Below are 57,671 nucleotides of genomic sequence, written 5' to 3'. Positions count from 1 at the left end.
GCACGAGGGTCCGCATCTGCTGGCCGAGGGTCCGACGGGCAGCGGGCGTACGGAGTTACTGCGATCGGTTGCCGCGTCGCTCGCCGCCGCCGAGCGGCCCGACCGGCTCGCGGTCGTCCTGATCGACGGCCGGGACACGGCGGGCGGCGCGAGCGGGAGTACGGGCGCGCTGGCGTCCGGCGGTACGGGCGGCGCGGGGTCCGGGCCCGGCGACGGGCTCGGCGTGTGCACGGAGCTGCCGCACGTCACGACACATCTGACGGCCAACGACCCGGTGCGCATGCGGGAGTTCGCGCAGTCCCTGACCGCCGAGCTGAAGCGCCGCGCCGAACTCCTCGGCCGGCTCGGCTTCGCCGAGTGGCACACGCAGCGCGAGGTCGCGGACCGGATGGTCGCGCAGCGCGCGCAGCCGGGCGGCGCCGGGGATCTCGACCCGCCGCCGAGTGCGACGCTGCGGCTGCGCCCGTCGGCGGCCCGCGCGCGGACGGACCCGGGACCGCCGCTGCCGCGCCTGGTGGTCGTCGTCGACGACTACGACGCGCTGCTCGCGCCGCCGCTGGGCTCCCCCGGGCGCCCGGCGGCCGGTTCCGTCGTGCGCGCCCTGGAGGCCGTCGCGCGGGACGGGGAGCGGCTCGGGGTGCATCTGGTGGCGGCGGCAGGGCGGGGCGAGCGGGTCGCGGGTACGGAGCTGGCGCTGCGCGCCGGGCTGCGGATCGGCCTCGAAGCGCCGGGCGGCGGACCGGAGGACCCGGCGCCGGGGCGGGGCGTACTGCGGGGTGCGGACGGCCGTGTGACGGCGTTCCAGACGGGCCGGGTGACCGGCCGTATCCCCCGGACGGCGACCCAGCGGCCGACGGTCGTGGCCCTCGACTGGGCGCGCATGGGCGACCCGCCGACCCGCCGCCCGGTCAGGGAGCTGGGCAATGGGCCGACGGATCTGGCGCTGCTCGCCAGCGCGCTGGAGCGGGCGGCCCGTTCGGTCCAGGCGTCGGAGGTGCCGTCCCTCCTGTGAACGCCCTCTTGTCGAAGGCCCTCTTGTGAACACGGGCGCCCCTCACGCATCGTGGGGGGCGCCCGCGTTCACCGGGCCCTTCCCGCCGGCCCAACATCCCCGTAACGCCGGGCGTTTGGGGGGTTAATAACGACCCCGTCACGACCCCTCGGTTGAGCCGACCGGCGCCCTTGCCGCCCTTGTCCGGCCACGGCTACACCAGTGCTCACGGGACAGATTTCGCAAGTACGCGCGATCAAGCGCGGGAATCAGGCGGGGCAGTGATGCGCAGGAGCCATTGGCAGCGTAGGGGCAGGGTTCAGGTGGGGGCGGCGGTCGTCGCGGGGGTGCTCGCCTTCACTCTCACCTCATGCGGCGGTGACGGCGGCGACAGTACCGACGACCCCAAGTCCACTCCGAAGGAGAGCAAGGCCTCGGTCCAGCTCCCCAAGCTGGACGGCGAGGAGATCTCGGTGGCCGCCGTGTGGACGGGCGCCGAGCAGGCCAACTTCAAGAAGGTCCTCAAGGAGTTCGAGAAGCGTACGGGCGCGAAGGTGACGTTCGTCCCGGCGCCGGACCCGATCATCAACTTCATCGGGGCGAAGGTCGCGGGCGGCTCACCGCCGGACGTCGCGCTGGTGCCGCAGGTCGGCGCCGTCAAGCAGGCGGTCGACAAGAAGTGGGCCAAGCCGGTCGGCGCGGAGGCGCAGGCGGAGCTGGGCAAGAACTTCGCGCAGGGCTGGCAGGATCTCGGCAAGGTCGACGGCACCCAGTACGCGGTGTACGTCAAGGCCGCCAACAAGTCGCTGATCTGGTACAACACCAAGGTCTTCGAGAACGCGGGCGCGACCGAGCCGAAGACGTGGGACGAGTTCATGACCACCGCGCAGACCGTCTACGACTCCGGTGTGACCCCGGTGTCGATCGGTGGCGCGGACGGCTGGACGCTCACGGACTGGTTCGAGAACATCTACCTCTCGCAGGCGGGCCCGGAGAAGTACGACCAGCTCGCCGCGCACGAGATCAAGTGGACCGACCCGTCCGTGAAGGACGCGCTCACCACGCTCGGTGAACTCTTCGGCAAGAAGGACTTCATCGCGGGCGGCAACGAGGGCGCGCTCCAGGTCGAGTTCCCGCGCTCCGTGGAGCAGACCTTCACCGGGGGCGACCAGCCGAAGGCGGGCATGGTCTTCGAGGGCGACTTCGTCGGCGTCAACGTGGCCGAGGCGAAGGCCGAGGTCGGCGTGGACGCGAAGGTGTTCCCGTTCCCGGCCGTCGGTGACAAGGCGCCCGCGGTCAGCGGCGGTGAGGCGGCGATGCTGCTGAAGGAGTCCAAGGCGGGCCAGGCCCTGCTGACGTTCCTGGCCTCGTCCGACGCGGCGGAGCTGTGGGCGAAGCAGGGCGGCTATCTGTCGCCGAACAAGAACGCCGATCTGGCGGCCTACCCCAACGACGTGCAGCGCGCCATCGCGAAGGCGCTCATCGCCGCGGGCGACGACTTCCGCTTCGACATGTCGGACCAGGCTCCGCAGTCGTTCGGCGGCACGCCCGGCAAGGGCGAGTGGAAGGCGCTCCAGGACTTCCTGCGCAACCCGAAGGACGTCGCGAAGATCCAGGCGCAGCTTGAGGCCGACGCGGCCAAGGCGTACAAGGACTGATCCGGCGATGACGTCGGTCTCCGCGGGGGATGTCGCCGGTCGTCCGGCGCCTCCCCCGCCCTCCAGCAAACGCAAGAGCGTGACGGGTACGCGTAAGACGGTGGCGGTGCTGTTCCTGCTGCCCGCCGTGGTGCTCCTGGGCGCGCTCGTGGTCTACCCGATCGGGTACTCACTGGTCCGCAGTTTCCTCTCGGACTCCGCCGGCGGCGGTTTCGCCGGATTCGACAACTACACAGAGGTGTTCAGCGACGACGGCATCCGCACGGCCCTCAAGAACAACGTGTTCTGGATCGTGTTCGCGCCGACCGTCGCGACCGCGCTCGGTCTGGTCTTCGCGGTCCTGACCGAACGGGTCCGCTGGGGCACGGCGTTCAAGCTGGTCATCTTCATGCCGATGGCCATCTCGATGCTCGCGGCCGGGATCATCTTCCGGCTGGTGTACGACCAGGACCCGGAGCGGGGCGTCGCCAACGCCGTGTGGGTGGGCGTGCACGACACGTTCGCCGACGCGTCGGCCTTCCCGAAGGCGCATCCGGGGCGCGAGTCGCCGCTGCAGAGCGCGGGCGGCGGCGCGTTCATCACGAAGGAACCGGTACGGGCCGGCGTACCGGTGGCGCTGCCGCTGGTCGGGGTCGCCCCGGACCTGATGCCGGGCGGCACCAAGGCGGCGAAGGTCCCGGTGGCCGAGCCCGGCAAGGTGACCGGGACGACCTGGCAGGACTTCACGCGCGGCAAGGGCGTGGGCAAGCTCGGCGAGGTCGACGCCTCGGAGCTGGGCTACCCCGGGATGCGGATCGAGGCCGTCAAGGACGGCAAGGTCGTGGAGTCGGTGAAGGCCGCGGACGACGGCTCCTTCACGCTCTCCGCGAAGGCGGACGGCGCGCAACTGCGGCTGCCCGGCTCGAACTTCCGCGAACCGTACAACGGCGTCGACTGGCTCGGCCCGAACCTGGTGACGCCGTCGATCATCGTGTCGTACGTCTGGATGTGGGCGGGCTTCGCGATGGTGCTGATCGCGGCGGGGCTCGCCGCGGTGCCCAGGGAACTCCTGGAGGCGGCGCGGGTGGACGGCGCGTCGGAGTGGCAGGTGTTCCGCAAGGTCACCGTGCCGCTGCTCGCACCGGTCCTCGCGGTGGTCCTGGTCACGTTGATGATCAATGTGCTGAAGATCTTCGACCTGGTCTTCATCATCGCTCCGGGCTCGTCGCAGGACGACGCGAACGTGCTGGCGCTCCAGCTCTACCGGTCGGCGTTCAACGACGGGAGACCGGGCGTCGCGAGTGCGATCTCCGTGATCCTGCTGCTGCTCGTCATTCCGGTGATGCTGTTCAACATCCGGCGGTTGAGGCGGGAGGGGCGGCGATGACCACGCATAGTGATGCCGCACGGGGCGCCGGGGGCGCGGGTGGCGGAGGCGGCGCAGGTGGCGCGGGTGGCGCGGGTGGCGGGGGTGGCGCGGGTGGCGTGCTGAAGACCTCGCCCGATCCGGCCGGTCCGGTCACGGCGAAGGAGTCCCTCGGCTCGCGGATCGCGCAGTGGACCAGCGGTGGGCTCGTCCGGGTCTTCCTGATCGTGGTCGGCCTGTTCTGGCTGGTGCCGACGATCGGGCTGCTGCTCTCGTCGCTGCGCGCGCCGGACGATCTCGCGTCCACGGGCTGGTGGACGGTGTTCAGCGAGCCGTCGAAGCTCACCTTCGAGAGCTACGCGACGCTGCTCGACAACCCGGCGATCACGGACTCCCTGTGGAACACGATCCTGATCACGGTCCCGACGACCGTCCTGGTGGTGGTGATCGGCTCCCTCGCGGGCTACGCCTTCGCCTGGATGGAGTTCCCGGGCCGCGACTGGTGGTTCCTCGGGGTCGTGGGTCTGCTGGTGGTGCCGGTGCAGGTGGCGCTGCTGCCGATCGCGAAGCTCTTCGGCGATATCGGGCTGTTCGGCTCGATCATGGGTGTGGTGCTGTTCCATGTCGGGTTCGGGCTGCCGTTCGCGGTGTTCCTGCTGCGGAACTTCTTCGCGGAGATCCCCCGGGAACTCCTGGAGGCCGCCCGTCTGGACGGCGCGGGTGAGCTGCGCTTGTTCTTCCGTGTGGTGATGCCGCTCGGCGGGCCCGCCATCGCCTCGCTCGGCATCTTCCAGTTCCTGTGGGTGTGGAACGACATGCTGGTCGCGCTGATCTTCGCGGACGCCGCGAACCAGCCGATCACGGTGGCGCTCCAGACCCAGGTACGGCAGTTCGGCAACAACATCGACGTACTGGCGCCCGGCGCCTTCATCTCGATGGTGATTCCCCTGGCCGTGTTCTTCGCGTTCCAGCGGCAGTTCGTGTCCGGGGTGATGGCCGGAGCGGTCAAGTAACACGCTGATCAGGGGGAGGGGCGCGCCCATGGGGTGCGCCCCTCCTTCGCTGTCGTCCCGGGTGCCGGTCGTTTCAGGGGCCGGCCGTTTCCTCGCCCAGGAACACGCGGCGCACCACGCGTTCGGCGGCGCGTCCGTCGTCGTACGGGCAGAAGCGGGCGCGGAACGCCTCGCGGAGCTTGGTGGTGGCGGGGGTGTTCCAGGCGCCCTGGCGGAACAGGTCGACGAGTTCGTCCTCGGAGGTGGCGACGGCTCCGGGGGTGTCGCCGGGGTGTCCGGAGAGCAGGTCGAAGTAGGTGCCGCGGGCGAGGCGGTACGCCTGCCAGTCGGGCGCGTAGGTGACGATCGGGCGGTCCAGGCAGGCGTAGTCGAACATCAGCGACGAGTAGTCCGTGACCAGGGCGTCGGCGGCGACGCAGAGGTCCTCGACGCTCGGGTGGTCGGTGACGTCGAGCAGCCCCGGGTGGTCGTCCAGGCCCGTGTCGGAGCCGTAGAAGTAGTGCGCGCGGACCAGGACGACATGGCCGGGGCCGAGGGCGCGGACGAAGCGTTCGAGGTCGATCCGGGGCAGGAAACCCTTCTGGTAGTCGCGGTGGGTCGGCGCGTAGAGCAGGGCCGTGTGGTCGGGAGGGATGCCGAGGGCGGCGCGGACGCGGTCGCGGTGGTCGGCGCCGGCAGTGAAGTAGACGTCGTTGCGGGGGTAGCCGAGTTCCAGGGCGCGGTACGACGTAGAGGGGTAGACGCGCTCCCAGACCTCGGTGGAGTGCGGGTTGGAGGAGAGGCTGTAGTCCCACTGGTCGGTGTGGTCCAGGACCTTCTGGAAGCTGATGCCGTGGGTGCCGGCCGGGTAGCGCCGCTGGTCGAGGCCCATTTTCTTGAGCGGTGTGCCGTGGTGGGTCTGGAGGTAGATCTGGCCGGGGCGTTTGGTGAAGCCGCCGGGGAAGCTGGAGTTGTTCACGAGGTACGTGGCGCGGGCCATGGTCTGCCAGTAGCGGCGGGAGCCCTCGACGACGTACTCGACACCCTCGGGCACCCGCTCCCGGTGCCGTCCCGACACCACCCACACGCCCCGGATGTGCGGGGCGAGTTCGCGGGCCTTGGCGTGGATGGCGGCCGGATTGCAGGAGATGCCGCGGTTCCAGTAGGCGCCGTAGACGGCGAGGTGGGGGTCCAGGCCGCGGCGCAGGTCGGCGCGGTAGGCGACGCGCATGACCTGGCCGCGCAGTTGCTTCCGGTGGCGCGTCAGCCGGGCGGCCATCCGCCGGCGCCGGGTGTCGGCCTTGCGGAGCTTGTCGTACGCGGTGTAGGAACCGGCGGCCAGGGCGCGGGCCTCGGCGGTGGCGGGGGTGTGGCCTGCGGGGGCGTGGGCGCGGTGCAGCCGGGCGGCCTCGCGGAAGAAGTCGCGCCGGTCGGCGGGGCGGACCCGGCCGGTGTCGCCGAGTACGGCGAGCAGGCGGTCGGCGAGGTACGGGAAGAGGCGGGCGCGGTCACCGGCGCCGACGCCGGTGAGCAGGGTCTCGTACCGCTCGAAGAGGGCGAAGTGGGCGCGGCCCGGGGTGGTGGAGACGCTGCCGCCTCGGCGCTGCCGCCAGCGCACGCACACCCGGTCGAGTACGGCGACGCGCTCGCCCGCGAGGAGGACGGCGCGGTGCACGGGGACGATGTCCTCGTAGGGGGCGTGGTCGGCGAAGCGCAGGGCGTGGGCGGTCCAGAAGGCGCGGCGGACGGTGCGGTTCCAGGCGGCGGGGGTGATGGCGAGGGGGTCGGCGGTGAGGTCGTCGGCGGCGGGGCGCACGGTCTCCCACCAGTCGACGGTGTCGTGGGCGAAGAGCAGGACGTCCGGCGGGGTGCCGTGGTCGGCGGCTCGGGTGAGCGCCCGGTCGAGTGCGGCGAGGGCGCCGGGCAGCAGGAGGTCGTCGCCGTCGAGGAAGAGGAGGTAGTCGCCGCGGGCGCGGTCGGCTCCGGCGTTCCGGGCGGCGCCGGTACCGGAGTGCCGGTCGAGGCGGACGAGTTGCACCCTCGGGTCGCGCTCCGCATACTCCGCGGCGATCGCGGCGTCCGCGTCGGGCGAGGCGTCGTCCACGACGATCACTTCGATGTCGGCGGCGCCGGTTCCGGTTCCGGATCCGGTCCCGGAGAGGCGGGGGGCCACGGTCTGGCCGAGCACGGATTCGAGGCACTCCCTCAGATACCCCTGGACACGGTGGGCGGGGACGACAACGGAGAAACGGCACATATCTCCCGAAGGTAGTCAGAGAGGTCGAAGGTGTCGAAGACCTTCCGTCACCCGGAGGGGTGATCGGAGGCAAAGAAAGTGACAGAAACGGGAAAAGGCGACAAATGCCTACTGTCACCGCGCAGCCCCGTCTCACCGTCGTCGTACCCGTCTACAACGTCGAGGAATATCTGACGGAGTGCCTGGAGTCGATCGCCGGGCAGACCTTCCCCGACTTCGAGTGCCTGTTGGTGGACGACGGATCCACCGACGACAGCCCCCGTATCGCGCAGGAGTTCGCCGCCCGCGACCCGCGCTTCCGCTATCTGCGCCAGGAGAACGCCGGGCTGAGCGCCGCGCGCAACACCGGCGTCCGGGAGTCCTCGCGCGCCACCGCCTTCCTCACCTTCGTCGACAGCGACGACATCGTGGTGCACGACGCCTACGAGCGGATGATCACCAGCCTGGACGCGACCGGCTCCGACTTCGCGACGGGCAATGTCTGGCGGCTCGGTGAGCGCGGCCGGTACCAGGCGTGGCAGTACACCTGGCTGACCGCGCCGCGCGAGTCCACCCATGTCACCCGGGATCTGGATCTGCTCGCCGACCGGGTCGCCTGGAACAAGGTGTTCCGCCGGAAGTTCTGGGACCGGCACGGGCTGACCTTCCCCGAGGGCAGGCTCTACGAGGACACCCCGGTGATGATCCCGGCGCACTTCCTGTCCGGCGCGGTGGACGTCCTCGCGGACCACGTCTACTACTGGCGGGTGCGCGAGGGCTCGATCACCCGGCGGCGCACCGACGTCAAGGGCGTCCGCGACCGGATCGCCGCCTGCGACCACGTCAGCCGCTTCCTGTCGGTGCACGCGCCCGCGCACAAGAAGACGTACGACGCGTCCTGTCTGCGCGACGACTTCCTGTACTTCCTCGACGGTCTGCCGATGGGCGGCCCCGAGTACCGCGGCGCCTTCCTCGACGGCACCGCCGAGTTCCTGCGCCGGGCCGCCCCCGACGTGGTCGCGGACCTGCCCGTCGACCTGCGGGTGAAGTGGCAGCTCGTACGGGAGCGCCGGCTGAGCGAACTCGTCGAGCTGCTGGCGGCGGGGCAGCGCGGCGGGGACGCCTTCCGGGTGCGCGGGTCGGTGCGGCGCCGCGCCGAGTACCCGGGCGTCGGGCCCGTACCGGAGAAGGCCGCGCGGCTGCGGCGGGGCGATCTGCCGGTGGTGGCGCGGGTGCGGGACGCCGGCTGGCAGGACGACGGGACGCTGCGCGTCAGCGGCTACGCCTATGTCCGCAACCTGGAGACGGGCAAGCCCGGAGCCTCCGGCACGGACGGGCGCTCCGGCAGCGGCGGGCACGTCGTCAGGACCGGGCTGCTGCGGCACACGCGCAGCCGTACGCAGATGCGGCGGGTGCCCGTACGGACCGTGATCGACCCGTTGGCGACCGAGAACTCCCGGCAGCGGCTGCACTGTTACGACGCCTCCGGCTTCGAGATGGTGATCGACCCGGAGCGGCTGAAGATCCGGGGCCGCTGGCGGCCCGGCACCTGGCTGCTCGGCATGGTCGTCGCCGGGCACGGTGGAGTCCGCCGCTCCGCCGTCCGCGCGATCGACGGCGCCGCGGCCCGGTCCGTGGTCCGCGAACTCGGCGACGGCATGCGCATGACCGTCGGCTACAGCCGGGGCCGCCTCGTCGTGCGGATCTCCGCCTACGCGGCCCTCGTCCAGGAGCACCGGCGGGACGGGGACGACCTGGTGCTCGGCGGCCGGGTCCGCGGGATCGCGCCGACCGCGCTGCGGCTGACCCATCCGCGCGCCGGGACCGAGTTCGACTACCCGGTCACCCTGAACGGGGAGCGCTTCGAGGTACGGCTGCCGGTGACCGATCTGGAAGCCGTACCTCCGGCGCCGCACCTGGCGCCCAAGGAGGTCGAACCGCCGCACGGCGACCGCTGGCAGGTCAACCTCGTACTCCCCGACGAGACCCTGAAGTCCGTCGCCGCCGCCCTCGCCCTGCCGCCCGGCCGGTACGCGACCCGCCCGGGGCGCGAGGTCTGCGCGATGGCCAACGACCGGGGTCAGCTCGTCGTCGAACTCACCCGGCAGCCCTTTGCCTCCGCGCTGACCTGGGCGGACGACGGCACCGTCACGCTGTCCGGGCCGGTCGCCGACGAGAGTTGGGGCCCCGCCGAACTCGTCCTGCGGCACAGCGGCCTCGGTGAGGAGATCACCGTGCCGCTCGAACGGGAGCCCGGCCGCTACTCGGCCCGCTTCACACCCGGGGGCGGCGCGCTGTTCGAGGGGCGCTGGTACGTGTTTCTGCGGGAGACGGGGGTGCGGGGCGGGGAAGGTTCCTTGCCGGGGCGGGCGGAGGACGGGGTTCCGGTGCGGCTCCTCGCACCGGTCGCGGCGGGGCTGCCGGTGCGGCGGGCGAGCGGCGGACGGGCCGGCGGTGGCGGGCGGGAGTTCACGCTCGACGTGCGGTTCGGCGACCGGCTCGTGATCCTCGCCGGTTCGGTCCTGGCGCCCGAGGAGCGCGGCGCCTACCGGAGCCACCGCCTGCGGACCCTGCACTACCCCGCGCAGCGCGCCCTCCCGCTGCGCGACGCCGTCCTCTACTTCGACGGGGACTCGCCGCGCGCGGTCCACGACGAACTGGTCCGGCGCGGCACCGAGGTCGACCACCTGTGGGTGACCCGCGACCGCCGCACCCCCGTACCGCCCGCCGCACGGGGCGTCGAGGAGCACAGCACCGCCTGGTACGAGGCGCTGGCCCGCTGCCGCCGTATCGTCACCGCCAGACATCTGCCGGACTGGTTCGAACGGCGCACCGGGCAGACCGTCGTCCAGACCTGGCACGGCGCGCCCCTCAAGCGGGTCGGCGCCGACCTCACCGACACGCTGTACGCCGACCACGCGCACCTCGACCACCTGCCCTCCCTCTCCCGCCAGTGGGACGTCCTCGTCTCGCCGAACCGGTTCTCGACCCCCCGCCTCGCCCGCGCCCTCGGCTTCGAAGGGGAGGTCCTGGAGGCCGGCTCCCCGCGCAACGACCTGCTGTTCGCCGAGGACCGCGACAAGATCGCCGAGCGGGTCCGCAGGAAGCTCGGCATCGAACCGGGCCGCCGCGTCGTCCTCTACGCGCCCACCTACCGTGACCATCTCCCCCACTCCCAGGGCCGGTTCCGCTACGACGGTGCCTTCGACTTCCGCGCCGCCGAGCAGGCGCTCGGCGAGGACCATCTGCTGCTGGTCCGCAAGCATCCGCTGACGGCGGGCCGACTGACCGGGGCCCGCGCCCCCTTCGTCCGCGACGTGACCGGCCATCCCCGCGCCACGGAACTCCTCCTCGTCGCCGATGTCCTGGTGACGGACTACTCGGCCCTGATGTTCGACTTCGCCCACACCGGCCGCCCGATGCTGTTCCACACCTACGACCTGGCCCACTACCGCGACACCGTCCGGGGCTTCTACCTCGACTTCGAGGCGGGCGCCCCCGGCCCGCTGCTCACCTCCACCGACGAGGTGATCGCGGCCCTGCGCGACCTGGACGGGGTCACCGCCCGGCACGCGGAGGCGTACGCGGCCTTCCGTCAGGCGTACTGCGATCTGGACGACGGTCAGGCCACCGCCCGGGTCGTCGAACGGTTGATGCGTTGACCTCCGGCCTGCTGGAGAAGAGCCGGGCGCGAGGTGCGACGGCCCTGCGGGGCGGCCGGTGGCACCCCTCGCCGTATCTCGTCTTCGGCGCGCTGTTCTGGGTGGTGATGGTGCTCGCCTACTGGCGGGTGCCGATGTGCTGCGACTTCGGCCAGCACGCGGCGGTCGTCGAACGGCTCAAGGCCAATCTGCTGCACCCCCGTCACCCGATGGCGGACCTGCCGGGCGCGGGCAGCCCCTACTACTCGCCGTACGCCGTGGCACAGGGCCTCTTCGCGCGGCTGACCGGACTCGCGGGCTGGGAGGTGGTCAAACTCACCGGCCCCGTGAACCTCCTGATCCTGCTCACCGGCATCGGCCGCTTCGTCCGGACCCTCACCCCGCACCGCTGGGCACCGGTGTTCGCGCTGTACTTGATGGTGGTGCTGTGGGGCACCCGGATGGCCTGGTGGAGCGGCTATCTGGGCCTGATGTCGATGACGGGGAACCTCGCCTACCCTTCGACGTTCGCGATCGGCCTCACCTTCTGGATCTGGGCCTGGACGGCCCGCCTCGTCCGCAGCGAATCAACTCCCCTCCGGCAGTACGCGGGGGTCGGTGCCCTGACGGGCCTGACCCTGCTGATCCACCCGATCACGGCGGTGGGGACAGTGATCGGAATGGCGGCTCTCGCCCTTTCGGGACGCGCCACCCACCCTCAGCCGGACCCCGACACCGGCACCGGCACCCAGACCGGCACCGGCAACAAGTACCGGCACCTCCGGACTTGGGGGTTGGCCCTGGTCACGGCGGCGGTGGTCGCCGCGATCTGGCCGTACTACTCCGTGTTCTCCCTGGTCGGAGACCAGAGCGTGGACGCGATCCACCGTCAGCTCTACCACGAGATGCCGGCCCGCTTCTGGCTCGCGGCGGTCCTCGGCCTCCCCGCCCTCTGCCTCCGCTGGAACCGCGACCACCGCGACCCGCTGGTCCTGATGTTCGCCCTGGACCTGGTCGTCATCGCCTACGGCTGGGTCACCGGCCACTACACCTACGGCAGGATCCTCGGCCTCACCCTCGTGCCGTTGCAGTTCGCGCTGGCCGTGGAGCTGACGGCGGCCCGGCCCTGGTCGAGGGCGCGCCGGACGCTCGGGGTCGCCGCGGTGGCGGGCGCCCTTGTGGGGTTCCTGACCATCCAGGCCGGGGCGGTGGTGCCGCGCGCCCTGGACCCGGTCGGCTTCGACCAGCCGCCGCGCTGGCCGACGTACACCTGGGCGGCGCGGTACATCGCACCCGGCGACGTGGTGCTGACGGACGGCTACCGGCCGACCCGGTCGCTTCCGGCGTACGGTCCGAACCTGGTGGCGCCTGCCTGGCCGGACCCCGCCCTGGACGAACGCGAGCGGTCACGGCGGCTGTCCGCCGTGCACACCTATCTCGCCCCGACGTCGAACCGGGCCCAGCGGGAGGCCATCGCCCGGCTCTATGACGTGCGGTGGCTGCTCCTGACCCGTGGGCAGCGGCTGCCTCCGGAGGCGGTCGTGGTGGCGTGGAGCCGCAGGACGGGTGAGGTGCTGGCGCGGGTCAACGGGGGTGTGCCGAGGAAGGCGTGAGGGCGGGTTCCGCCGCCGGCCGCTACTCGACGACCAGCTCGACGGGGATGTTGCCACGGGTCGCCCGGGAGTAGGGGCAGACCTCGTGGGCCTGCTTGACCAACTGCTGCCCCGTCTCGCCCGCGAGGGATTCGGGCAGCTCGACGCGGAGGGTGACGGCGAGTCCGAAGGCGGTGCCGTCCTTGCCGATGCCGACCTCGGCGGTGACGGACGCCTCGCTGGTGTCGATCTTCGCCTGGCGGCCGACGGCGCCGAGGGCGCTGGCGAAGCACGCGGCGTATCCGGCGGCGAAGAGCTGTTCGGGGTTGGTGCCCTGGCCATTGCCTCCCAGGGCCGGGGGCATGGCCAGGGTCAGGTCCAACTGGCCGTCGGAGCTGACGGCGCGGCCGTCGCGGCCGTTGGCGGTGGCGACGGCGGTGTACAGCGCGTCCATGGGAAACCAGCCCTCTCACTCGGTTCGGCGGCCCGCTCGGACCGCGCTCTCCCTCCAGTAGAGCACACAACTCAGTTGTGCACAACCGAATGGGGCGCGGCGAGCTACACTGGCCGTATGACGTCCTCGATCCCGCACGACATCGACGAAGTGCCCGAGGAGGAGTTCCTCCGCCTCGACCGGCAGATCTGCTTCTCCCTGCACGCGGCGTCGCGTGCGTTCGGCGGCGTGTACCGCGTGCTGCTCAAGGAGTTGGGGCTCACCTATCCGCAGTACCTGGTGATGCTGGTGCTGTGGGAGCACGGGGAGCAGCCTGTGAAGCGGCTCGGGGAGTATCTGCGGCTGGACTCCGGGACGTTGTCGCCGCTGATCAAGCGGTTGGAGGCGGCGGGATTCGTGCGGCGGGAGCGGAGTGCGGCGGACGAGCGGTCGGTGCATGTCCATCTCACCGGCGAGGGGATGGCGCTGCGCGCCCTGGCCGTCCGCGTGCCGCGCCGCATCGCCGAGGCGACGGGTTTCGACCTGGCGGAGATCCAGGACCTCCACACCCGTCTGGACCGTTTGACTGAGGCGTTGGACACGGCGGAGGTGGCGGAGGCGGCGGGCGCCGAGTAGGGCCCGGCCCGGAAAGCCGGTCGACGGGCCTGTGTGACCGAGTTCCCCCTCCGGGGGTTCTGGCGGGGCCGGGGGGTTGGGCCCTGGCGAGGGCGGTCAGGTCGGGGTGGTGCGGGTGTAGAGGCGGAGGACCACCCCGTACCCCCGCCGTTCCGCCGTCACTGTGAAGTCTCTGCTGAGGACGTCTCGTTTGGCGCGTTCCGTGGGGGTCGGGGGGTGCCAGGACCGGCGGTTCGCGTAGGACTCGGTGAGGACCCAGACGCGGGTGAGCGGGGCCATGCGGCGGCGGAGTTCGGCGGGGCCGACCTCCCGGCCGTACAGGGTGCCGGAGGCCGCCGCTCCGGAGCGGAGCGCCAGGTCACGGGTGCCCAGGAAGCCGTCCGGGTACGCCAGTTCGGTGCGGCGCCCGATCGACGGTACGTACAGCACCGCGTCCCCCGCCCGGAGGGCGCCGGCCGCCATCGCCGCCACGGCCGCCGGGTCGTCGGGCCGTTCGGCGGCCAGCCGGTCCGCCCGCAGCAGCGGCACCTGCCACCAGAAGGCGAGCCCCACCACCGCCGCCCCGAGCAGCGCGCCCGCCGCCCGGTGCGGCACCTGCCCCGGCGGCCGGAACCCCCGTACCGCCCCCGCCAGCCGCTCCGCGCCCGCCGCGGCCAGCAGCGGCGCCCCGGCCAGCGAGAACAGCACATAGCGCGCGTCGTACAGCGGCCACACCTGGGAGATCGAGAGCAGGGTCGCCGGGGGGACGACGAGCAGCGGCGCCGCGACCGCCACCAGAGTCGGCCGCCCCGGCCGCCCCCACCGGTCCGACCGCCCACCCCGCGCCCGCCACGCCGCCGCCCCGCTCACCGCGAGCGCCGCCAGGACCAGTTCGACCGCGACCACCAGCGGCGCGGGCCCGGTGAAGTCCCCCAGCAGCGTGAGGGCGTCGCCCCAGTCGGGCGGCCGGAGCCAGGACAGCTGCGCGGACTGTTCGCGCGAGACGAGCACCAGCGGCAGCGCGGCCACGCACACGCCGGCCGCCGCGCACCCCCACCCCCGCCACCGGTCGCCCGCCACGCGCGCGAGGAGCAGCGTCACGGCGTGCGCGCACAGCAGCAGGACGGCCAGTTCGTGCAGCAGGACGGTGCCGCCCAGGACGGCCGCGTACCAGAGCCAGGCGCGGACCGTTCCGGTGCGGACGGCGCGTACCAGGAGGAGGGTCGCCGCCAGGGCGCCCGCGGCGACGAGCGCGTACGAGCGGCCCTCCTGCGCGTAGTGGCCCGTCATCGGTGTGACCGCGTACAGGAGGCCCGCCCACAGGCCCACGCGCGGGCGCGCGAGGTGTGTGCCGAGCGCGCCGACCAGGCCGGCCGCGACGGAGGCGGCCAGCGCCGACGGCAGCCGCAGGACCACCTCGTCGGGGTGGACGGCGAGTACGGCGTGCATGGCGAGGTAGTACACGCCGTGCACCGCGTCGACGGTGTGCAGCAGATGCCAGATCTCCGGCAGGGACCGGCGTGCGACCTGGAAGGTGACGCCCTCGTCGCGCCACATGCCGCCCCGGTCGATGCCCCACAGCGCGAGCGCGAGCATCGTGAGGGCGGGTACGAGCACGGCCGGCGAGCGGGGCGCCGACAGGGTACGGCGCGCCGACAGACCCGCGCCCCGGCGCTTCGCGCGAAGCAACTCAACGACCCGAACCACGACCTGATCCACCATGCGCCCGATTTTCTGCCGATAACGACTCATTGAGGCGTATCGACAGGCTGTCGCACACTTTGTCGGCTTACGCTCCGGTCGATGACGCACGAGACGCTCGCCCCCCAGGACGCCCCCCAGGACGCCGCCGCGGACCCCCGTACCTCCCTGCCCCCGGGAACCCGCCACCGCCTGCTGGCACTCGGCGCCGGATGGCTCGGCACGCGCGCGGTGATGCTGGGGCTCCTCCTGCGGGACGACGCCGGATGGCTCGGCTCCGGCGGTGTGTCGCGCGAGGTGCACCAGCTCTACTTCCACTGGTACGGCGTCCTGAGGCAGGGCGGCTTCCCGGTGGGCGATCCGCTGTGGCAGTACCCACCGGGCGCGGGTCCGGTCCTCCTGTCGCCGGGGCTGCTGCCCTGGCTGACGTACTTCCAGGCGTTCGTCACGCTCACCCTGGTCGCCGACGCGGTCGTCACCGTCGCCCTCGCGCGCGCGGGCACGCGTCCCGGGCGCACACTCGCGGGAGCCCTGATGTGGACGGCCGGCCTCCCGCTGCTGCTCCAGATCCCGCTCGCCCGGTACGACGTCCAGGTCACCGCGTTCGCCGTCCTCGGCCTCCTGGTGATGGCACGCTCCCCGCGCGCGGGAGGTGTGTTCGCGGCGCTCGGCGGGCTGATCAAGGTGTGGCCCGCGCTGATCCTGCTGGGCACACCGCGCGGGCGCGCCACGGGCGCGGCATGGACGGCGGCTGCCGTCGCCGCCGGTGCCTGCCTGACGGTCCTCGCGGTCACCTTCCGCCATCCGCTGGAGTTCCTGGGCGAGCAGGGCGCGCGCGGGGTGCAGATCGAGTCCCTGGGCGGCACGCTCCTGGGCGTGGCCCGGCGCCTGGGCTGGCCGGGCGAGGTGCGCTACCGGTACGGGGCGATGGAGTTCACCGGGCCGTACGTGGACGCCGTCGCGGGCCTCTCGCTGGTCCTCACGGTGGCCACCCTCGTACTGCTGCTCCTGTGGCGGCTGCGGGCGCGGCGCTGGAACGAGGCGACGCCGTTCGACGCGGCGCTCACCGCCGTGCTCCTGTTCACCGTCACGAGCCGGGTGATCAGCCCGCAGTACATGGTGTGGCTGATCGGTCTCGCGGCCGTCTGCCTCACCTCGCGGCACACCACACAGCGACCCGTCGCGCTCCTGCTCGCCGTCGCGACCGCCACCAGCACGGTCGTGTACCCGGTGCTGTACGACGAGGTCATCGCGTCCACCTGGAACGGCTGTCTGCTGATGCTGCTGCGCAACGGGCTGCTGACGGCCGCCGCGGTGCTGTCCTTCCGCCGGCTGTGGCACTCCACCCGGGCGGACCCCCCGTACCCGCACTCCACGCGCGCGGGCGCCTCGTACGCGCACCCCACGCGCGCGGGACAGCCAGCAGCACGCGCGGGACAGCCGACAGAAGAACACGACAACCCGGCATCCCCCGACGGCTCCACGCAACCGGCGGGGCCCCTCGACCGTCCCACAGAAAAAGCGTAGGAATCCTCTCAACCGATACTTACCGGATCACTACTGAACAATTACCCGGATAATTACTCGCACCGTCTAAGGTCTCGCTCCGTGGATCTCTCGCCCCCGCACCCCGCACAGGCCCAGGTCGGCGTCGTCGTGATCGGTCACGACGACGCGGCGCACGTGCTGGACGCGGTGCGTTCGGCGCTCGCCCAGGGCGCGGCCGTCCGCGAGGTCGTCGCCGTGGACGACCGCTCCACGGACGACAGCGCGGACCTGCTGACCCGGCTCGCGGCGGCCGAGCCCCGGCTGCGGGTCGTGCGGCGGGAGACGAACAGCGGCGGCTGCGGCACCCCGCGCAACGACGGTGTCGCGGCCACGACGGCCCCGTACGTGATGTTCCTCGACAGCGACGACGTGCTGCCGCCCGGCGCGGTGGACGCGCTGCTGCGCGGCGCCCTCGCGCACGGCGCCGAGGTCACGTCGGGGCTGTGCGTGCGCCGTGAGCTGCCGTCCGGGCGCGAGGTGCCCTGGCAGCCCCGGCTCTACGCGAAGGAGACCGTCGTCGCGCGTCCCGTGCGGCGCCCCGGCCTGGTACGGGACACGCTCTGCGTCAACAAGCTGTACCGCGCCGACTTCCTGCGCGCACACGGCATCCGTTTCCCCGACGGGCACTTCCCCTACGAGGACTTCGTGTTCACCGCGCGCGTGTACGCCGCCGCGCCGCGCGTCGCGCTGATCCCGGACACCGTCTACGTGTGGCACGTACGACGGGACGCGGACCGGCTGTCGATCTCCCTGGACCGGTCCGGTATCGACAACTGGCGGGCGCGTACGGAGGCCCACCGGCAGGCCGTCGAAACGTTCCTCTCGGCCGGTGAGAAGCGCCTCGCGCGCGCGAGCCGCACGTCGTTCCTGGACCGCGGACTGCGCATGTACGCGCGCGAACTCGACCAGCGCGGCGCCGCGTACCGGCGCGCCTGGTGGGCGCATACGCGCGCGTACCTGTCGACGTTCGACACCGCGGACCTGGAGCGGGCGCCCGCCCCCGGGCGGGTCATCGCGCGCGTGATCCTCGCGTCTCCCGAACCGCGTGACCTGCCCCGCATCAAGGAGATCGCCGCCCGCCCCGCACGCCTGCGCCCGCCCTACGCGCGCGCGGCCGACGGCACCCCCGTCTGGTCCGACGACCTCCCCGAGGTCACCCTCGACCATCTGCTCGTCCGCCCGCTGCACCTGCTGCCCATCGCGGTGGACGCGGAGTTGCGTCCCCGCGCGCGTGCGTCCGTTCTGCGGCTGCGTCTGCACGAGTTGTACGGGCGGGTCGCGCAGGCAGGTCCGGAGGCGGTGGAGGCCGAGTTCACGGACCGGGCGAGCGGGCGGGTGGGGCAGCGGCGGACGGCGGCGTTCGCTCCGGAGGCCGGCGCGCCCGGGGACGGCTCCTGGGTCGCCGAGGCGCCCGTGGACCTGTCGGCGCTCGGCGCGGGCACCTGGGACCTCCGGCTGCGGCTGCGGTTCGCCGACGGCACGAGCCGTGACGCGTCGGCGCACGCGGTGGCGGGACCGGGGCTGCTGCGGCGCACGGCCTTGCCGAGTGTGCGCCGGGGCGTCCTTCTGGTCCAGCCGTACGCGACCCATGCGGGGGCGCTCGCGCTGCGGATCGCGCCCGGCGTGCGGGGCGTCACAGAGGTGGTGCGGCGCCGGGCCGCACGCCTGCTCACGCACGCGAGACGATGACCACGCGCGCGAGAGGATGACCCCGCACGCGGGACGATGACCGCGCGCGAGACGACGACCCCGACCCGAAAAGGTGAGTACGACCCCATGACCTGGCTGATCACCGGCGGCGCCGGCTACATCGGAGCGCATGTCGTCCGCGCGATGACCGAGGCGGGCGAACGGACCGTGGTCTACGACGACCTGTCCACCGGTGTCGCCGAGCGCATCCCCGACGGCGTACCCCTGGTCGTCGGCTCGACCCTGGACCGGGCGCTGGTGACGCGGGCGATCGCCGGGCACGGCATCACGGGCGTGGTGCATCTCGCGGCGAAGAAGCAGGTCGGCGAGTCCGTGGACCTGCCGCTGCACTACTACCACGAGAACGTCGAGGGCCTGCGGGTCCTCCTGGAGGCCGTGGTCGACGCGGGCGTCCCGTCGTTCGTGTTCTCGTCGTCCGCCGCGGTCTACGGCGCGCCGGACGGCGCCCCCGGCACCCTGGTCACGGAGGACACCTCGTGCGTGCCGATGAACCCGTACGGCGAGACCAAGCTGGCGGGCGAGTGGCTGGTACGGGCCGTCGGCCGCGCGCACGGCCTGGCGACCGCGTCCCTGCGGTACTTCAACGTCGCGGGCGCCGCGACCCCCGAACTCGCCGACACGGGCGTCTTCAACCTGGTCCCGATGGTCTTCGAGAAGCTGACGGCGGGCGAACCGCCGCGCATCTTCGGCGCCGACTACCCGACCCCGGACGGCACCTGCGTACGCGACTACATCCACGTGGTCGACCTGGCCGAGGCCCACGTAGCCGCCGCCCACCGCCTCGCCGCGTCCCCCGGCACCGACCTGACCCTCAATATCGGCCGCGGCGAAGGCGTTTCGGTCCGCGAGATGATCGACCGGATCGCCGGGATCACGGGCCACACCCTGCCCCCCACGATCACGGCCCGCCGCCCCGGCGACCCCCCGAGCGTCGTCGCATCGGCGGACCGCATCGCCGACACCCTCCACTGGAAATCCACCCACGACACCCACGACATGATCACCTCGGCCTGGCAGGGCTGGCTCCTGCGGCATCCGACGGCGGCAGGAGGCGCGGCGGGAGGTGCGGCGGGAGGTGCGGCGGGAGCCGAGGGGGCGGACCGAGCCGAGGAGGCGGACCGCTGACGGCGGCCACCCGTCCATGAGGTTGCCCTCAAAGAGACTTCAAGGCCGCCGCCGTCGCGCGGGACAGGGATGCCACGTAGCCCTTCGGGATCGGGTCCCGCATGACGGCCGTGTGCCAGTACAGGGGGCCCGAGATCAGGTCGAGGGCCAGGGATTCGTCGAGGGTCGGGGAGAGTTCGCCTCGGGCCGTGGCGGCGTGGAGGATGCCGCTCGCCACCCCGTGCTGCCCCTCGCGCAGCGCCTTCTGGAGGGCTTCGGCGATCTCCGGGTTGCGGGCCGCCTCGGCCTGGAGGTCGGGCAGGATCTGCGAGGCCAGCGGGTGCCGCAGGGCCCGGGACATCACCTCGTACAGCAGCCGCAGGTCGCCTTCGAGGGAGCCCGTGTCCGGCATGGGCAGACCCTGGACGGCGACCGCCGAGACGACGTCCAGGACGAGGTGGAGCTTGGAGCGCCAGCGCCGGTAGACGGCGGTCTTGCCGACGCCCGCGCGGCGCGCGATGCCCTCGATGGACATCCGGCCGTAGCCGACCGCGGCGAGTTCCCCGAAGACGGCGGCGCGGATCGCCTCGGTCTTGTCCTCGCGCAGCACGGCCGCCCCGGCGGGGGCCCGGCGGCGGCGCGGCGGCTCGTCACGTGCCGTTTCGCTCGTCGTCGACATACGGACAGCATAAAGCGTCACGACGATACGGTTGCGTTCCGACGTGCTAACGGCCTAGTCTCGACGTTGCGACGATACGGGTCCGTTCCGACGGAGCAGTGAACGACGGAGCAGTGCACACGGACAGCCCGCGGGTTCCGGCACGGGATCGCCCCCGGAATCGCCCCCGGAATCGCCCCCGGGACCCCCACCCCACCCCCGTATCCCCCCGCGTCAGCCTCCCCGAGCGAAAGCAACGGTTGTGAGCCAGGTCATCGACGCGCCGCCCGGTCCGGCGGCCACCCCTTCGGGCAGCACCCCCACGGGCACCCCGCCCTCGGACACCACGCCCCACCCCCCGTCCGGCACCCCCTCCCCCGCGGAGCTGGCCGCCCGGCACGGCCTCTCGGTCAGCGGCGCCCGCCCCACACTGCCCGCCTACGTCGCCCAGCTCTGGCGGCGACGGCACTTCATCACCGCGTTCGCCACCGCCAAACTCACCGCGCAGTACAGCCAGGCCAAGCTCGGCCAGGTCTGGCAGGTCATGACCCCGCTGCTGAACGCCGCGGTGTACTACTTCATCTTCGGCGTGCTGATGAACACCCGGCACGGCGTCGAGGACTTCGTCCCGTTCCTCGTCACCGGCGTCTTCGTCTTCACCTTCACGCAGCAGTCCGTGATGGCCGGCACCCGCGCCATCTCCGGCAACCTCGGCCTGGTCAGGGCCCTGCACTTCCCGCGCGCCGCGCTCCCCGTCTCCTTCGCGCTGCAACAGCTCCAGCAACTGCTGTTCTCCATGTGCGCGCTGGTCGTCATCCTGCTCGCCTTCGGCGTGCCGCCCACCCCGGCGTGGGTCCTGGTCGTACCGGTCCTGATCCTCCAGTTCACGTTCAACACCGGCCTCGCGCTGATCATGGCGCGCATGGGCAGCAGGACCCCCGACATCGCCCAGCTCATGCCCTTCGTCCTGCGGACCTGGATGTACACGTCCGGCGTGATGTGGAGCATCGAGAAGGTGGTGGCGGGCCGGGACATCCCGGGCTTCGTCAAGGTCCTCCTGGAGTGCAACCCGGCCGCCCTCTACATCGACCTCATGCGGTTCGCGCTGATCGACAGCTTCCACGCGAGCCAGCTGCCCGACCACGTCTGGGCCTGGGCCCTCGGCTGGGCCCTGCTCGCCGGCGTCGGCGGCTTCATCTACTTCTGGAAGGCAGAGGAGACCTACGGCCGTGGCTGACACCCCCGAAACCTCCAAGACCCCCGGCACCCCCGAACCCGCAAAGGCCCCCGGCACCCCCGAACCGGTCAAAACCCCCGGCACCTCCGAACCCCTCGTCCCCACCGTCATCGTCGACGCCGTGGACATCGTCTACCGCGTCCACGGCACCGGCTCCGGCCGCGGCACCGCCACCGCCGCCCTCAGCCGCATGCTGCGCCGCCGCAGCCGCACGGGCCGCGAGAAGAGCGACCGCGCCCTCGGCGTCCGTACCGTGCACGCCGTCAGGAACGTCTCGTTCACCGCCTACCGCGGCGAGGCGATCGGCCTGATCGGCACCAACGGCTCCGGCAAGTCCACCCTGCTCAAGGCCGTCGCGGGCCTGCTCCCCGTCGAGAACGGCCATATCTACACCGGCGGCCAGCCCTCCCTCCTCGGCGTCAACGCGGCCCTGATGAACGACCTGACCGGCGAGCGCAACGTCCACCTCGGCGGCCTCGCCATGGGCATGTCCCGCGAACAGGTCCGCGAGCGCTACGACGACATCGTCGAGTTCTCCGGCATCAACGAGAAGGGCGACTTCATCTCGCTGCCCATGCGGACCTACTCCTCGGGCATGGCCGCCCGGCTCCGGTTCTCGATCGCCGCCGCCAAGGACCACGACGTCCTGCTCATCGACGAGGCGCTGGCCACCGGCGACCGCTCCTTCCAGCGCCGCTCCGAGGCCCGTATCCGCGAACTGCGCAAGGAGGCCGGCACGGTCTTCCTGGTCAGCCACAGCAACAAGTCCATCCGCGACACCTGCGACCGCGTGCTGTGGCTGGAGCGCGGCGAGCTGCGCATGGACGGCCCCACGGACGACGTACTCAAGGAGTACGAGGCCTTCACCGGCGGCACGGACAAGCCGTCCCCTCCGAAGAAGAAGCCCCAGGAAAAGCCGCAGACGAAGCCCCAGGCGAAGCCCCCGGAGCAGCAGAAGGCGGAGCCGAAGGAAACAAATAAGGAAACAAATAGGGAGAAAGCAGAACCAAAGGCGCCGGACGCGCTTCTTCCCTCCTGAAGAACCAGCTTCCTGACGAACCAGCTCCCCGACGAACCTGACGAATTGCTCCGTTACGGACACTGTGGGAGCGTCGAGCGAGAGGTGAGGGGTGAAGGGTGAGGATGCCGGATCAGCCGCACCTGAGCGTCATCGTCCACGGCCGCAACGTCCAGGGCCATCTGGCCGCCTGCCTGGACGGCATCGCGGACCGGCCCTCCACGGCGACCGAGGTGATCGTCGCCGCGGTCGGCGCCTCGGCCCGCCGCGTCGCCGACACCTACGCCGCCCGCGACCCCCGCTTCACCACGGTGCCCCTCCCCGACGGCACCTCCGACGGCGCGGCCCGCGCGGCCGGTGCTGAGCGGGCGCGCGGCACCTGGCTGCACTTCACGCACGCCAAGGACCGGCTGCCCGCGGGCGCCCTGCGCACCATCGCGGACGCCACGTCGGGCCGGCCCGACGACGTCGACGTCGTCGTCATGGACCACACCCACTCGACCTGGCACACCTCGGGCGTGCCGTCCGACGACGGCCCGGTCCTGGCCCGCGCGGGCCGCTCCCCGCTCGGCCTCGCCGACTTCCCCGACCTGCTGCGCCTCACCCCCCTGCTGGGCAACCGCACCCTCCGCGCCACGTTCTGGCACGGCACCACCCCCGAACACCCCGCGGCGCACACCACCCCCGAACACCCCGCGGCGCACACCACCCCCGAACACCCCGCGGCGCACACCACCCCCGAACACCCTCCGGCACACACCGCCCCCGCCCTCTTCGCCACCCTCGAAGACGAACCCACCCTCGCCTACGCCACCCTCGTCCACGCCCGCCGCATCGCCGCCGCCGACCAGGTCGTCCTCGACGACCGCAGGCTGCGCATCGCGAGCCTGCCGCCGCTCACACCCGCCGAGCAGTTCGCGGTCGTGGAGCGGTACGAGGCCGTGCAGAGCCTGATGGCGGGGCTCGGTACGCCCAGGGCGGCGCGGGCCGTGTTCTACGACGTGATGGTCGCCGCCTGGCTGCGGATCATCGCCCGTGACGCCCTGCCCGCCCCGGTCGCCAAGGAGTTCTTCCACCGGGCGTCGCGCGCCGCCGCCCGCTGGCGCCCCGACGGCCATGTACGCCCCGAAGGGCTCGACGGCATCCGGCACGCCCTGCTGGAACAGGATGCCTTTGACAGGTATCGCGCGTTCCAGACCGTCAACCACAAGCGACGCGAACTGCGGACCGAGTTCGCGCGCCGCAAACGCAAGGTCGGCACCGCACTGCGCGACCACCGCTACCGCAAGGCCCTGGACCAGCCCGTGGACGACAACCTCGCCGTGTTCTCCGCGTACTGGGACCGGGGCATCGCCTGCAATCCGGCGGCCATCGCGGCCAAACTCGGCGAACTCGCCCCGCGCATCCACCCGGTGTGGGTGGTGTCGGCCGCGAACGCGCCGCTGCTGCCCCCCGGCACCGACCACATCGTGCCCGGCACCCGGCGGTACTGGGCCGTGATGGCCCACGCCAAGTACCTCGTCAACAACGTCAACTTCCCCGGCGCGGTCGTCAAACGCCCCGACGCGATCCACCTCCAGACCCACCACGGAACCCCGCTGAAGCGGATGGGCCTGGACCAGCGCGACTATCCGACGGCGTCCAAGGGCCTCAACTTCCAAAGCCTCCTCGCCCGCGTCGACAAATGGGACTACAGCGTCTCCGCGAACACGCACTCCACGGAGATGTGGGAGAGCGCGTACCCCTCCCACTTCGTCTCGCTCGACCACGGCTACCCGCGCAACGACGTCCTCCACCACGCGACCGCCGCCGACATCCTCGCCGTACGCGCACGGCTAGGCGTCGCCCCCGGCCGCACCGCCCTCCTGTACGCGCCGACGCACCGCGACTACGAGGCGAGCTGGACCCCCCGGCTCGACCTCGCCGACCTCGCCGAACGCCTCGGCGACGACACCGTGATCCTGGTCCGCGGCCACTACTTCTACGGCGGTGCCGCGTCCCCGCTCGCCGGTCTGCGGCGCGATGGCCGCATCATCGACGTCTCCGCGTACGACCCGGTCGAGGAGCTGGCGCTCGCCGCCGACGCGCTCGTCACGGACTACTCGTCCATCATGTTCGACTACGCCAATCTGGACCGCCCGATCGTCGTGTACGCCGATGACTGGGAGACGTACGCGAAGACGCGCGGTGTGTACTTCGACCTGATGGAGAGTCCGCCGGGGCAGGTGGTCCGTACGCAGAACGAACTGACCGAGGTGTTCCGTTCCGGGGCGTGGCGCGACGCGTCGGCGGCGAAGGCGAGGGCCGCGTTCCGGCGCCGGTTCTGCGAGTTCGACGACGGGCGGGCGGCCGAGCGGGTGGTGCGCCGGGTCTTCCTCGGCGAGGACGAGTCGGCGCTGCCCCCGGTGATCCCGGTCGACGCGCGCACCCCCGTCCCCACCCCGGAGGAGGCCGCCGCGCGATGAACAGCCATCCGATGACCGGCGGCCGACCTACGAACGGCCGCCCCGCGCCCGATGTCACCGTGACGGTCATCGTCTTCAACGACGCCGAACGGCTGCCGCGCGCCGTGGCGTCGCTGCGCCGCCAGACCCACGCGAACATCGAGATCGTCATCAGCGACGACCACTCCACGGACCACACCCCGGCGGTGGCCCGCGCGCTGGCCGCCGAGGACGACCGGATCACCTATCTGCGGCTCCCCGAGAACAGCGGCGGATGCAGCGCGCCCCGCAACCGCGCACTCGACATCGCCCGCGCCCCGTACGTCATGTTCCTCGACAGCGACGACGAACTCCCGCCCCGGTCGGTCGAGTCGCTGCTCGCCGCGCACCACGAACGGGACATCGACTTCGCGATGGGCGCCGTCGAACGGGTCCGCACCGACACCGGCCGAGTCTCCACCTGGATGCCGCACCTGGTCGCCGAGCGGCGCACGGTCGACGGCATCGACGCCGAACCCCGGCTGCTCTTCGAGCACTTGTCGACCAGCAAGATGTACCGCAAGGACTTCCTCGACCGGCACGCCCTCCGCTTCCCCGAGGGCATCCACTACGAGGACCAGTTGTTCTCGGCCCAGGCGTACTGTCTGGCCCGCTCCTTCACGATCATCCCGGAGCCGGTCTACCGCTGGTACATCGCGCCGTACGCCACCACGGCCGACGCTTCCATATCGAACCAGCGGCACAAACTCGCCAACGTCCGCGACCGCGTCCATGTCCAGCGCCTCATCGACGCCTTCCTCACCGACAGCGGCCACGCGTCGATCCGCGAGGACAAGGACTACAAGTTCCTCAAGCACGACTTCCGGATGTACGCGGGCGACCTCCCGTACCGCGACGACGCCTGGCTTGCCGGCTTCGCCGAGATCATGGACCCGTACCTGGCGACCCTCTCCCCCGCCGCGTACGCCCGGCTGCCGCGCGCGGAACGCGTGGTGATCCAGCTCGTACGGGACCGGCGCTTCGCCGATGTCCGGCTCGCGGCGCGCGGGCTCGGGCAGGGCGTGGCACCCCGCTCCACCGTCACGGACGCGGACGGCCGGATCTACTGGGGCGACCGGGTGCCCGACACGGAGGACGGGCGCACCGCGCTGGACCTCACGGACCAGCGGGTGGACAGCCGCCCGTTCCCGAGCGCGCTGTTCCGGCACGAGATCCTGTCGGTGGAACGGGGTCCCGGCGCGAGCGTCGACCTGACGATCCGGACGTACGACCCGGGGCTGCGGCTGCCGGTCGGGCCGCGTGTGGCGAGCATCGCGGTGGCGCCGGGGCGGCGCCGGCTGACGGTCCCGTTCCGTCTGGACCCGGTACGGCCCGGCGTCTTCGAGGGCCGCGTACGCCTGGATCTGGCGGCGGCCCCACTCCCCCTCCAGGGCTTTGAAGGCACCCGCCACCCAATCCTGATCCTGGAGGAACAGCACCTCCGCAACACGGGCCTCCTCCTGGCCCCCCTGACCTTCCCGAGTCTGACGACAAAAACAGGCCACCACCGCATCACAGTGGAACCGGAAGCCAGAGCAGCGGGCCGCCTACAACTCCACTGGACCCCAACGGGCCTCCCGTCCCTACTCCAGCCAATAACCCACCGCCTGAGCACCCCAAGAACCCGAAAACTGACAGACCTGATAGCAAGCGCCTTGCGATAACCAACACAAAGCCCAACGGCACCCCATCCCACCCCCAACCCGTTAGCACCCCAATCCACCCCAAACCCGTTGTGGGCAGGCGTTCCGCACGGCGGAACGGGTGGGCACAACCCCATGCAACGGCTCCCCGTGAACAGAAACCTCAGCCCCGTACCACCTCATACAGCACCAACCCCTGAGGCCCCGTAGCAACAGCCCGTACCCCACCCCACACAGGCCCCCCAACCACCCACCGCACCCCATACTCCCGAAGCACCCTCCCCCGCTCGGCATCCGAAGCCGAAGGCGAGTAGTACAGATCACGATCCCGCCCCCGCACCCCCTCATCCGCAAGAAACACATCCGGATACCCGGGCGCCACGGTGTACCCCCCGTACGCCGGAATCTGCCGCGCGGGAAACGTCTGAGCCATCACCACATCCCCGTACCGCACCCACGGCACCACCCACCGATACCCCACCCAGGGCGCCCGGTACTTCTCCGCAACAACAGAGGGCAACGCCCGCAACGGCACCACATACCCCAGCGTCCCCGACTGGCTAAACATCCCCACGGCCAGTGCCCCGCACAACACCCCGCCGAAAGCCCGCCGCACGGCGACACCCCGCGCCTCGAACACCTCGACCGCCGCCGCGACCTGCGCCGGGATCAGCGCCGCGGGCAACACCCGCCCCCACGCGTAATGCCCGGTCACCCCACCCGCCGCGAACACCACCGCGCCGATCGCGAAGAAGATCACCAGCGGATCCCGGCGGTCCCGGCGCCACCGCAGGGCGAGCGCGACGACCCCGAGCAGCGCGAGCCCGACGTGCGGCAGTAGTTGCCGGTACAGCGACTGGTGGATCGCGTCGAGGCCCCCACCTGTAGTCAGCAGCCTGAAGAAGAAGTAGTACGGCCATTCGTTGAGCAGCGCGACGCCGAGCGCGAGCCCGGCCGCGAGCCGCAGCCAGACGGCCTCGCCGGGCCACGGCCGCGCGCCGGCGAGCATCGCGAGGACCCCGATGGTCGCGACCACACCGGAGAACTGGTGGCTCAGCAGCACCACAGCCCACAGCAGCCCCAGCCCGAGGAAGACCCACCAGGAGGCCGCGGTCCGCAGCGCGCCGCGCAGCCCGGCCCACAGATGGAAGGCGAGGCCCAGCGCGAACGTACTGGGATACGCGACGGTCAGCGCGAGCGACCCGAGGCCGGGGAAGCCGCTCCAGTCGAACCGCTCGGTCCCCCAGAGCAGCAGCACGCAGAGCACGGCGACGGCGGGCGCGGCCCGGTGCGCGCTCAGGGTCCGTACGAACCGCCACACCCCCGTGACGAGCAGGATCAGCCCGACGGCGGCGGCGATCCGCAGGACAGTGAAGGTCCCGAGCCCGGTCACCTTGGCGAAGGCGCCGAGCAGGACGGTCCAGGGCGAGTAGTACGGGCTCGGCGTGTCCGCGTCGACCAGCGGGTTGCCGGGGGCGGTGAGGCTGTGCCGGAGGCGTTCGATCGTCGCGGCGTGCATGCCGAGGTCGCCGGCCCACGGCAACCGCACGATGACGAGCGCGAGCAGCAGGAGCAGGGCCCCGGCGGCGGTCCAGGCGACGGCGGTCCAGGCGACGGCTGCCGATGCGGCGCCGGACCGGTCAGCCGTTGGCTCCATGGACTCCGCCGCCCCGTTCCGGTTCAAGTCGCCCATCGTGCTGGAAAACCCAGGTGCGGTACACCAGGAAACGGAAGGCGGAGGCGAGGCCGATGGACAACGCCTTGGCGGCGTTGGATTCGAGCGGGCCCGTCATACCCGCGCCGTGGTAGGCAGCGTAGAAGAGGACGGTCTCCATGAAGACGCCGATGCCGCTGAAGACGAAGAACAGCAGGATCTGCTGCCGGGTCCGCGAGGCACGGTCGCGGTAGGCGAAGAAGCGGAAGCCGATGTAGTTGCTCGCCATGGCGACGCAACTCGCCAGGACCGTCGCGGTCATCGGGCCGGACGCCAGGCCGTGCAGCAGCAGGTTGAAGACGACGAAGTTGACCGCGACCCCGCTGCCGCCGACGATCCCGAACTTGACGACTTCCAGCGCGAGACGGCGCAGGCGGGCGAGCGCGGGCCCGGCCGCGGGCAGTTGCCGCGGCGGGCTGTGGGACACATTCACGGTCACGAAGTGGACACCCCTCAAGTCTGACAATCGGGTCCACTTTAGACGGAATGCCGGAATTTTCCCTGAACGCCGACGGGGCGCCCCGCACCGTGTGGTGCCGGACGCCCCGCCTGACGTGCCGCACGTATCAGCTGTGCGTCCGCAGCAGCGTCCGCATGGTCCGCATCGCGACCGACAGATTCGCCAGGTCGAACGCGTCCGAACTCTGGATCTCCTCCAGGGTCGTCCGGGCCCTGCTGAGGATCGGCGCGTTCTTCTCCTCCCATGCCTTGAACCGCTGCTCGGGCGTCGAGGCGCCGTTGCCGACGGCGAGGACGTCCGCGGTGAGCGCCGCGTGCGCCGCGAACAGGTCCTCGCGGATCGAGGCCCGCGCCATCGACTGCCAGCGGTCGGCCCGCGGCAGTTCGATGATCCGGTCCATGAGCTGGGTGATCCGCAGCCGGTCCGCGAGGTCGTAGTACACCTCGGCGACCGCCATCGGGTCCTTGTCCATCCGGTCCGCGATGGCCACGATGTCGAGCGCGGGGAACGCCGACGAGAACCCGGCGACCCGCGTCGCCAGCTCGCCCGGCACCCCGGCGCCCGTCAACTCGTCGTGGATCCGCTGGTACCACTCGACGTCCGCGCCGCGCAGCAGCTTCGGCAGCTCGGACCAGACCTGGGCGACACCTTCGCGGAAGAAGTCGATGGTCTCGGCGAGTTGCAGCGGCTGCGGCCGGTTGTTCAGCAGCCAGCGCGTGCCGCGCTCGACCAGGCGCCGCGAGTGCAGCCGGACCCGGGTCTGGACGTCGGCCGCCACCACGTTGTCGAGGGCCTCGACCGCGTCCCACACCGCGCCGAGCCCGAAGATCTCCCGCGCGGCGAGCTGCGCCCGCACGATCTCCTCCAGGGACGCGCCGGACTCCTCACGCAGCCGGTGCAGGAACGTCGAACCGCCGGTGTTCACGGTGTCGTTGACGAGGACGGTCGTCACGATCTCGCGGTTCAGCGCGTGCCCGTCGACCTGCTCGGGGAACCGGTCGACCAGCGCCTGCGGGAAGTACGCGTGCAGCAGCCGGCGCAGATACGGGTCGTCGGGCAGCCCGGTACCGATCAGCTCCTCGGCGGCCGTGATCTTGGTGTAGGCGAGCAGGACGGCGAGTTCGGGCTGGGTCAGCCCGCGGCCCGCGCTCATCCGCTCCCGGATCTGCCGGTCGGTCGGCAGGAACTCCAGGGCGCGGTCGAGCGCGCCGTCCTTGCCGAGGCGGCGCATGAACCGCTGGTGGGCGTGGAGCAGCGAGGGCGACTGGGCCATTCCGTTGGCGAGGGCCACGTTCTGCGCGTAGTTGTTGCGCAGGACGAGACGGCCGACCTCGTCGGTCATCTCGGCGAGGAACGCGTTGCGCTGCTTGACGGTCATGTCGCCGTCCGCGACGACCGCGTTGAGCAGGATCTTGATGTTCACCTCGTGGTCGGAGGTGTCCACGCCCGCGCTGTTGTCGATGGCGTCGGTGTTGACCCGGCCGCCGTTCGTCGCGAACTCGATCCGGCCGAGCTGGGTCAGCCCCAGGTTGCCGCCCTCGCCGACGACCTTGGCACGCAGATCGGCGCCGTCCACACGGATCGCGTCGTTGGCCTTGTCGCCGACCTCGGCGTTCGACTCCGTTGACGCCTTCACATAGGTGCCGATCCCGCCGTTCCACAGCAGGTCGACGGGTGCCTGGAGGATCGCCCGCATCAGGTCGGCCGGGGTCATCTTGGCGGTACCGGACTCGATGCCGAGGGCTTCACGGATGTGCGAATTGAGCTGGATCGCCTTGGCGGTACGCGGGAAGATCCCGCCGCCCGACGACATCAGCGACTTGTCGTAGTCCGCCCACGAGGAGCGCGGCAGCTCGAACAGGCGGCGCCGCTCGGCGTAGGAGACGGCCGCGTCGGGGCGCGGGTCGATGAAGATGTGCCGGTGGTCGAAGGCCGCGACCAGCCGGATGTGCTCGGACAGCAGCATGCCGTTGCCGAACACGTCACCGGACATGTCGCCGACGCCGACCGCCGTGAAGTCCTCGGTCTGCGTGTCGTGCCCCAGCTCCCGGAAGTGCCGCTTCACGGACTCCCAGGCGCCGCGCGCGGTGATGCCCATGCCCTTGTGGTCGTAGCCCGCGCTGCCGCCGGACGCGAAGGCGTCGCCGAGCCAGAAGTGGTAGCTCTGCGCCACGTCGTTGGCGATGTCCGAGAACGTCGCGGTGCCCTTGTCGGCGGCGACCACGAGATAGGTGTCGTCCTCGTCGTGCCGGACCACGTCGTCGGGCGGCACGACCTCACCGGCCACCATGTTGTCGGTGATGTCGAGCAGCGCCGAGATGAACGTCTTGTACGAGGCGACACCCTCGGCGAGCCACGCGTCCCGGTCGGCGGACGGGTCCGGGAGCTGCTTGGCGACGAAGCCGCCCTTCGCACCGACCGGCACGATGACGGTGTTCTTGACCATCTGCGCCTTGACCAGGCCGAGGATCTCCGTACGGAAGTCCTCCCGCCGGTCCGACCAGCGCAGCCCACCGCGCGCGACCTTCCCGAACCGCAGATGCACACCCTCGACCCGGGGCGAGTACACCCAGATCTCGTACGCGGGCCTCGGCGCCGGCAGGTCCGGGATGGCCTGCGGGTCGAACTTCATCGACACGTACGCGTGCGGGTTGCCGCCCGGGATCTGCTTGCCGCCCTGGGCGTCGGCGCTCTGGAAGAAGTTGGTGCGCAGCGTGGCCTTGATGACGGTGAGGAACGACCGCAGGATGCGGTCCTCGTCGAGCGAGGCGACCTGGTCGAGCGCGCCGTCCAGCTCCTCAAGGAGCCCGTCGATCAGCTCCGTACCGGCGCGCTGCCGCTCGGGCGCCATCCGCGCCTCGAACAGGTTGACGAGCAGCCGGGTGGTGTGGACGTTGTTGCGGAGGGTGTCCTCCATGTAGTCCTGGCTGAATGTCGAACCGGCCTGCCGCAGGTACTTGGCGTAGGCGCGCAGCACCATCGCCTCGCGCCAGTTGAGCCCGGCGCTCAGCACGAGGGCGTTGAAGCCGTCGTTCTCGGCGGCGCCCGTCCAGGTCGCGGCGAACGCCTCCTGGAACCGCTCACGGCCGTCGTCGCCGAGATAGTCGCCGTTGCCGCTGCCGAACCGGGGCATGCGCAGGCCGAAGTCGTAGATCCACGCGGTGGTGCGGTCCGAGCAGCGCAGCTCGTAGGGCCGCTCGTCGGTGACCTCGACGCCGAGCCGGTTGAGTACCGGAAGGACCGCCGACAGGGAGACCTGCGCGCCCGTGCGGTAGATCTTGAAGCGGCGCTCGTCGGGCGCGCTGCCCACCGGCTCGTACAGGCTGAGCGCGAAGTCCTTCTCGGAGTGCGTCAGCGCCTCCATGTGGACCAGGTCGGCGACGGCGGCGCGCGGGGTGTGGTCCGCCTTGTAGCCCTCGGGGAACGCGCCCCCGTAGCGGCGCAGCAGTCCGGCGGCCCGCTCCTCGCCGCACTCGGCGTTCAGCGCCTCCGCGAACCCGTCGGCCCAGGAGCGCGCGGCGTCCACGAGCCGGGCCTCGATACGGTCCTTGTCGGCATCGCTCAGGCGCGGCAGCTCGGTGCCGGGCGCGACCCGGACGACGAAGTGCAGCCGGGACAGGATCGACTCGGTGTTCCAGGCCGTGAAGTCGACGCTGGTGCCGTGCAGCTCCTCCTTGAGGATGTCGATGATCCGCAGCCGCACCCCGGTCGTGTACCGGTCACGCGGCAGATAGACGAGCGCCGAGTAGTAGCGCCCGTACTCGTCCTTGCGCAGGTACAGCCGCAGCCGGCGGCGCTCCTGGAGGTAGAGGACGCTGGTGACGATGGACCGCAGCTCGTCGGCGGGCGTCTGGAACAGCTCGTCGCGCGGGTAGGTCTCCAGGATCTGGAGCAGGTCGCGGCCGTCGTGGCTGTTCGGCGAGAAGCCCGCGCCCTGGAGGACCTCCTCGACCTTCCGCCGGATGACCGGCACGCGCCGCACCGACTCGGTGTACGCGGCCGACGAGAACAGGCCGAGGAAGCGCCGCTCACCGACGACATTGCCGTCGGCGTCGAACTTCTTCACCCCGACGTAGTCCAGGTACGAGGGCCGGTGCACGGTGGCGCGGCTGTTGGCCTTCGTCAGGACGAGCAGCTTGTGCTCGCGGGCCTTGGCGCGGGCGTCGGCGGGCAGCCGGCTGAAGGACGGGCTCACCGGGTGGTGGTCGTCGGTGCCGTGCTGCGGGTCGGAGCGCAGGATGCCGAGCCCGGTGCCGGGCACGGGCGCGAGGGAGTCGTCGTCACGCAGGTCGTACTCGCGGAAGCCGAGGAAGGTGAAGTGGTCGGCGGCGAGCCAGCGCAGCAGCTCACGGGCCTCCTCGACCTCCTGGTCGCGCAGGTCGTCGGCGGTGGGCTCGGTCGGCAGCTCATCGGCGATGCGCAGGGCCGCGTCGCGCATCTTCTCCCAGTCCTCGACGGCCTCACGGGCGTCGGACAGCACCCGCAGCAGATCGGCGGTGATCTGCTTGAGGTCCGCGCGGTCGGTCTCGCGGTCGATCTCCACATGGATCCACGACTCGACGAGGGCGTCGTGCGGCAGGTCCTGCTTGCGCAGCGCGGCGGCCCGCCCGGCGGGCAGCACCTCCAGGAGCTTGCCGGTGAGGTCGCGGCGGACCACGACCTGCGGGTGGATCACCACATGGATGCCGCGGCCCTGCCGGGACAGCTCATTGGTGACGGAGTCCACCAGGAACGGCATGTCGTCGGTGACCACCTCGACCACGGAGTGGCTGCACGTCCAGCCGTTCTCCTCGACGGTCGGGGTGTGCACCCGGACGTTCGCCGTGCCCTGGGGGCGGTTCTCTGCGAGCCGGTAGTGGGAGAAAGCGGCGCCGAAGACGTCGACCGGGTCACGGTCGGCGAGGTCCTCGGGGGCGGTGTGCAGGTAGTAGCGCTGGAGGAACGCGAGCACGGTGTCCTGGTCGGGCATGCCCTCGTCCGTCGTCCCAGTCGGTAGATACCCCCCGACCGGGCTGTTCTCAGCTACCCGGGCGGCCCGTGCGAGCAGCTCGGCCTTGGCTTCGTCCAGCTTGGTCTGCATTGTCCTCTGGCTCCTGTCGCGCGCCGTTGCGTGACGTAGAAGAAAGTGAAGAGACGTAACGCCACGACGCGGGGTGTCCGGTCGCTGTCGACGTTATGCCGGGATGAGAGATACGCGGGGCGGAATCGGCCATTTTCGACCACTCGACCCGGCTGAGAAGATCAACGACCGCCCGTGCACGGATGTCCTCCATGTGCACCGGGCGCAGGGCAGGGGCAACGACGCCCCCGCGAGATATCGCGCTGATCACGGGTCAAGGCTATCGCTCCCCACCCGGGAGCCGTCATGAGCCGTATGTGTACAAAACCAGCGGTCAAACTTTGACACTCTGCACAGCATCTGGGGGGCGCGGGATGTGCGGGCAGAGGCGGTCGGCGCCGGGAGGGGTACGGGTGTCCGACTTGTCTCGGGCCCGGCTCCGGCTCGCCTCCGGCTTGGCATTTCCGGACGGCGGGCGCACGGTGGCAGGAGAGAAGGGCTTCTCAGGGACATACAGGGGAAGACATCGGGGACATACGGGGAACGCGACGGGAGAAGAAGGCCATGCCAGCGAAGATCCTCATCGTGACCGGCGACGCGGCGGAGTCACTCGAAGTCCTCTATCCGTATCAGCGCCTGCGTGAGGAGGGCTACGACGTCGACATCGCCGCCCCCTCCCGCAAAACGCTGCGATTCGTCGTCCACGACTTCGAACCGGGATTCGACACCTACACCGAGAAGCCGGGTTACACCTGGCCCGCCGACCTGGCCTTCTCGGAGGTCGACCCCGGTCAGTACGTCGCCCTGGTCATCCCCGGCGGCCGGGCACCGGAGTATCTGCGGGGCGACGCGGAGCTGCGCAAGATCCTCAAGTCGTTCTTCGACGCGGACAAGCCGGTGGCCCAGATCTGCCACGGACCGCTGCTGACGGCGGCGATCGACACGCTCCGGGGCCGCCGCGTCACGGCCTACCCGGCCCTGGAACCCGACATGGAGCAGGCGGGCGCGGAGTTCCAGGACACGGAAGCGGTGGTCGACGGAGTCCTGGTCTCCTCCCGAGCCTGGCCCGACCACCCGGCCTGGATGAGGGAATTCCTGAAAATCCTCCGCACCACAGCCCCAGCCACCTGACCCACCCAACCACACGGCGCCACATCACCCCCGACCCCGTTGCGGGCAGACGCCCCACACGGCGCCACATCACCCCCGACCTGTTGTGGGCAGGCGTTCCGCACGGCGGAACGGGTGGGCACAACCCCATGCAACCGGCACCCCAAAGGAAACCGTCGAGTAACTACCCGGTCAGCTCACCGGCCAGGGCCACCGCCTCCGCCAAACTGTCCACCACCGGAACCCCCACCCCCTCAAGCGCCCCCCGACTATGGGACCCCCCGGTATAGAGCACGGCCCCCGCCCCCACCCCCACCGCGGCGACGGCGTCATCCACCGCATCCCCGATCACCACAATCCGCTCAACATCCACCCCACCCAACGCCCCCACATGCCGCACCATGTGCTCCACCTTGCTCCCCCCGGACGGCCCCGTCCGCCCATCCACCCGCACAAACCACGGCTCGATCCCGAACCCCCGCACCAACGGCACCAGTTCCTCATGCCCGTACATACTCAGCAGCGACTGACTGTGCCCGGCGTCCTGCCACCCCGTGAGCAGCGACTCGACCCCGTCCGTCAGCCCGCACCCCACCCGCGCCCGCGTGTAGTGCCGATGGAACACATCGTCCATGGCCTGCCACTCGGCGTCGGTCGGCAGCCGGCCCATCACCCGCTCGTAGAACCGGGGTATCGGCACGCAGTACAGCTCGCGATACTGCTCCAGCGTGATCGCCGCGAGCCCGATCTCCGCGAACGCGGCGTTCGTCGCGCCGACGACCGCGTCGATGTCGTGGAACAGCGTTCCGTTCCAGTCCCAGACGATGTGCGCTGCCTTTTTCCCCATGCCCGCAAAGGTACCGGCCACCACTGACAACGGGCCGCCCGCACACTGTTTCCGCAGGTCAGTCCCCGATCCCGAGCAGATGCGGGATCTCCTGGGTCGCGTACCAGAGCAGCTCGTGGTCCTCGGCGCCGTCCACCGTGAACTGCGCGTCGTCGTCGCCCTGGTCGGCGGCCCCGAGTGCGCTCGCCGCGGCGGACACATCGGGCTCGGCACCGTCGGCGTCGACGTGCACGGCGGCGGCCTTGGCGAGCGGTACGGCGTCGGCGATCCGGACCTCGCCGAGCGCACCGGGGTCGAGCCCGCGGTCGGGGTCGGCGACGGCGGCGCTGTCGGGCACGTCGAGGGCGACGACGACACGGCGGCGTACGGCACCGGGGTCGACGGCGAGCAGTCGCAGCGAGGCGACGGCGGCCCGGTTGAGAGCGGCGTACTCCAGCTCCTCGATGTCGTCCGAGACGTACCACTCCCGCAGGGCGGGCGTCACCGCGTACGCCGTGAGGGGGCCGGGGCCCAGTTCACCCGCTTTGTGCGCCTCTGCGAGACCGGGGAGGGTCAAGGGGACGTAGACGCGCATGGCTGGCCGCTTTCCTGGTCGGGGAGGGTGGGCCGAGGGTGCTCCGTCGGGAAGGTCCACTCCTGGGGAAGGTGCCCACAGGATACGTCCGGGAGTCCCCCTTCAGGGCCGCCTCCCCCACCCCGGCACCGTCACCCGGGCGCACCGGACCCCGGCCCCCACAGGCACATCCCGCCGCGCACGGCACCCCCTGATAGGTGAATCCCGCTCCCCGCACCTCCGCCACCCCGCCCCCTTGCACGGCACCCCCGCACCCCATGCAAGATCCACATCACAAGCTACTGCCCGGTATCTTCCATCGGGCCCGGATCGGGGGCGCCACCATGCACAAGGTCATGTCACGAAACCGCCCGACACCACCGAAGTCACCCACATCACCGGCACCACCATCACGGCCGACACGGCCATCACCACCGGCACGCCCGTCACCGACCGCCGGTGGCCCCCGCCGTCCCCCAGGCCGTCGCGACAGCCGCCGTCCGGGCGCCACCCCACCCCGCACCCCCACACCGGCACCGGCACCGGCACCGGCACCGGCAGTAGCCCCTCCGCACCACCGCCACGAACCCCGCCCCACCGACCTCTTCGCCGACCGCCTGCTCGCGGTGCTCAGCGGGCGCCGGCCCGTGCACTGGATACTGCGCCACACCGCCGGCAGCGCCTACGACGAGCTGGCACGGCTCGCGGAACACACCCCGCTGCGTACGCGCGGACCCGCGCCGGTCGTCCGCGACATCGGCTACTTCGTGCCCCGCCCCGACGCCATCGAGGCGTTCGCCCGGATCGCCGCGGGAGAACAGCTCCGCGCGATGGCGTTCCGCCTGGAACGCGGCGTCGACCAGCGCTGGCGCTGCACGGCCGTCGAACTCGGCGGCACCCGGATGCCCCCGACCCGGCACCACCGGGCACCCGGCTGACCGGGCACGGCAAAGGGCCGGACCCCCCGAGAGTCCGGCCCTTCACCTCGTACCTGTCACGGCGTACCGCACGCCTGCGGCACTACTTGCGGCGGCGACGCCCGCCCTTCTGCTGCTTGCGGCGCTCCGCGCGCGTGAGGCCGTCCGACTCGGAGCGGACCTCCTCGCCGCCGTTGTCGAAGTCGCCCTCGACGACACCGCCCTCGCCGTCGACCGTCGGCGCCGAGAAGTGCAGCCGGTCCGGCCGCTGCGGCGCGTCGAGCCCCTTGGCGCGGATCTCCGGACGCCCGCCACCCGCCGGAACGGCGTCCTGCGGGCCCTTCTGCAGGGACGTCGGCGCCGCGTCCTCGACCGGGACCTCCTCGACCTGCTGCTCGACCTGGACCTCCAGGTTGAACAGATAGCCGACGGACTCCTCCTTGATGCCGTCCATCATGGCCGTGAACATGTCGAAGCCCTCGCGCTGGTACTCGACCAGGGGGTCCTTCTGCGCCATGGCACGCAGACCGATGCCCTCCTGGAGGTAGTCCATCTCGTAGAGGTGCTCACGCCACTTGCGGTCCAGGACCGACAGGACGACCCGGCGCTCCAGCTCCCGCATGATCTCCGAGCCGAGCTGCTTCTCCCGCGCCTCGTACTGCTCGTGGATGTCGTCCTTGATGGACTCCGAGATGAACTCGGCTGTGAGGCCCGCGCGGTCGCCCGCGGCCTCCTCCAGCTCGTCGATGGTGACCTTCACCGGGTACAACTGCCGGAAGGCGCCCCACAGCCGATCGAGGTCCCACTCCTCCGCGAACCCCTCGGAGGTCTCCGCCTGGATGTACGCGTCGATGGTGTCGTCCATGAAGTGCTGCACCTGCTCGTGCAGGTCCTCGCCCTCCAGGACACGGCGCCGCTCGCCGTAGATGACCTCACGCTGCCGGTTGAGGACCTCGTCGTACTTGAGGACGTTCTTCCGGGTCTCGAAGTTCTGCTGCTCGACCTGCGACTGGGCCGACGCGATCGCGCGCGTGACCATCTTGTTCTCGATCGGGACGTCGTCCGGGACATTCGCCATCGACATCACACGCTCGACCATCTGCGCCTTGAACAGCCGCATCAGGTCGTCACCGAGCGAGAGATAGAACCGGGACTCGCCGGGGTCGCCCTGACGGCCGGAACGACCACGCAACTGGTTGTCGATACGCCGCGACTCATGCCGCTCCGTGCCCAGCACGTAGAGCCCGCCGAGGTCCTTGACCTCCTCGAACTCCGACTTCACGGCCGCCTCGGCACGCTCCAGCGCGGCGGGCAGCGCCGCGGCCCACTCCTCGACGTGCTCGACGGGGTCAAGGCCGCGCTGCCGCAGCTCCGCCTCGGCGAGGTCGTCCGGGTTGCCGCCGAGCTTGATGTCCGTACCACGGCCGGCCATGTTCGTGGCGACGGTCACGGCGCCCTTGCGGCCGGCCTGGGCGACGATCGTCGCCTCACGGTCGTGCTGCTTGGCGTTCAGCACCTCGTGCTGCACACCGCGCTTGGAGAGCTGCTGCGAGAGGTACTCGGACTTCTCGACCGAGGTGGTGCCGACGAGGATCGGCTGCCCCTTCTCGTGCTTCTCCGCGATGTCGTCCACGACGGCCGCGAACTTGGCGACCTCGGTGCGGTAGATCAGGTCGGACTGGTCCATGCGGATCATGGGCCGGTTCGTCGGGATCGGCACGACGCCCAGCTTGTAGATCTGATGGAACTCGGCGGCCTCCGTCATGGCCGTACCGGTCATACCGGACAGCTTGTCGTAGAGACGGAAGAAGTTCTGCAGGGTGATCGTCGCGAGCGTCTGGTTCTCGTCCTTGATGTCCACCCCTTCCTTCGCCTCGATCGCCTGGTGCATGCCCTCGTTGTAGCGGCGGCCCGCGAGGATACGGCCGGTGTGCTCGTCGACGATCATGACCTCGCCGTCGATGACGACGTAGTCCTTGTCCTTCTTGAACAGTTCCTTCGCCTTGATGGCGTTGTTCAGATAGCCCACGAGCGGGGTGTTCACCGACTCGTAGAGATTGTCGATGCCCAGCCAGTCCTCGACCTTGCTGACACCGGACTCGTGGATGGCGACCGTGCGCTTCTTCTCGTCCACCTCATAGTCACCGGTCTCCTCGATGCCCTTCAGAGGATTACCGGGCTCGCCCTTCTTCAGGCGGGTGACGAGCTTCGCGAAGTCGCTGTACCACTTCGTCGCCTGGTCGGCGGGGCCCGAGATGATCAGCGGCGTACGCGCCTCGTCCACGAGGATCGAGTCCACCTCGTCGACCACCGCGAAGTTGTGGCCGCGCTGCACCAGCTCGTCCTGCGACCACGCCATGTTGTCGCGCAGGTAGTCGAAGCCGAACTCGTTGTTCGTGCCGTACGTGATGTCGCACTGGTACTGCTCGCGGCGCTGCGCCGGCGTCATGTTCGCCAGGATGCAGCCCACGCTCAGGCCGAGGAACTTGTGGACCCGGCCCATCATCTCGGAGTCACGCTCGGCCAGATAGTCGTTCACCGTGATCAGGTGGACGCCCTTGTCGGACAGCGCGTTCAGATACGTGGGCAGCGTGCCCACCAGGGTCTTGCCCTCGCCCGTCTTCATCTCGGCGACATAGCCGAGGTGGAGGGCGGCGCCACCCATGATCTGGACGTCGTAGTGGCGCTGTCCCAGGACGCGCTTGGCGGCCTCACGGACGGTCGCGAACGCTTCGGGCAACAGGTCGTCGAGGCTCTCACCCTCCGCGAACCGCTCCTTGTACTCCTCGGTGAGGGCGCGCAGCTCGGCGTCGGAGAGGGACACGAAGTCCTCTTCGATGGAGTTGACCTGGTCCGCGATGCGGTGCAGCTTGCGCAGGATCTTGCCTTCGCCTGCACGCATGATCTTCTGGAGGACGGACACGGGGGTTGATCTCCTTGCCGGTCGGGCCTGGCACGGTCGGATTCCGTTGAGCAACGGCCATCGTATGCGAGGACCGCACCGCACCGGGAGGTGCGGCCACACGAGAGCCACCAGGACAACGGACGGGAGGCGCGGAAGGTGCCGCACCCCTGCACGAAATGTGACGGTGTGCTCACGCGCGCTTACCCGTAATGCGATGGCGTACGCCTACGCGCGCGAGCAGAATGCGGGCGATGGAGCCCCTCACACTGCGCACCGAACGCCTGCTGCTGCGCCCCTTCACGCCGGGCGACACCGACGAGGTCCTCGCCGCCTGCCAGGACCCCGACATCCAGCGCTGGACGACGATCCCGTCGCCCTACGCGCGCGGGGACGCCAAAGGCTTCACCGGCCGGATGGTCCCGGACGGCTGGCGCAACGACACCGAGTACACCTTCTCGGTGCGCCCACGCGAGGGCGGCCCGCTCCTCGCCGCCGCCAGCCTCCACCACCCCCGCTCCGGCGCCTGGGAGGTCGGCTACTGGACCGCCAAGGAACACCGCGGCCGGGGCTACACGACCGAGTTCGTCCTGGAGCTGGCCCGCTGGGCCTTCCGCGACCTGGCCTGTACACGCCTGGAATGGCGGGCCGAGGTCGGCAACGCGGGCTCCCGCGCGGTCGCCGAGAAGGCCGGTTTCACCGTCGAGGGCGTACTGCGCGCGGGCCTGCCGAACAAGGGCACCCTGCGCGACTGCTGGGTGGGCTCCCTCCTCCCGTCGGACCTGGACCTCCCGTCCCACGAGCCGTACCTGCCCGCACCGGGCTCGAAAGCGGGCATGGGTACGGGGGCGGGGCTGGGTACGGGGACGGGCCTGGCCACGGATGCCGGCCCACGTGCGGGCACCGGCACCGGCACCGGCGATGTCAGTGGCGCCCTCTATCGTTTCGAGGCATGACCACCGTGCCGCGCTCCGCCGTCGACCTCTCCGCCGATGAGGCCCGCCGCATCGCCCTGCGCGCCCAGGGATTCCTGGGCTCCCCCGACCGCAGGGGCGGCGTGCGCGGGGTGCTGCGGCACCTGGGCGCGGTCCAGCTCGACACCATCTCGGTCCTGGCCCGCTCCCACGAACTGATCCCGTACGCACGCCTGGGCGCCGTCGGCCGCACCACGGTGGACCAGGCGTACTGGACCCCGGGCACCGAGGGCGCCGCACCGCACGCCTTCGAGTACTGGTCCCATGCCGCATGCATCCTCCCCGTCGAGGAGTGGCCGCACTTCGCGTTCCGCCGCCGCGCCTACCGCGCGCGTCCGCACTGGAACCACGACCTGCCCGACGGCACCTACGAACAGGTGATCAAACAACTCCGCGCCGAAGGCCCCCTGACGGCGACGGAGTTGGGCGGCGCCAAGAACGGCGGCGAGTGGTGGGACTGGTCCGCCTCGAAGGTCGCCGTGGAGCGGGCGCTGATGTACGGCGAGGTGGTCTGCACGGAGCGCCGGGGCTGGAAGCGGGTCTACGACCTGGCGGAGCGCGCCATCCCGGACGACCTGCTCCACGACGAACTGAGCGACACCGAATGTCTGCGGCGCCTGATCCGGCTGGCGGGCCAGTCCCTGGGCGTCGGCACGCGCGCGGACATCGCCGACTACCACCGGGTGAAGGGCGAGCAGTTCGACGCGGTCGTCGCCGACTCCGGCCTGGTGCCGGTCCGGGTCGAGGGCTGGGACAAGCCCGCCTGGGCAGATCCGGCGGCCCTGGAAACCATCCCGCGCGGCCGGCACCGTACGACCCTGCTGTCCCCGTTCGACTCCCTCATCTGGGAGCGGGCCCGTACCGAGCGGATCTTCGGCTTCACCCACCGCCTGGAGGCGTACGTGCCCCGGCCGAAGCGGATACACGGGTACTACGCGATGCCGCTGCTGTCCGGCGGTCGGCTCCTGGGCCGCGTCGACCCCGCGCGCGACGGCCGGACGCTCGTGGCGAAACAGGTGTCCCTGGACTCGCCGAAGGCGGTGGCCCCGATGGCGCAGGCGCTGCGGGAAGCCGCGGAATGGGTGGGCTGCGACGCCGTACGCGTCGAGCGCGTCGACCACCCGGAGCTGGCCGCCCAACTGGTCACGGCGCTCGCCTGAACGGGGCGGTCACGGTGATCGCCGGAGGGCCGGAAGGCCGGACGGGACTACCTGATCTCCAGGATCTTCTCCCGCATCGCGTAGACCACGGCCTCCATCCTGGAGTGCAGTTGCAGCTTCTCCAGGATGTTGCGGACATGGTTCTTCACGGTGTTCTCGCTGATGAAGAGTTCCTTCGCGATGTCCCGGTTGTTCATCCCGGTGGCGACCAGCTTCAGCACCTCCAGCTCCCGGTCGGTGAGCCGGGGCGCGGGCACAAGCCTGCGCTCGTCGGTGCGCTGGATCATCGACTTGAACTCGGTGAGCAGCTTCGACGCCATCGACGGACTGATCTGCGACTGCCCGTCCGCGACGGCACGGATCGCGGTGGCCACCTCGTCCGTGGAGATCTCCTTGAGGAGATAGCCCGTGGCACCGGCCTTGATCGCGTCGTAGAGATCGGCTTCCTCGTCGCTGATCGTCAGCATGATGATCTTCGCGCTGGGGGCCACCTCCTTGATGGAGGTGCACGCCTCGATACCGCCGCGCTTGGGCATCCGGACATCCATCAGCACGATGTCGGGCAGCAGATCGGCCGCCTTGTCGACGGCCTCCGCCCCGTCGGCCGCCTCGCCGACGACCTGGATGTCCTCCTCGGCGGCGAGGACGATCTCCAGACCGCGGCGGAACAGCGCGTGGTCGTCCACCACGAGGACCCGGATGGGTTCCTTGCGGGGGGCGCCCAACGGGACCACGCCGACAGCGCCGTCGCCGGCGTCCTCGTCACGCATCGGTCCGAAGCTGTCCGCCATCGTTCCTCCCCCTGAAGGCCATGGCCCCTCTTCCGCGCCGCCGGTCGTCTCGCGCCAACCCGGGGCGGCAGCAACCCGGTTGGCGTGGCCGCCATGATTTCATGCCCGGACGTCGACGCGACCACCGTGACGTTCACCGGGGGGTCGCACGCGGGTGCCCCTGGGGGCGCACAGGCGCTCCAGGGGCACCGGTTCATGGTGCGAACGGGGCCTCTCAGCCGCCGAGTGCGCCGCCCGCGCCGGGCGGCGGCGCCTGAGCGACCATGGGGTCGGTCGTGAGGTGGATGACGCCGTAGTCATAGGCGTGGCGGCGATAGACCACGCTGGGTTCCTTCGTCTCGGAGTCGACGAAGAGATAAAAGTCGTGCCCGACCAGCTCCATCTCGTAGAGCGCCTGGTCGAGGCTCATGGGGGACGCGACATGGGTCTTCTCGCGTACGACAAGGGGGCCTTCGCCCTTGACCTCCAGCGGGCCCATCCTCAGGACCGGTACATCGCCGTCGGACTGGTCCTCCTTGGCGATCGAGCCGTCCCCGTTGAGACGCGCGGCGTCCGGAACCCGGTCGGCGACCTCGGCAGCGGAGATCCGCTGGGTGCCGCGGCGGGTGCGCCGCTTGTCGTGCTGCTTGCGCAGCCTTGCCTCAAGTTTGTCCGTCGCCAGATCGAGCGCCGCATACGGGTCACTGGCCGCGGCCTCCGCCCGGATCACCGGACCGCGGGAGCGGAGCGTGATCTCCACTCGGTCACAGCGGTCGGCCTGTCGCGGGTTGGGCTCCTTGGACACCTCCACGTCGAGGCTGATCACCTTGCCGTCGAGCTTCTGGATCTTCTCCAGCTTCAGCTTCTCGGCCACGTGCTTGCGGAACCGCTCGGGCACCTCGGTCTTGCGGCCCTTGACGACGATGTCCACGCAGAACTCCGTTCCCGGATAGCTCCGCTCGACCGGCGGAGCTTCTCCCTTTCGCACCAGACCCCGGTCACCCCGGAGCCTCGGACTCGGTGACTTTCACCTCCTCCTCCCCCGTGGACAAGATCTCCACCCCACCTTCCCGGGTGTTCGTGAAAATCCCGTCAACACTGCGGACAGGGCATCCCGATATACGAGGGTCGGCGTCCGCCATTCCTCACAACCGAACATATCTCGCCCGGCCTGACGCCGTCACCCTCTCTACTGCCTCACCTCTGTTCAGGTGAATTAAACCCCTCACTACCTGCAACGATGCAAGTTCTCAGTCAGTTCCGGTTTATATCGAAGGAATCCGGAGAGGCTGCGATCACGGCTGCACTGATCCTCATTTCGGTGCCCGCAGCACGTAATGCGCGGGCGCCCTCACTCAATGACGCCCCGGTGGTCATCAGATCGTCCACGAGCACGACATGACCGGGTACACGGAGACCACTTCGGAGAGTTAGCGGGTCTCTGTGAGTTCCGGAAGTTCGGGGAGTTCCGGGTTGTCCACGAGATCCGAGGTCTCCACGAGTTCCACGACCCCGGCTTCCGTCCCTACCACTCCCCCGGCCTTCGCCGCCCAGCGTTCCGGCGGCCAACAACCGTGCCCCTCCCGTCGGTACGTGCAACGCGCCCGCCATGTTCACGCGGCGCTCCCGGGAGTTGAGCCCGGCCTGGTCGGCAACGGGCCGCCGCTGGCGCAGCAACGGGATCACCCTCACCGAATGCCCGGCACCCCGCAGCACACGCGCGGCAGCGAGCGCGATCCGCCGCATGGGGTCGTGCCCACGCGCCCGAGTGGCACGCGGTGCCGAGGGGAGGGGGACGAGGATGAGCGGGGCGAAGATCCGGGGGGCGAGGCCGTGGGCGTGGGGGGCATCGGGGGCCCCACCCCCACCCCCTCCCCCACCCACCACTCCCCGCACCGCCCCCGCCAAGCTCTCGCCCAGCGGTCCCGCCAGTCCGAGCGCGCCGCGCTCCTTGTGCGCGAGCAGCAGCGCCCGTACCGCGTCCTGGTACGGCACCGCCGCGCACACCACCGGCAGCCCCCGTGGCGTGGGCGCCGGCCGCACCCGGCGCGGCCCGGCGCCGGTCAGCGCGGCCCGGCACTCGGCGCAGAGCATCGCCCGGGGTGCTCCGCAACCGCCGCACTCGGCCGGCAACACCAGATCGGCGAGGTCCTGCCACCACCTGCGCATACTCACCACTGTGCCCATGTGGACGGGATTCGGCCACCCCTGTGGACAAGGGCTGTGGACAACGGGCACGGGGTGCCGCGGGGGGTGCCCCTTTCGGGGGATCGCACCGCCGCCTAACCGGGATAGACCGGCGCCGTCCCCTTCGGAAGCACCGTCTGCCACGGCTCGCCGGGCGGCAGCCGCACGATGCCGTCGTCCGAGTGCGCGACCACCGGAAGCCGGTCGTCGTCGGATGCCGCTATCTCCCGTACGCCGGTCAGCCCCGGCAGGACAGGCGTCGTGGGTACCGAGCCGTCGCACTGCACATACCGGATCTGCTGCACCCCGCCGGCCTCGCGGCCGACCACGACGAGGCGGCTGCCGCCTGCCCAGGACATGGCGGTGACCTCCTCCATCTGCGGGGCGGCGGCACGCGCTTCGACGACGGCGACGTCCGTCGGCTTGCCCTGTTCGCCGGTACGTTCGACCCGGCCGACGCGGAGGGTCCGCTTTCCGTCCTCCTCGACGAGCAGCGCGATCCGTACGCCGTCGGCCGCGACCCGTACCGCCTCGATGCGGTTGCCTTCCAGACCGGGCGTCTTGACCTCGACGGGTTCGCCCGCGCCCTGGAGGAGCAGCAGCAGGCGCGGGTCCTTCGGGTTGCGGTCGGCCACCCACAGGTCGCCCTGACCGTCCCAACTGGGCGTGCTCAGCCGGTCCTTCTCCAGCGTCGCCTTGCTGCCCAGCACCGGGTCGCCGAGCGAGGCACCGGCGATGAGCGCGCTGACGAACAGCGACTTCCGGTCACTCGACACGCCCGCGGCGCGTCCCTCGTCCCGGGACACGGCGGCGGTACCGAGCGTCTGCGTACCGGCGCCGAGCGGTCCGGGAACGGGCTCCGGTTCGACGCCCGTGCCCTTGCCCGGCAGGCGCACCAGGCGCTGTTTGGCGTCCAGGAAGTACTGGGAGTCGGGGCGCCCCACGGACCGTTGCGGTGCGATGGCCTCGGCGGACTGGTCGCTGAGTACGCACAGTTGGGATCCGTCGGACCGCTGCAGCTCCACCTGGTCGACGCCGTTGGACGGCCAGTCCTGCAAGGTGAAGATCACCTGCGCGGCCATTTTGGTGCACTGCGCCTGCCCGACCCGGTCGGCCGCCGAATTCAACGGCACCTTCAGCACGTTGTGACTGTCGGGGGTGAGCGTGGTGGTGCCCGCCTTGAGCTGCGTACGGGACGGGAAGCTGGAACGGACGACCGGGTCGAGCCACCGGGTCGGGCCGGCCAGGAGCAGTTTCACCGACTGGGTGATCGGATCGATGCGCTGGCGGACGTACACGGGGTCGGCGACGAGCCCTTCCTGGCCTTCGCCGCCGGTGGAGGTGCCGACGGCGAAGTAGTACTTGTTGACGGGCTCGTAGATGCGGTGGAAGTCCGACTCGCCGAGGACGACTCCGGCGGGCGGCTGGTCGATGCGCCATTCCTTGCCGGGGCCGGTGTCGCGGGTGAGGTGGACGGCTTCGTTGTAGGTGCCCTGGGCGGGTTCGTAGGCGTGGCGGTCGTCCACGGTGGCGACGCGGCTTCCGCCGAGGGTGTAGACCCGGCCGCCGTCGCTGTCGTCGCCCGGCCGTTCCGAGGTCGCGTTGGGGCCGTCGGTGAGGACCGTGGTGGTCGACTCCGGGCGCCATTTCTTCGCGGCGTCGTCGGTCAGGTATTTGCGGGCCATGTCGAACTGCGGGTCGTCGCTGGTCAGCGCTTCGAGGAAGCCCTGGACGATCTCCGCGGGGTCGGCGTTCTCACGCGGCGGCATGGCGAACACACGTACCTGTGAGTCGGGTAGCTGGGATGCGTCCACACCGCGTACGTCGCCGTTGTCGGGCATGCCCGCGCACCCGGCGAGCAGCACCGCGCAGCAGCCGAGCACCACTCCGCCGCGCACCGTCCGCGTACGGCGGCCGTTGTCAGCGCCCACGCGATCCGTCCCCTCGCCCGCTCCCACTGTCGCTCCCCACGCTCCCCGCGCTCCCCGCCGTGCTCGGCCGTTTCCCGTACTCAGGGTCCCGCCCGCTCTCCCGCCCGTGCTCCGGCCCGTTCCGGCGCTCGTCCTCACGTACGCCCGCCCGCTCGTCCGCGCCCACGCCCTGATCCACCGGTCCGCCACCAGGCGCCCCCGCACCCGTACCCGTACTCATGCCCGCCCCCACCGCCGTACCGGCGCTCCCCCCGCGCGCCCCCACGCCCTGCGTCTGCGCCTGTGCGTCGGTGCCCGGCCTGGCCACGACCCGCGACCCGCTGCTCGGCAGCGCCGTCGGGTCCACGGTCGGGGCGGATCCGGCGGCCGTCAGCCGGGGTGCGACCGGCGTGCGCGCCGGTATCGGCGGCACCAGGTCCCCGCGCGCCCCGGCCGCCGGTGCCTGTGCCGGTACGGTCGCCAGTTTGCCGCCGCCGCCGAGCGGAAGCCCGGCGTCGCTGAGGCCGCGGTGGCGTCGCGAGTCCTCCGGTTCCAGGGGTATCGGTGAGCCGCGCAGCGGCTCGTCGGCCGTGCGGGGCAGGGTGAGCCGGAACTGTGAGCCGCCGCCCGGTTCGCCCCATGCCTGGAGCCAGCCGCCGTGCAGCCGCGCGTCCTCCAATGCGATGGACAGGCCGAGGCCGGTGCCGCCGGTGGTACGGGCGCGGGCCGGGTCGGCGCGCCAGAAGCGGCTGAAGACGCGGGTGGCCTCGCCGGGTTTCAGGCCGACGCCGTAGTCCCGTACGGCCACGGCGACGGCGCCGCCCGCCGACGCGAGCCGGACGATGACGTCCTTGCCCTCGCCGTGTTCGACGGCGTTGACGACGAGGTTGCGCAGCACGCGCTCCACGCGGCGTGCGTCGGCTTCGGCGACGACGGGCTGCTGGTTGCCGACGATCCGTATGTGGGTGCCTTTGCGCTCGGCGAGCGGTTCGGCGCCGCCGACGACCCTGCGGACGACTTCGCGGAGGTCTATCGCCTCGGCCTCCAGGGCCGCCGCGCCGGCGTCGAAGCGGCTGATCTCCAGCAGGTCGGCGAGCAGTGACTCGAAGCGGTCGAGCTGGTCGGCGAGCAGTTCCGCCGAGCGCGCCGTCACCGGATCGAAGTCGACGCGCGCCTCATGGATGACGTCGGCGGCCATCCGTACGGTCGTCAGCGGTGTCCGCAGTTCGTGCGAGACGTCCGACACGAAGCGGCGCTGCATGCGCGACAGCTCTTCGAGCTGCTGGATCTTGAGCTGGAGGTTCTGCGCCATCTTGTTGAACGCCTCGCCCAGGCGCGCGATGTCGTCCTCGCCGGTGACCTTCATCCGCTCCTGGAGCCGCCCGGCGGACAGCCGCTCGGCGATGCCGGCGGCCATGCGTACGGGGGTGACGACCTGGCGTACGACGAGCCAGGCGATGGCGCCGAGCAGGACGACGACGAAGAGCCCCGCGGTCGCCAGGGTGCCCTTGACGAGGCTGAGGGACTTCTCCTCCTGGGTGAGCGGGAAGAGGTAGTACAGCTCGTAGCGGTCGCTCGTCGGGCTGGTGAGCTGTCGGCCGATGACCAGGCCGGGCTGGGAGGGGCGGCCGTCGCTGTAGACGATGCGGGTGTAGCTCTGGGACGGGCCGGTGTTCTGGTCGACGCGGCTGCGCAGTGGCGCGGGGACGCTCGCGGACGCGTCGACGTATCCGGAGCCGCGCGGGGCCCGCGCGCTGCCCGAGCCGCCTTCGTCGGGGGAGCTGAGGGTGACCACGTTGAACGCGCCCTGGCCGCCGCTGGAGAGCGACTGCACCAGGTCGTTCAGCCACACGGCCGAGTTCTGCGCGATGCGCCCGTCGGCGGTGTTGCCGTCCTGTCCGGCGCGCTGGCCCTCGTCCTTGGCGGACGATTCGGCGACCTTGAAGCCGCCGACCGCCTGGCTCTGCGAGGCCTTTACCTTGGCGTCGAGGAGGCCGTTGCGGACCTGGCCGATGACGACGAAGCCGAGCAGCAGGACGACGCCGAGCGACATCAGCAGGGTCGTCGCGACGACCTTGAGCTGAATGTTGCGGCGCCACAGTCGCAAGGCGGGCAGCAGCGGGCGCCGCACCCAGCGGGTGAACAGCCGCAGCAGCGGACTGCTGCCCTGCACACCGCCCTGGAGCAGCGGCCCGCCGTCCAGGAAACGCGCCACCCGCGCGCGTGCCGTGCTCCGGCCGACAGGCCGCCCCGCGCGCGGCCCCGGCACCCCGGTCGCCGTGGCGGACGCGGCACTGTCGTCCCGGGGCATGTCAGCTCGGTCCGGCCTTGTAGCCGACGCCGCGCACGGTCACCACGATCTCGGGCCGCTCGGGGTCCTTCTCGACCTTGGACCGCAGCCGCTGTACGTGCACATTGACCAGGCGGGTGTCCGCCGCGTGCCGGTAGCCCCAGACCTGTTCGAGGAGGACCTCGCGGGTGAAGACCTGCCACGGCTTGCGGGCGAGCGCGACCAGCAGGTCGAACTCCAGCGGGGTGAGCGCGATCGACTGCCCGTCCCGCTTCACGGAGTGACCGGCCACGTCGATCACCAGATCACCGATCGCGAGCTGTTCCGGAGCGGGCTCCTCCGAGCGGCGCAGGCGGGCCCGGATCCGGGCCACCAGCTCCTTCGGCTTGAACGGCTTCACGATGTAGTCGTCGGCGCCGGACTCCAGGCCCACCACGACATCGACGGTGTCGCTCTTGGCCGTGAGCATCACGATCGGCACCCCGGACTCCGCCCTGATCAGGCGGCACACCTCGATACCGTCGCGGCCCGGCAGCATCAGATCGAGCAGCACCAGGTCGGGCTTGGCCTCCCGAAAGGCGGCCAGCGCCTTGTCGCCGTCCGCGACGAACGACGGCTCGAAACCTTCACCACGCAGCACAATGCCGAGCATCTCGGCCAGCGCCGTGTCGTCGTCGACGACAAGGACTCGTCCCTTCATAAACGACATCATCCCATTAGCTAATCGTTACCTGGCGTGACCTGGCACACAGCTCGCCCAGCGCCTCCGCTGTCACGGGCGATACGGCGCCTTCTTCGGTGACGATGGCGGTCACCAGCTCGGGTGGCGTCACATCGAACGCCGGGTTGTACGCCTGGGTTCCCAGGGGTGCCACCGGGGTCCCGCCCCCCGCTTCCGTCCCGGCCCCCGCCATCCGCGGGGCCGTGACCTCCGTCACCTCGTGTCCGGGCCGCTGTTCGACCTCGATGGACGCGCCGTCCGGGGTGTCCGGATCGACGGTCGTCACCGGCGCCACCACGATGAACGGCACATGGTGGTACCGGGCGAGGACGGCGAGCGGATAGCTCCCCACCTTGTTCGCCACCGAACCGTCGGCGGCGATCCGGTCGGCGCCTATCAGTACCGCGTCGACCTCGCCCGCCGCGAACAGGGACCCTGCGGCATTGTCCGTCAGCAGCGTGTACGCCATCCCTCTGCGGGCGGCTTCCCACGCCGTCAGCCGGGCGCCCTGGAGCAGGGGCCGTGTCTCGTCCACCCACAGCCGTCGCAGCCGCCCTTCCCGGTGCGCGGCCAGTGCCACCGCGAACGCCGTGCCCTCACCGCCCGAGACCAGTGCCCCGGTGTTGCAGTGTGTCAGGATCCGGTGATTCCCGCCGGGCAGCAACTCGTCGAGCAGTGCGAGACCGTGCCGGGCCATCCGCGTACTGGCCTCCGCGTCCTGCGCGTGCAGCTCCCGCGCCGCCGCGAGGGCCGCCGCTGCCGCCTGCTCCGCGTCGCCGCCCGCCTCGGCGCAGGCCCGGTACGCGGCGCGCGCCCTGCGCACCCCGAGGCCGAGGTTCACCGCGGTGGGCCGCGCGTCCGCGAGGGCGTTCGCCGCGTCGTCCACGTCGAATCCGCGCGCCGCCGCCAGCGCCACCCCGTACGCACCCGCGATCCCGAGCAGCGGCGCTCCCCGCACGGCGAGGGTGCGGATCGCCTGGACGAGGGCCGGCGCGTCCGTACAGACCAGCTCGGTTTCCTCGGCCGGGAGCCTGGTCTGGTCGAGAAGGACCACGACGGGGCCTTCGGGGGGGGTCGTCCCAGCGGATCGCCGGAGTCTCCGGTGGTCGTGCGTCCTCGCGCAAGCGCGCGTACTGATCACCCATCCGCCCAGTCTGCCCCGTACCCATGGGACAAAAGAAGGTGCGGATCCGCTGGGAGCACCGGGAGAGTACGGGGTCCGGCCCCCGGAACGCCGGGTCCGCACCCGGGTCCGCGCAGTGCACCCGGTCCACCCGGTCCCCTCGCGCGCGCAGCGTGGCACGATGGCAGCCAACCTGCCGCCGCGACCGCGGACCGGCACCGCGAAGGAGCGACGATGAACGACACTCCGGGCTGGGCCTCGCCCGGATCCGCCCCCTCCGACGGCCAGGAGCCTGGTACGCCCGGCCCCCACACGCCCTCGGACGGCTCGACGGATTCCACCGGACCCGACTCGAAGTGGTCGAAGGAGCAGCCCCCGGCCGCCCAGTGGTCCGCACCGGGCCCTCAAGCGCAGGGTCAGGATCAAGGCCAGGGCCAGGGCCAGGGCCAGGGCCAGGGCCAGGGCCAAGCTGCCGGTCCGGGCCAGGAAGCCGGACAGATTCCTGGTCAGGTACCGGGCCAGGCTCCGCCACCGCCCCCCGCGGGGCCGGGCTGGGGCGGCCAGGCACCGGGCGCCCCCGGCGGCGCCCCCGGCTGGGGCCAGGGCCCCGCAGGACCGGGCTGGGGCGGCCAGGGCCCGACCGGCCCCGGTGGCCCCGGTGGCCCCGGCTGGGGCGCCCCCGGCGGACCCGGCTGGAGCGGCCCTGGTGGCCCCGGAGGCCCCGGCTGGGGCGCCCCCGGCCCCACAGGCCCCGGCTACGGCTGGGGCGGCTGGCAGGGCCCACCCCCCGCCGCCAAGCCCGGCGTCATCCCGCTGCGCCCCCTCGGCGTCGGCGAGATCCTCGACGGCGCCGTGTCCACGATGCGTACGTACTGGCGCACCGTCCTCGGTATCTCGCTCACCGTCGCCGTGGTCACCCAGCTCGCCGTCGTCCTGCTCCAGGGACTCGTCCTCGACGACAGAAGCACCCGCGCCCTCGACGACCCGAGCGCCTCCCTCGACGAGCTGACCCGCGCCCTGGGCACCGCCCTGCTGACGTCCGGCCTCGTCCTGCTGGTCACCCTGCTCGGCACGATCGTCGCGACGGCCCTGCTCACGACGGTCATCAGCCGCGCGGTCATCGGCAAGGAGATCAGCGTCCAGGAGGCATGGCGCGGCGCCCGCCCGCAGCTCCTCGGACTCCTCGGCCTGACCCTGCTGCTGCCGCTGATCGCGGTGGCCGCCATCGGCGTCGGCACGGTGCCCGGCATCCTGATCGCCGTCGTCGGCAGCGCCGATGCCGGCGTCGCCCTGGCCGTGATCGGTGGCATCGCGGGTTTCGTCGTCGCGGTCTGGCTGACAGTCCGCTTCTCGCTGTCCTCGCCCGCGCTGATGCTGGAGAAGCAGGGCGTCGGCAGGGCGATGGGCCGCTCCGCGAAGCTGGTACGCGGCTCCTGGTGGCGCGTCTTCGGCATCCAGCTCCTCGCGGGGATCATCGCGAACGTCCTGGCGTCGATCATCGTCATCCCCTTCACCCTCATCGCGGGGATCGCGAGCGGCGACGGCTTCACCAGCTTCCTCGAAAGCACCACCGCCGCCTACGGCTGGACGTTCCTCATCATCAGCGGCATCGGCTCGGTCATCGCCTCGATGCTGACCTTCCCGATCAGCTCCGGAGTCTCGGTGCTGCTCTACATCGACCAGCGGATCCGCCGCGAGGGCCTCGACCTCGAACTCGCGCGCGCGGCGGGCCTCCCCGGCTACGGCTCCCAGGCGACCGGCGCCACTCCGGGGAGCTGACGGGGTGGGCATCACGGGGGGAACGGTCACGGCGGCACTGCTGCGGGCCCGCACCGGCGACGACGCGCCACCGGTGACGATCCCGCGCGACCCCGCGCGCGAGGCGGCCAAGGACGAACTGTCCAAGCCGATGTACCACGAGAACGACCCGAGCCTGCTCCAGCGCGCCCTGAACCGCTTCTGGGACTGGGTCGACCGCCTGTTCAACGCGGCGTCCGGCGCGGCCCCGGGCGGCACGCTCGGCCTGATCGTCATCGTGCTCGCGGTCGTGGCGCTCGTCCTCGCGCTGTGGTGGCGCCTGGGCACCCCGCGCCGCGCCCCCGTGTCGTCCGCGCCCCTCTTCGACGACCGCCCGCGCAGCGCCGCCGAACACCGCGCCGCCGCCGAAGCGCACGCCGCCCAGGGCCACTTCAACCAGGCCGTCCAGGAACGCATGCGCGCCGTCGTGCGCTCCCTGGAGGAACGGGCCCTGCTCGACCCGCGCCCCGGCCGCACCGCCGACGAGGCCGCCGCCGAAGCGGGCCGCCCCCTGCCGTCCCACGCGGACCGCCTGCGCGCGGCGGCACACGACTTCGACGACGTCACATACGGCGGACGCACCGCCGACAGCCACGCATACGCACGCCTCTCCGACCTGGACCGCGACCTGGACGCCACCAAACCGGTCCTCACCGGCCCGGCCTTCACCCGAGGGGCCGCCGAATGACCGAGGCCACCCTTCCCTCGGCCGAGGCCACCCTCCCGTCGACCTCGGCATCCCCCGGCGCCCGCCAGGTGTGGACACGCGCGCGGGGAGTGCTGTTCGCCGCTGTGATCCTCCTCGCCGCGGCCGTCGTCATCGCCACGGTCCGCTCCGGCGCGCAGCACGGCCGCCTCGACCCGCGCTCCGCCGACCCGTCCGGCAGCCGCGCCGTCAGCGAACTCCTCGCCGACCGGGGCGTGTCCACGCGCGTGGTGACCACCAGCGCCGAAGCCGCCCAGGCCGCTGGCGCCGACACCACCCTCCTGGTCGCCGTGCCCGACCTGCTCACCGCCGACCAGCAGTCCAAGCTCCGCTCCGCGACCGAACGGTCCGGCGGCCGGACCGTCCTGGTCGCCCCCAGCGCGCTCTCCGTCGGCACACTCGCCCCCGGCGTCTCGGCGGACCCCGTCCCGAGCTACGACTCGACGCTCACCCCGGACTGCGCCCTGCCCGACGCGCGCCGCGCGGGCGACGCGGACACCGGGGGCCACCGCTACGACACCACCGTGCCCGGCGCCAACTCCTGCTACCCGAGCGACAACCTGCCCACGCTGGTCCGGATCCCGGCCACCGGCGGACACGACGGCGACACCGTCGTCCTCGGCTCCCCCGACTCGCTGTACAACGACCGTCTCGACCAGCACGGCAACGCCTCGCTCGCCCTGCAACTCCTCGGCTCCCGCCCTCATCTGGTCTGGTACCTCCCCTCGCTCTCCGACGACACGGCCGGCGGCGACCGCAGCTTCTTCGACCTGATCCCGTCCGGCTGGCTCTGGGGCACCCTGCAACTCGCCTTCGCCTGCGTACTCGCCGCCTTCTGGCGGGCACGCCGACTGGGCCCCCTGGTGCCCGAACGTCTCCCCGTCGCGATCCGCGCCTCCGAGTCCGTCGAAGGCCGCGCCCGCCTCTACCGCAAGGCCAACGCGCGCGAACGCGCCGCCTCCGCTCTTCGCTCCGCGACCCGCACCCGGCTCGCCCCCCTCGTCGGTGTCTCCCCCGCCCAGGCCCACGCGCCCGAGTCCCTGATCCCCGCACTCACCGCCCGGCTCCGCACGCCGGGCGGCGACCTGCACCCGCTCCTCTTCGGGCCGCCGCCGGGCGACGACGCGGCCCTGATCGCCCTCGCCGACCAACTCGACGCCCTCGAAAGAGAGGTACGCACTTCATGATGGACCCGACCACTGACAATGCCGGTACCACCGGGGATTCCCGCAGCTCACGGGCCTCTTTGGAGGCTCTGCGCGCGGAGATCGCCAAGGCCGTGGTCGGTCAGGACCCCGCCGTCACGGGCCTCGTCGTCGCGCTCCTGTGCCGAGGCCACGTCCTCCTCGAAGGCGTCCCCGGCGTCGCGAAGACCCTGCTCGTCCGCGCCCTCGCCGCGTCCCTCGAACTCGACACCAAGCGCGTCCAGTTCACCCCCGACCTGATGCCCAGCGACATCACGGGCTCCCTCGTCTACGACACCCGCACGGCCGAGTTCTCCTTCCAGCCCGGCCCGGTCTTCACCAACCTCCTCCTCGCGGACGAGATCAACCGCACCCCTCCGAAGACCCAGTCGTCCCTCCTCGAAGCGATGGAGGAGCGACAGGTCACGGTCGACGGCACCCCCCGCCCGCTCCCCGAGCCGTTCCTCGTCGCCGCGACACAGAACCCCGTCGAGTACGAGGGCACCTACCCGCTCCCCGAAGCCCAACTGGACCGTTTCCTCCTCAAACTGACGGTCCCTCTGCCCACCCGCCAGGATGAGATAAACGTCCTGACGCGCCACGCGGACGGCTTCAACCCACGCGACCTGCGCGCCGCCGGCATACGCCCCGTCGCGGGCCCCGGCGACCTGGAGGCCGCCCGCGCGGCCGTCGCCAAGACGTCCGTCTCGCCCGAGATCACCGGCTACGTCGTCGACATCTGCCGCGCCACCCGCGAATCGCCGTCCCTCACACTCGGCGTCTCCCCGCGCGGCGCGACGGCCCTGCTGTCGACCGCGCGCGCGTGGGCATGGCTCACAGGCCGCGACTACGTCATCCCTGACGACGTGAAAGCGCTCGCGCTGCCCACACTCCGCCACCGCGTCCAGCTCCGCCCCGAAGCGGAGATGGAGGGCGTCACGGCCGATTCCGTCATCAACGCGATCCTCGCCCACGTCCCCGTACCCCGCTGAGCCGAGGATCCATGGCACTCACCGGACGCGCCGCCCTCGTGGCGGCCATCGGCACCCTCCCCGTGGGCCTCTGGGACCCCAGTTGGTCAGGCATCCTCGCCGTCAATGTCCCGCTGGCCCTGGCGTGCGCCTGCGACTTCGCACTCGCCGCCCCCGTACGCCGCCTGGGCCTGACCCGCACCGGCGACACCTCGGTACGCCTCGGAGATCCCGCCGAGGTCACCCTGACGGTCACCAACCCCACCCGCCGCCCGCTGCGCGCCCAGCTGCGCGACGGATGGCCACCGAGCACCTGGCAGCCCGGCACCGAGGTCGAGGCGTCCCGGCACGCCCTGAGGGTCCCGCCGGGCGAACGCCGTCGCGTCACGACCCGCCTGCGCCCGACCCGCCGCGGCGACCGCCAGGCCGACCGCGTCACGATCCGCTCATCCGGCCCTCTGGGCCTGTTCAACCGCCAGGGCACCCATAAGGTGCCGTGGACGGTGCGTGTCCTTCCGCCGTTCCACAGCCGTAAACATCTCCCGTCGAAGCTGGCCCGTCTCCGTGAACTCGACGGCCGTACCAGCGTCCTGACCCGCGGCGAGGGCACCGAGTTCGACAGCCTCCGCGAGTACGTCCCCGGCGACGACACCCGTTCCATCGACTGGCGCGCCACGGCCCGCCACTCCACGGTCGCCGTCCGCACCTGGCGCCCGGAACGCGACCGCCGCATCCTGATCGTCCTCGACACGGGCCGCACCTCAGCCGGCCGCGTCGGCGACGCCCCCCGTCTCGACGCCTCCATGGACGCGGCCCTGCTCCTCGCCGCCCTCGCATCCCGCGCGGGCGACCGCGTCGACCTCCTGGCGTACGACCGCCGGGTACGGGCCCTGGTCCAGGGCCGCGCCGCGGGCGAGGTCCTTCCGGCACTGGTCAACGCGATGGCCCCGCTCGAACCCGAACTGATCGAGACGGATGCCCGAGGACTCACAGCGACAGCCCTCCGCACCGCCGCCCGACGCTCCCTGATCGTCCTCCTGACCAGCCTCGACGCGGCCCCCATCGAGGAGGGCCTGCTCCCGGTCCTGAGCCGCCTCACACAGCGACACACCGTCCTGGTAGCGGCCGTCGCGGACCCTCACATCGAAGCCATGGCGTCCGCCCGGGGAAACACGGACGCGGTGTACGAGGCTGCCGCAGCGGCACAGGCCCAGTCGGAACGCCGTCGCACCGCGGAACAACTGACCCGCCACGGCGTCACCGTCGTCGACGCCACTCCCTCGAACCTGGCCCCAGCACTGGCAGACGCCTATCTATCCCTCAAAGCAGCCGGCCGCCTCTGAAAAGGCGGCCGGGAAAGGCCCGAAGGCCTGAAGGCCCGTAAAACGAAAAAGCCCCCGCACCTGAGGTGCGGGGGCTTTCCCCTAAAAATAGTTCGGCGGTGTCCTACTCTCCCACAGGGTCCCCCCTGCAGTACCATCGGCGCTGTGAGGCTTAGCTTCCGGGTTCGGAATGTAACCGGGCGTTTCCCTCACGCTATGACCACCGAAACACTATGAAACAGTCAACCGGAGCCGTGGCACATGGCTACAACGGTTGTTCGTGGTTTCAGAACCAACACAGTGGACGCGAGCAACTGAGGACAAGCCCTCGGCCTATTAGTACCAGTCACCTCCACCCCTTACAGGGCTTCCAGATCTGGCCTATCAAC

At 71.4% G+C, this 57,671-nt stretch carries 39 protein-coding genes, 1 rRNA gene and 1 pseudogene (1 of these 41 running past the window's edge); 23 read left to right on the top strand and 18 right to left on the bottom strand.

Going from position 1 to position 57,671, the window contains the following annotated elements; genetic code table 11:
* From ACIQNU_RS00205 to ACIQNU_RS00190, 4 genes are all read left to right on the top strand, one after another.
* Nucleotides 1-1,012: the 3' end of an FHA domain-containing protein gene (locus ACIQNU_RS00205; protein ID WP_401359028.1), read on the top strand. The gene continues 2,225 nt to the left of window position 1, outside the view; only the last 1,012 of its 3,237 coding nucleotides appear in the window; the start codon falls outside the window, past its left edge; its stop codon occupies nt 1,010-1,012.
* A 263-nt stretch (nt 1,013-1,275) separates the two neighbouring features.
* Nucleotides 1,276-2,649 (top strand): ABC transporter substrate-binding protein, encoded by a 1,374-nt coding sequence (locus ACIQNU_RS00200; protein ID WP_401359026.1) that lies wholly within the window; start codon nt 1,276-1,278, stop codon nt 2,647-2,649.
* Between the two features lie 7 nt (nt 2,650-2,656).
* Nucleotides 2,657-4,015: a carbohydrate ABC transporter permease gene (locus ACIQNU_RS00195; RefSeq protein WP_401359023.1), complete on the top strand. Its 1,359-nt coding sequence runs from the start codon at nt 2,657-2,659 to the stop codon at nt 4,013-4,015.
* Nucleotides 4,012-5,007, top strand: coding sequence for a carbohydrate ABC transporter permease (locus ACIQNU_RS00190; protein WP_401359021.1), 996 nt, complete (start codon nt 4,012-4,014; stop codon nt 5,005-5,007). Before ACIQNU_RS00195 ends, ACIQNU_RS00190 begins: the two co-directional genes overlap by 4 nt.
* A gap of 73 nt (nt 5,008-5,080) precedes the next feature.
* On the opposite strand, the gene ACIQNU_RS00185 is transcribed toward ACIQNU_RS00190, so the two are convergent.
* Nucleotides 5,081-7,243: a CDP-glycerol:glycerophosphate glycerophosphotransferase gene (locus ACIQNU_RS00185; RefSeq protein WP_401359019.1), complete on the bottom strand. Its 2,163-nt coding sequence runs from the start codon at nt 7,241-7,243 to the stop codon at nt 5,081-5,083.
* A 104-nt stretch (nt 7,244-7,347) separates the two neighbouring features.
* Here ACIQNU_RS00185 and ACIQNU_RS00180 point away from each other — a divergent pair, with 104 nt between their 5' ends.
* Both ACIQNU_RS00180 and ACIQNU_RS00175 read left to right on the top strand, forming a co-directional pair.
* Nucleotides 7,348-10,884, top strand: coding sequence for a CDP-glycerol glycerophosphotransferase family protein (locus tag ACIQNU_RS00180; protein ID WP_401359017.1), 3,537 nt, complete (start codon nt 7,348-7,350; stop codon nt 10,882-10,884).
* Complete coding sequence (locus tag ACIQNU_RS00175) at nt 10,881-12,476, top strand: hypothetical protein (RefSeq protein ID WP_401359015.1); 1,596 nt, start codon at nt 10,881-10,883, stop codon at nt 12,474-12,476. Before ACIQNU_RS00180 ends, ACIQNU_RS00175 begins: the two co-directional genes overlap by 4 nt.
* 22 nt (nt 12,477-12,498) lie before the next feature.
* Here ACIQNU_RS00175 and ACIQNU_RS00170 read toward each other — a convergent pair whose 3' ends face one another.
* On the bottom strand, nt 12,499-12,909 hold the full coding sequence (locus tag ACIQNU_RS00170; RefSeq protein ID WP_401359013.1) for an organic hydroperoxide resistance protein: 411 nt from the start codon (nt 12,907-12,909) through the stop codon (nt 12,499-12,501).
* 117 nt (nt 12,910-13,026) lie between these two features.
* Here ACIQNU_RS00170 and ACIQNU_RS00165 point away from each other — a divergent pair, with 117 nt between their 5' ends.
* Entirely contained in the window at nt 13,027-13,524 is a 498-nt protein-coding gene (locus tag ACIQNU_RS00165; RefSeq protein ID WP_401359010.1) for a MarR family winged helix-turn-helix transcriptional regulator, read from the top strand.
* 96 nt (nt 13,525-13,620) lie between these two features.
* On the opposite strand, the gene ACIQNU_RS00160 is transcribed toward ACIQNU_RS00165, so the two are convergent.
* Entirely contained in the window at nt 13,621-15,225 is a 1,605-nt protein-coding gene (locus tag ACIQNU_RS00160; protein WP_401359007.1) for a glycosyltransferase family 39 protein, read from the bottom strand.
* A gap of 81 nt (nt 15,226-15,306) precedes the next feature.
* Here ACIQNU_RS00160 and ACIQNU_RS00155 point away from each other — a divergent pair, with 81 nt between their 5' ends.
* The 3 genes from ACIQNU_RS00155 to galE all read left to right on the top strand — a co-directional run bounded on the left by ACIQNU_RS00155 (nt 15,307) and on the right by galE (nt 19,587).
* The gene (locus ACIQNU_RS00155; protein WP_401359005.1) at nt 15,307-16,731 is read left to right on the top strand and encodes a glycosyltransferase 87 family protein; all 1,425 of its coding nucleotides are present in this window, start codon (nt 15,307-15,309) and stop codon (nt 16,729-16,731) included.
* 81 nt (nt 16,732-16,812) lie between these two features.
* Nucleotides 16,813-18,441: a glycosyltransferase family 2 protein gene (locus ACIQNU_RS00150; RefSeq protein WP_401359003.1), complete on the top strand. Its 1,629-nt coding sequence runs from the start codon at nt 16,813-16,815 to the stop codon at nt 18,439-18,441.
* An 87-nt stretch (nt 18,442-18,528) separates the two neighbouring features.
* Nucleotides 18,529-19,587, top strand: a complete 1,059-nt coding sequence (gene galE, locus ACIQNU_RS00145) for a UDP-glucose 4-epimerase GalE (protein WP_401359000.1) — start codon at nt 18,529-18,531, stop codon at nt 19,585-19,587.
* A 28-nt stretch (nt 19,588-19,615) separates the two neighbouring features.
* Here the strand turns inward: galE and ACIQNU_RS00140 are convergent, their stop codons facing one another.
* The gene (locus ACIQNU_RS00140; RefSeq protein ID WP_401358997.1) at nt 19,616-20,245 is read right to left on the bottom strand and encodes a TetR/AcrR family transcriptional regulator; all 630 of its coding nucleotides are present in this window, start codon (nt 20,243-20,245) and stop codon (nt 19,616-19,618) included.
* A gap of 241 nt (nt 20,246-20,486) precedes the next feature.
* Between ACIQNU_RS00140 and ACIQNU_RS00135 the strand changes: the two genes are divergently transcribed.
* The 4 genes from ACIQNU_RS00135 to ACIQNU_RS00120 all read left to right on the top strand — a co-directional run bounded on the left by ACIQNU_RS00135 (nt 20,487) and on the right by ACIQNU_RS00120 (nt 26,626).
* Nucleotides 20,487-21,461, top strand: a complete 975-nt coding sequence (locus ACIQNU_RS00135; protein WP_401358995.1) for an ABC transporter permease — start codon at nt 20,487-20,489, stop codon at nt 21,459-21,461.
* Between the two features lie 109 nt (nt 21,462-21,570).
* A complete protein-coding gene (locus ACIQNU_RS00130; RefSeq protein WP_401362307.1) occupies nt 21,571-22,500 on the top strand; it encodes an ABC transporter ATP-binding protein in 930 nt (309 codons plus the stop codon).
* A 104-nt stretch (nt 22,501-22,604) separates the two neighbouring features.
* Nucleotides 22,605-24,944, top strand: coding sequence for a CDP-glycerol glycerophosphotransferase family protein (locus ACIQNU_RS00125; protein ID WP_401358992.1), 2,340 nt, complete (start codon nt 22,605-22,607; stop codon nt 24,942-24,944).
* On the top strand, nt 24,941-26,626 hold the full coding sequence (locus ACIQNU_RS00120) for a glycosyltransferase family 2 protein (protein ID WP_401358990.1): 1,686 nt from the start codon (nt 24,941-24,943) through the stop codon (nt 26,624-26,626). Before ACIQNU_RS00125 ends, ACIQNU_RS00120 begins: the two co-directional genes overlap by 4 nt.
* Nucleotides 26,627-26,768: 142 nt before the next feature.
* Here ACIQNU_RS00120 and ACIQNU_RS00115 read toward each other — a convergent pair whose 3' ends face one another.
* The 3 genes from ACIQNU_RS00115 to ACIQNU_RS00105 all read right to left on the bottom strand — a co-directional run bounded on the left by ACIQNU_RS00115 (nt 26,769) and on the right by ACIQNU_RS00105 (nt 33,859).
* Nucleotides 26,769-28,262, bottom strand: coding sequence for a hypothetical protein (locus tag ACIQNU_RS00115; protein ID WP_401358987.1), 1,494 nt, complete (start codon nt 28,260-28,262; stop codon nt 26,769-26,771).
* The gene (locus ACIQNU_RS00110) at nt 28,246-28,758 is read right to left on the bottom strand and encodes a GtrA family protein (protein WP_401358984.1); all 513 of its coding nucleotides are present in this window, start codon (nt 28,756-28,758) and stop codon (nt 28,246-28,248) included. Before ACIQNU_RS00110 ends, ACIQNU_RS00115 begins: the two co-directional genes overlap by 17 nt.
* A 127-nt stretch (nt 28,759-28,885) precedes the next feature.
* Nucleotides 28,886-33,859 (bottom strand): NAD-glutamate dehydrogenase, encoded by a 4,974-nt coding sequence (locus ACIQNU_RS00105; RefSeq protein ID WP_401358982.1) that lies wholly within the window; start codon nt 33,857-33,859, stop codon nt 28,886-28,888.
* Between the two features lie 543 nt (nt 33,860-34,402).
* On the opposite strand from ACIQNU_RS00105, the gene ACIQNU_RS00100 reads away from it, so the two are divergent.
* Nucleotides 34,403-34,969 carry a DJ-1/PfpI family protein gene (locus tag ACIQNU_RS00100; RefSeq protein ID WP_401358979.1) on the top strand — a complete coding sequence of 189 codons (567 nt, stop codon included), beginning with the start codon at nt 34,403-34,405 and terminating at the stop codon, nt 34,967-34,969.
* Between the two features lie 163 nt (nt 34,970-35,132).
* Here the strand turns inward: ACIQNU_RS00100 and ACIQNU_RS00095 are convergent, their stop codons facing one another.
* Nucleotides 35,133-35,795 (bottom strand): HAD family hydrolase, encoded by a 663-nt coding sequence (locus ACIQNU_RS00095; protein WP_401358977.1) that lies wholly within the window; start codon nt 35,793-35,795, stop codon nt 35,133-35,135.
* 58 nt (nt 35,796-35,853) lie between these two features.
* Nucleotides 35,854-36,369, bottom strand: coding sequence for a DUF6912 family protein (locus ACIQNU_RS00090; protein WP_401358974.1), 516 nt, complete (start codon nt 36,367-36,369; stop codon nt 35,854-35,856).
* 323 nt (nt 36,370-36,692) lie between these two features.
* On the opposite strand from ACIQNU_RS00090, the gene ACIQNU_RS00085 reads away from it, so the two are divergent.
* Nucleotides 36,693-37,286: an Rv3235 family protein gene (locus ACIQNU_RS00085; protein ID WP_401358971.1), complete on the top strand. Its 594-nt coding sequence runs from the start codon at nt 36,693-36,695 to the stop codon at nt 37,284-37,286.
* A gap of 82 nt (nt 37,287-37,368) precedes the next feature.
* Here the strand turns inward: ACIQNU_RS00085 and secA are convergent, their stop codons facing one another.
* Entirely contained in the window at nt 37,369-40,188 is a 2,820-nt protein-coding gene (gene secA / locus ACIQNU_RS00080) for a preprotein translocase subunit SecA (RefSeq protein WP_401358969.1), read from the bottom strand.
* Nucleotides 40,189-40,421: 233 nt separating this feature from the next.
* On the opposite strand from secA, the gene ACIQNU_RS00075 reads away from it, so the two are divergent.
* Together ACIQNU_RS00075 and ACIQNU_RS00070 are read left to right on the top strand one after the other, a co-directional pair.
* Nucleotides 40,422-41,123: a GNAT family N-acetyltransferase gene (locus ACIQNU_RS00075; RefSeq protein ID WP_401358967.1), complete on the top strand. Its 702-nt coding sequence runs from the start codon at nt 40,422-40,424 to the stop codon at nt 41,121-41,123.
* Nucleotides 41,120-42,301, top strand: coding sequence for a winged helix-turn-helix domain-containing protein (locus tag ACIQNU_RS00070; RefSeq protein ID WP_401358965.1), 1,182 nt, complete (start codon nt 41,120-41,122; stop codon nt 42,299-42,301). Before ACIQNU_RS00075 ends, ACIQNU_RS00070 begins: the two co-directional genes overlap by 4 nt.
* Before the next feature lie 47 nt (nt 42,302-42,348).
* Here the strand turns inward: ACIQNU_RS00070 and ACIQNU_RS00065 are convergent, their stop codons facing one another.
* From ACIQNU_RS00065 to mtnA, 7 genes and pseudogenes are all read right to left on the bottom strand, one after another.
* Complete coding sequence (locus tag ACIQNU_RS00065; RefSeq protein ID WP_401358962.1) at nt 42,349-43,092, bottom strand: response regulator; 744 nt, start codon at nt 43,090-43,092, stop codon at nt 42,349-42,351.
* A 214-nt stretch (nt 43,093-43,306) separates the two neighbouring features.
* Nucleotides 43,307-44,002, bottom strand: a complete 696-nt coding sequence (hpf, locus tag ACIQNU_RS00060; RefSeq protein WP_401362304.1) for a ribosome hibernation-promoting factor, HPF/YfiA family — start codon at nt 44,000-44,002, stop codon at nt 43,307-43,309.
* A gap of 323 nt (nt 44,003-44,325) precedes the next feature.
* Nucleotides 44,326-45,240 (bottom strand): ComF family protein, encoded by a 915-nt coding sequence (locus tag ACIQNU_RS00055; RefSeq protein ID WP_401362301.1) that lies wholly within the window; start codon nt 45,238-45,240, stop codon nt 44,326-44,328.
* A 113-nt stretch (nt 45,241-45,353) separates the two neighbouring features.
* Complete coding sequence (locus ACIQNU_RS00050) at nt 45,354-47,189, bottom strand: LpqB family beta-propeller domain-containing protein (RefSeq protein WP_401358960.1); 1,836 nt, start codon at nt 47,187-47,189, stop codon at nt 45,354-45,356.
* On the bottom strand, nt 47,179-49,479 hold the full coding sequence (mtrB, locus tag ACIQNU_RS00045; protein ID WP_401358957.1) for an MtrAB system histidine kinase MtrB: 2,301 nt from the start codon (nt 49,477-49,479) through the stop codon (nt 47,179-47,181). The genes ACIQNU_RS00050 and mtrB overlap by 11 nt, the downstream gene beginning before the upstream one ends.
* A 1-nt stretch (nt 49,480) precedes the next feature.
* Nucleotides 49,481-50,170, bottom strand: coding sequence for a two-component system response regulator MtrA (gene mtrA / locus ACIQNU_RS00040; RefSeq protein WP_187283109.1), 690 nt, complete (start codon nt 50,168-50,170; stop codon nt 49,481-49,483).
* Nucleotides 50,171-50,174: 4 nt separating this feature from the next.
* Nucleotides 50,175-51,324: pseudogene (gene mtnA, locus ACIQNU_RS00035) on the bottom strand (S-methyl-5-thioribose-1-phosphate isomerase).
* Between the two features lie 212 nt (nt 51,325-51,536).
* Between mtnA and ACIQNU_RS00030 the strand changes: the two are divergent.
* From ACIQNU_RS00030 to ACIQNU_RS00010, 5 genes are read left to right on the top strand one after another with little or no spacing between them, the layout of a single operon-like run.
* Nucleotides 51,537-53,081, top strand: coding sequence for a glycerophosphoryl diester phosphodiesterase membrane domain-containing protein (locus ACIQNU_RS00030; protein ID WP_401358954.1), 1,545 nt, complete (start codon nt 51,537-51,539; stop codon nt 53,079-53,081).
* Between the two features lie 4 nt (nt 53,082-53,085).
* Nucleotides 53,086-53,787, top strand: coding sequence for a DUF4129 domain-containing protein (locus ACIQNU_RS00025; RefSeq protein ID WP_401358952.1), 702 nt, complete (start codon nt 53,086-53,088; stop codon nt 53,785-53,787).
* Nucleotides 53,784-54,992 carry a DUF4350 domain-containing protein gene (locus ACIQNU_RS00020; RefSeq protein ID WP_401358949.1) on the top strand — a complete coding sequence of 403 codons (1,209 nt, stop codon included), beginning with the start codon at nt 53,784-53,786 and terminating at the stop codon, nt 54,990-54,992. The genes ACIQNU_RS00025 and ACIQNU_RS00020 overlap by 4 nt, the downstream gene beginning before the upstream one ends.
* A complete protein-coding gene (locus ACIQNU_RS00015) occupies nt 54,992-55,981 on the top strand; it encodes an AAA family ATPase (RefSeq protein ID WP_401362298.1) in 990 nt (329 codons plus the stop codon). The genes ACIQNU_RS00020 and ACIQNU_RS00015 overlap by 1 nt, the downstream gene beginning before the upstream one ends.
* Nucleotides 55,982-55,992: 11 nt before the next feature.
* A complete protein-coding gene (locus tag ACIQNU_RS00010) occupies nt 55,993-57,303 on the top strand; it encodes a DUF58 domain-containing protein (protein ID WP_401358947.1) in 1,311 nt (436 codons plus the stop codon).
* Between the two features lie 90 nt (nt 57,304-57,393).
* Here the strand turns inward: ACIQNU_RS00010 and rrf are convergent.
* Nucleotides 57,394-57,510: ribosomal RNA gene (gene rrf / locus ACIQNU_RS00005) — 5S ribosomal RNA — on the bottom strand.
* Nucleotides 57,511-57,671: the final 161 nt, after the last annotated feature.

Origin of the sequence: Streptomyces sp. NPDC091292 (assembly GCF_044757265.1) — a bacterium.
Classification (GTDB): Bacteria; Actinomycetota; Actinomycetes; order Streptomycetales; family Streptomycetaceae; genus Streptomyces.
This window is presented reverse-complemented; position numbering and strand designations above follow the sequence as displayed.

What these genes read in the sequence shown, in the direction of transcription:
- ACIQNU_RS00115 (WP_401358987.1), bottom strand. Translation starts at nt 28,262, where the DNA reads ATGGAGCCAACGGCTGACCGGTCCGGCGCCGCATCGGCAGCCGTCGCC.
- mtrA (WP_187283109.1), bottom strand. Translation starts at nt 50,170, where the DNA reads ATGATGTCGTTTATGAAGGGACGAGTCCTTGTCGTCGACGACGACACG.
- ACIQNU_RS00185 (WP_401359019.1), bottom strand. Translation starts at nt 7,243, where the DNA reads ATGTGCCGTTTCTCCGTTGTCGTCCCCGCCCACCGTGTCCAGGGGTAT.
- mtrB (WP_401358957.1), bottom strand. Translation starts at nt 49,479, where the DNA reads ATGCCCCGGGACGACAGTGCCGCGTCCGCCACGGCGACCGGGGTGCCG.
- ACIQNU_RS00190 (WP_401359021.1), top strand. Translation starts at nt 4,012, where the DNA reads ATGACCACGCATAGTGATGCCGCACGGGGCGCCGGGGGCGCGGGTGGC.
- ACIQNU_RS00030 (WP_401358954.1), top strand. Translation starts at nt 51,537, where the DNA reads ATGAACGACACTCCGGGCTGGGCCTCGCCCGGATCCGCCCCCTCCGAC.
- ACIQNU_RS00075 (WP_401358967.1), top strand. Translation starts at nt 40,422, where the DNA reads ATGGAGCCCCTCACACTGCGCACCGAACGCCTGCTGCTGCGCCCCTTC.
- ACIQNU_RS00070 (WP_401358965.1), top strand. Translation starts at nt 41,120, where the DNA reads ATGACCACCGTGCCGCGCTCCGCCGTCGACCTCTCCGCCGATGAGGCC.
- ACIQNU_RS00155 (WP_401359005.1), top strand. Translation starts at nt 15,307, where the DNA reads ATGACGCACGAGACGCTCGCCCCCCAGGACGCCCCCCAGGACGCCGCC.
- ACIQNU_RS00125 (WP_401358992.1), top strand. Translation starts at nt 22,605, where the DNA reads ATGCCGGATCAGCCGCACCTGAGCGTCATCGTCCACGGCCGCAACGTC.
- ACIQNU_RS00180 (WP_401359017.1), top strand. Translation starts at nt 7,348, where the DNA reads ATGCCTACTGTCACCGCGCAGCCCCGTCTCACCGTCGTCGTACCCGTC.
- ACIQNU_RS00090 (WP_401358974.1), bottom strand. Translation starts at nt 36,369, where the DNA reads ATGCGCGTCTACGTCCCCTTGACCCTCCCCGGTCTCGCAGAGGCGCAC.
- ACIQNU_RS00065 (WP_401358962.1), bottom strand. Translation starts at nt 43,092, where the DNA reads ATGGCGGACAGCTTCGGACCGATGCGTGACGAGGACGCCGGCGACGGC.
- ACIQNU_RS00200 (WP_401359026.1), top strand. Translation starts at nt 1,276, where the DNA reads ATGCGCAGGAGCCATTGGCAGCGTAGGGGCAGGGTTCAGGTGGGGGCG.
- ACIQNU_RS00100 (WP_401358979.1), top strand. Translation starts at nt 34,403, where the DNA reads ATGCCAGCGAAGATCCTCATCGTGACCGGCGACGCGGCGGAGTCACTC.
- ACIQNU_RS00010 (WP_401358947.1), top strand. Translation starts at nt 55,993, where the DNA reads ATGGCACTCACCGGACGCGCCGCCCTCGTGGCGGCCATCGGCACCCTC.
- ACIQNU_RS00085 (WP_401358971.1), top strand. Translation starts at nt 36,693, where the DNA reads ATGCACAAGGTCATGTCACGAAACCGCCCGACACCACCGAAGTCACCC.
- ACIQNU_RS00105 (WP_401358982.1), bottom strand. Translation starts at nt 33,859, where the DNA reads ATGCAGACCAAGCTGGACGAAGCCAAGGCCGAGCTGCTCGCACGGGCC.
- ACIQNU_RS00160 (WP_401359007.1), bottom strand. Translation starts at nt 15,225, where the DNA reads ATGGTGGATCAGGTCGTGGTTCGGGTCGTTGAGTTGCTTCGCGCGAAG.
- ACIQNU_RS00015 (WP_401362298.1), top strand. Translation starts at nt 54,992, where the DNA reads ATGGACCCGACCACTGACAATGCCGGTACCACCGGGGATTCCCGCAGC.
- ACIQNU_RS00170 (WP_401359013.1), bottom strand. Translation starts at nt 12,909, where the DNA reads ATGGACGCGCTGTACACCGCCGTCGCCACCGCCAACGGCCGCGACGGC.
- ACIQNU_RS00055 (WP_401362301.1), bottom strand. Translation starts at nt 45,240, where the DNA reads ATGCGCAGGTGGTGGCAGGACCTCGCCGATCTGGTGTTGCCGGCCGAG.
- ACIQNU_RS00165 (WP_401359010.1), top strand. Translation starts at nt 13,027, where the DNA reads ATGACGTCCTCGATCCCGCACGACATCGACGAAGTGCCCGAGGAGGAG.
- ACIQNU_RS00120 (WP_401358990.1), top strand. Translation starts at nt 24,941, where the DNA reads ATGAACAGCCATCCGATGACCGGCGGCCGACCTACGAACGGCCGCCCC.
- ACIQNU_RS00195 (WP_401359023.1), top strand. Translation starts at nt 2,657, where the DNA reads ATGACGTCGGTCTCCGCGGGGGATGTCGCCGGTCGTCCGGCGCCTCCC.
- ACIQNU_RS00020 (WP_401358949.1), top strand. Translation starts at nt 53,784, where the DNA reads ATGACCGAGGCCACCCTTCCCTCGGCCGAGGCCACCCTCCCGTCGACC.
- galE (WP_401359000.1), top strand. Translation starts at nt 18,529, where the DNA reads ATGACCTGGCTGATCACCGGCGGCGCCGGCTACATCGGAGCGCATGTC.
- ACIQNU_RS00095 (WP_401358977.1), bottom strand. Translation starts at nt 35,795, where the DNA reads ATGGGGAAAAAGGCAGCGCACATCGTCTGGGACTGGAACGGAACGCTG.
- ACIQNU_RS00140 (WP_401358997.1), bottom strand. Translation starts at nt 20,245, where the DNA reads ATGTCGACGACGAGCGAAACGGCACGTGACGAGCCGCCGCGCCGCCGC.